Origin of the sequence: Anaerophilus nitritigenes (assembly GCF_004138215.1) — a bacterium.
Lineage (GTDB): Bacteria > Bacillota > Clostridia > Peptostreptococcales > Thermotaleaceae > Anaerophilus > Anaerophilus nitritogenes.
On the sequence record NZ_RYYS01000020.1, the window covers coordinates 1 to 57,671 of the forward strand.

General features: G+C 28.5%; 61 protein-coding genes and 1 riboswitch (1 of these 62 running past the window's edge). Of the genes, 49 read left to right on the top strand and 12 right to left on the bottom strand.

Annotated features, from left to right (window positions below; genetic code table 11):
- Positions 1 to 333 precede the first annotated feature (333 nt).
- On the top strand, positions 334 to 2,403 hold the full coding sequence (locus tag EK368_RS02205; protein ID WP_165000294.1) for a methyl-accepting chemotaxis protein: 2,070 nt from the start codon (positions 334 to 336) through the stop codon (positions 2,401 to 2,403).
- A 38-nt stretch (positions 2,404 to 2,441) separates the two neighbouring features.
- Here EK368_RS02205 and EK368_RS02210 read toward each other — a convergent pair whose 3' ends face one another.
- A complete protein-coding gene (locus EK368_RS02210; protein ID WP_129596104.1) occupies positions 2,442 to 3,521 on the bottom strand; it encodes a TlpA family protein disulfide reductase in 1,080 nt (359 codons plus the stop codon).
- Positions 3,522 to 3,744: 223 nt separating this feature from the next.
- On the opposite strand from EK368_RS02210, the gene yfcE reads away from it, so the two are divergent.
- Entirely contained in the window at positions 3,745 to 4,290 is a 546-nt protein-coding gene (yfcE, locus tag EK368_RS02215; RefSeq protein WP_129596105.1) for a phosphodiesterase, read from the top strand.
- Positions 4,291 to 4,518: 228 nt separating this feature from the next.
- On the top strand, positions 4,519 to 5,241 hold the full coding sequence (locus EK368_RS02220) for an N-acetylmuramoyl-L-alanine amidase family protein (RefSeq protein ID WP_129596106.1): 723 nt from the start codon (positions 4,519 to 4,521) through the stop codon (positions 5,239 to 5,241).
- 11 nt (positions 5,242 to 5,252) lie between these two features.
- On the opposite strand, the gene EK368_RS02225 is transcribed toward EK368_RS02220, so the two are convergent.
- A complete protein-coding gene (locus tag EK368_RS02225) occupies positions 5,253 to 5,522 on the bottom strand; it encodes a late competence development ComFB family protein (protein WP_129596107.1) in 270 nt (89 codons plus the stop codon).
- 366 nt (positions 5,523 to 5,888) lie between these two features.
- Between EK368_RS02225 and EK368_RS02230 the strand changes: the two genes are divergently transcribed.
- From EK368_RS02230 to EK368_RS02255, 6 genes are all read left to right on the top strand, one after another.
- On the top strand, positions 5,889 to 7,037 hold the full coding sequence (locus EK368_RS02230) for a radical SAM/SPASM domain-containing protein (protein WP_129596108.1): 1,149 nt from the start codon (positions 5,889 to 5,891) through the stop codon (positions 7,035 to 7,037).
- Positions 7,034 to 8,038, top strand: a complete 1,005-nt coding sequence (locus tag EK368_RS02235) for a radical SAM/SPASM domain-containing protein (protein WP_129596109.1) — start codon at positions 7,034 to 7,036, stop codon at positions 8,036 to 8,038. Before EK368_RS02230 ends, EK368_RS02235 begins: the two co-directional genes overlap by 4 nt.
- The gene (gene ahbA, locus EK368_RS02240; RefSeq protein ID WP_129596110.1) at positions 8,035 to 8,481 is read left to right on the top strand and encodes a siroheme decarboxylase subunit alpha; all 447 of its coding nucleotides are present in this window, start codon (positions 8,035 to 8,037) and stop codon (positions 8,479 to 8,481) included. Before EK368_RS02235 ends, ahbA begins: the two co-directional genes overlap by 4 nt.
- A 13-nt stretch (positions 8,482 to 8,494) precedes the next feature.
- Positions 8,495 to 8,968 carry a siroheme decarboxylase subunit beta gene (gene ahbB, locus EK368_RS02245; RefSeq protein WP_129596111.1) on the top strand — a complete coding sequence of 158 codons (474 nt, stop codon included), beginning with the start codon at positions 8,495 to 8,497 and terminating at the stop codon, positions 8,966 to 8,968.
- A gap of 25 nt (positions 8,969 to 8,993) precedes the next feature.
- Positions 8,994 to 9,680, top strand: coding sequence for a TIGR01906 family membrane protein (locus tag EK368_RS02250; RefSeq protein ID WP_129596112.1), 687 nt, complete (start codon positions 8,994 to 8,996; stop codon positions 9,678 to 9,680).
- Between the two features lie 98 nt (positions 9,681 to 9,778).
- Positions 9,779 to 10,297 (top strand): peptidylprolyl isomerase, encoded by a 519-nt coding sequence (locus EK368_RS02255; protein WP_129596113.1) that lies wholly within the window; start codon positions 9,779 to 9,781, stop codon positions 10,295 to 10,297.
- Between the two features lie 26 nt (positions 10,298 to 10,323).
- Here the strand turns inward: EK368_RS02255 and EK368_RS02260 are convergent, their stop codons facing one another.
- Positions 10,324 to 10,707: an NUDIX hydrolase gene (locus EK368_RS02260; protein WP_129596114.1), complete on the bottom strand. Its 384-nt coding sequence runs from the start codon at positions 10,705 to 10,707 to the stop codon at positions 10,324 to 10,326.
- A gap of 47 nt (positions 10,708 to 10,754) precedes the next feature.
- Positions 10,755 to 11,687, bottom strand: a complete 933-nt coding sequence (gene fba, locus EK368_RS02265) for a class II fructose-1,6-bisphosphate aldolase (RefSeq protein ID WP_129596115.1) — start codon at positions 11,685 to 11,687, stop codon at positions 10,755 to 10,757.
- 312 nt (positions 11,688 to 11,999) lie between these two features.
- On the opposite strand from fba, the gene pssA reads away from it, so the two are divergent.
- The 8 genes from pssA to aroQ all read left to right on the top strand — a co-directional run bounded on the left by pssA (position 12,000) and on the right by aroQ (position 17,929).
- Positions 12,000 to 12,512: a CDP-diacylglycerol--serine O-phosphatidyltransferase gene (pssA, locus tag EK368_RS02270; protein ID WP_129596225.1), complete on the top strand. Its 513-nt coding sequence runs from the start codon at positions 12,000 to 12,002 to the stop codon at positions 12,510 to 12,512.
- A 75-nt stretch (positions 12,513 to 12,587) separates the two neighbouring features.
- A complete protein-coding gene (locus EK368_RS02275) occupies positions 12,588 to 13,928 on the top strand; it encodes an RsmF rRNA methyltransferase first C-terminal domain-containing protein (RefSeq protein WP_129596116.1) in 1,341 nt (446 codons plus the stop codon).
- Between the two features lie 173 nt (positions 13,929 to 14,101).
- Positions 14,102 to 14,320, top strand: a complete 219-nt coding sequence (locus EK368_RS02280) for a hypothetical protein (protein ID WP_129596117.1) — start codon at positions 14,102 to 14,104, stop codon at positions 14,318 to 14,320.
- Positions 14,320 to 14,619 carry a spore coat protein gene (locus EK368_RS02285; protein ID WP_129596118.1) on the top strand — a complete coding sequence of 100 codons (300 nt, stop codon included), beginning with the start codon at positions 14,320 to 14,322 and terminating at the stop codon, positions 14,617 to 14,619. Before EK368_RS02280 ends, EK368_RS02285 begins: the two co-directional genes overlap by 1 nt.
- Before the next feature lie 343 nt (positions 14,620 to 14,962).
- Entirely contained in the window at positions 14,963 to 16,285 is a 1,323-nt protein-coding gene (gene hisS / locus EK368_RS02290) for a histidine--tRNA ligase (protein ID WP_129596119.1), read from the top strand.
- 107 nt (positions 16,286 to 16,392) lie between these two features.
- Positions 16,393 to 17,112, top strand: coding sequence for a pseudouridine synthase (locus EK368_RS02295; protein WP_129596120.1), 720 nt, complete (start codon positions 16,393 to 16,395; stop codon positions 17,110 to 17,112).
- Positions 17,113 to 17,182: 70 nt separating this feature from the next.
- Positions 17,183 to 17,449, top strand: a complete 267-nt coding sequence (locus tag EK368_RS02300; protein ID WP_243109337.1) for a chorismate mutase — start codon at positions 17,183 to 17,185, stop codon at positions 17,447 to 17,449.
- 48 nt (positions 17,450 to 17,497) lie between these two features.
- Positions 17,498 to 17,929, top strand: coding sequence for a type II 3-dehydroquinate dehydratase (aroQ, locus tag EK368_RS02305; RefSeq protein ID WP_129596122.1), 432 nt, complete (start codon positions 17,498 to 17,500; stop codon positions 17,927 to 17,929).
- A 43-nt stretch (positions 17,930 to 17,972) separates the two neighbouring features.
- Here aroQ and EK368_RS02310 read toward each other — a convergent pair whose 3' ends face one another.
- On the bottom strand, positions 17,973 to 18,704 hold the full coding sequence (locus tag EK368_RS02310; protein WP_129596123.1) for a hypothetical protein: 732 nt from the start codon (positions 18,702 to 18,704) through the stop codon (positions 17,973 to 17,975).
- A gap of 149 nt (positions 18,705 to 18,853) precedes the next feature.
- On the opposite strand from EK368_RS02310, the gene EK368_RS02315 reads away from it, so the two are divergent.
- Positions 18,854 to 19,138, top strand: a complete 285-nt coding sequence (locus EK368_RS02315) for a hypothetical protein (protein WP_129596124.1) — start codon at positions 18,854 to 18,856, stop codon at positions 19,136 to 19,138.
- Positions 19,139 to 19,152: 14 nt separating this feature from the next.
- On the opposite strand, the gene EK368_RS02320 is transcribed toward EK368_RS02315, so the two are convergent.
- Positions 19,153 to 19,611 carry a hypothetical protein gene (locus EK368_RS02320; RefSeq protein WP_129596125.1) on the bottom strand — a complete coding sequence of 153 codons (459 nt, stop codon included), beginning with the start codon at positions 19,609 to 19,611 and terminating at the stop codon, positions 19,153 to 19,155.
- A 146-nt stretch (positions 19,612 to 19,757) separates the two neighbouring features.
- Here EK368_RS02320 and EK368_RS02325 point away from each other — a divergent pair, with 146 nt between their 5' ends.
- The 6 genes from EK368_RS02325 to EK368_RS02350 all read left to right on the top strand — a co-directional run bounded on the left by EK368_RS02325 (position 19,758) and on the right by EK368_RS02350 (position 26,256).
- Positions 19,758 to 20,720: an RluA family pseudouridine synthase gene (locus EK368_RS02325; protein ID WP_129596126.1), complete on the top strand. Its 963-nt coding sequence runs from the start codon at positions 19,758 to 19,760 to the stop codon at positions 20,718 to 20,720.
- A gap of 23 nt (positions 20,721 to 20,743) precedes the next feature.
- Positions 20,744 to 21,520 carry a hypothetical protein gene (locus EK368_RS02330; RefSeq protein WP_129596127.1) on the top strand — a complete coding sequence of 259 codons (777 nt, stop codon included), beginning with the start codon at positions 20,744 to 20,746 and terminating at the stop codon, positions 21,518 to 21,520.
- 64 nt (positions 21,521 to 21,584) lie between these two features.
- Entirely contained in the window at positions 21,585 to 22,106 is a 522-nt protein-coding gene (lepB, locus tag EK368_RS02335) for a signal peptidase I (protein ID WP_129596128.1), read from the top strand.
- A gap of 163 nt (positions 22,107 to 22,269) precedes the next feature.
- Entirely contained in the window at positions 22,270 to 22,695 is a 426-nt protein-coding gene (locus EK368_RS02340; RefSeq protein WP_129596129.1) for a CBS domain-containing protein, read from the top strand.
- 120 nt (positions 22,696 to 22,815) lie between these two features.
- On the top strand, positions 22,816 to 24,471 hold the full coding sequence (locus tag EK368_RS02345) for a nucleoside kinase (protein ID WP_129596130.1): 1,656 nt from the start codon (positions 22,816 to 22,818) through the stop codon (positions 24,469 to 24,471).
- 126 nt (positions 24,472 to 24,597) lie between these two features.
- Positions 24,598 to 26,256, top strand: coding sequence for a SpoIIE family protein phosphatase (locus EK368_RS02350; protein ID WP_129596131.1), 1,659 nt, complete (start codon positions 24,598 to 24,600; stop codon positions 26,254 to 26,256).
- Between the two features lie 47 nt (positions 26,257 to 26,303).
- Here EK368_RS02350 and EK368_RS02355 read toward each other — a convergent pair whose 3' ends face one another.
- Positions 26,304 to 26,948, bottom strand: a complete 645-nt coding sequence (locus EK368_RS02355; RefSeq protein WP_129596132.1) for a superoxide dismutase — start codon at positions 26,946 to 26,948, stop codon at positions 26,304 to 26,306.
- 115 nt (positions 26,949 to 27,063) lie between these two features.
- Between EK368_RS02355 and EK368_RS02360 the strand changes: the two genes are divergently transcribed.
- The 5 genes from EK368_RS02360 to EK368_RS02380 all read left to right on the top strand — a co-directional run bounded on the left by EK368_RS02360 (position 27,064) and on the right by EK368_RS02380 (position 30,995).
- Positions 27,064 to 27,534 (top strand): DUF456 domain-containing protein, encoded by a 471-nt coding sequence (locus EK368_RS02360; protein WP_129596133.1) that lies wholly within the window; start codon positions 27,064 to 27,066, stop codon positions 27,532 to 27,534.
- A 16-nt stretch (positions 27,535 to 27,550) separates the two neighbouring features.
- Positions 27,551 to 28,384: a deoxyribonuclease IV gene (locus EK368_RS02365; protein ID WP_129596134.1), complete on the top strand. Its 834-nt coding sequence runs from the start codon at positions 27,551 to 27,553 to the stop codon at positions 28,382 to 28,384.
- A 195-nt stretch (positions 28,385 to 28,579) separates the two neighbouring features.
- Positions 28,580 to 29,116 carry an RNA polymerase sigma factor gene (locus tag EK368_RS02370; RefSeq protein WP_129596135.1) on the top strand — a complete coding sequence of 179 codons (537 nt, stop codon included), beginning with the start codon at positions 28,580 to 28,582 and terminating at the stop codon, positions 29,114 to 29,116.
- Positions 29,116 to 30,021 carry a DUF4367 domain-containing protein gene (locus EK368_RS02375; protein ID WP_129596136.1) on the top strand — a complete coding sequence of 302 codons (906 nt, stop codon included), beginning with the start codon at positions 29,116 to 29,118 and terminating at the stop codon, positions 30,019 to 30,021. The genes EK368_RS02370 and EK368_RS02375 overlap by 1 nt, the downstream gene beginning before the upstream one ends.
- A 245-nt stretch (positions 30,022 to 30,266) precedes the next feature.
- Complete coding sequence (locus EK368_RS02380; protein ID WP_129596137.1) at positions 30,267 to 30,995, top strand: YetF domain-containing protein; 729 nt, start codon at positions 30,267 to 30,269, stop codon at positions 30,993 to 30,995.
- Between the two features lie 17 nt (positions 30,996 to 31,012).
- Here the strand turns inward: EK368_RS02380 and EK368_RS02385 are convergent, their stop codons facing one another.
- Both EK368_RS02385 and EK368_RS02390 read right to left on the bottom strand, forming a co-directional pair.
- Entirely contained in the window at positions 31,013 to 31,402 is a 390-nt protein-coding gene (locus EK368_RS02385; RefSeq protein WP_129596138.1) for a CBS domain-containing protein, read from the bottom strand.
- A gap of 66 nt (positions 31,403 to 31,468) precedes the next feature.
- Positions 31,469 to 31,876 (bottom strand): RusA family crossover junction endodeoxyribonuclease, encoded by a 408-nt coding sequence (locus tag EK368_RS02390; RefSeq protein WP_129596139.1) that lies wholly within the window; start codon positions 31,874 to 31,876, stop codon positions 31,469 to 31,471.
- Positions 31,877 to 31,975: 99 nt separating this feature from the next.
- On the opposite strand from EK368_RS02390, the gene lepB (EK368_RS02395) reads away from it, so the two are divergent.
- Both lepB (EK368_RS02395) and EK368_RS02400 read left to right on the top strand, forming a co-directional pair.
- A complete protein-coding gene (gene lepB, locus EK368_RS02395) occupies positions 31,976 to 32,515 on the top strand; it encodes a signal peptidase I (protein WP_129596140.1) in 540 nt (179 codons plus the stop codon).
- 156 nt (positions 32,516 to 32,671) lie between these two features.
- Complete coding sequence (locus EK368_RS02400; protein ID WP_129596141.1) at positions 32,672 to 35,029, top strand: Lon protease family protein; 2,358 nt, start codon at positions 32,672 to 32,674, stop codon at positions 35,027 to 35,029.
- Between the two features lie 5 nt (positions 35,030 to 35,034).
- On the opposite strand, the gene EK368_RS02405 is transcribed toward EK368_RS02400, so the two are convergent.
- Genes EK368_RS02405 through EK368_RS02415 form a run of 3 tightly spaced genes read right to left on the bottom strand, consistent with a single transcriptional unit; the run spans position 35,035 to position 39,937 of the window.
- Positions 35,035 to 35,667: a TetR/AcrR family transcriptional regulator gene (locus EK368_RS02405; RefSeq protein ID WP_165000295.1), complete on the bottom strand. Its 633-nt coding sequence runs from the start codon at positions 35,665 to 35,667 to the stop codon at positions 35,035 to 35,037.
- A gap of 23 nt (positions 35,668 to 35,690) precedes the next feature.
- On the bottom strand, positions 35,691 to 38,810 hold the full coding sequence (locus EK368_RS02410; protein ID WP_129596143.1) for an efflux RND transporter permease subunit: 3,120 nt from the start codon (positions 38,808 to 38,810) through the stop codon (positions 35,691 to 35,693).
- A gap of 11 nt (positions 38,811 to 38,821) precedes the next feature.
- Positions 38,822 to 39,937, bottom strand: a complete 1,116-nt coding sequence (locus EK368_RS02415; RefSeq protein WP_129596144.1) for an efflux RND transporter periplasmic adaptor subunit — start codon at positions 39,935 to 39,937, stop codon at positions 38,822 to 38,824.
- 166 nt (positions 39,938 to 40,103) lie between these two features.
- Here EK368_RS02415 and EK368_RS02420 point away from each other — a divergent pair, with 166 nt between their 5' ends.
- From EK368_RS02420 to cbiE, 18 genes are all read left to right on the top strand, one after another.
- The gene (locus tag EK368_RS02420; RefSeq protein WP_129596145.1) at positions 40,104 to 40,385 is read left to right on the top strand and encodes a DUF503 domain-containing protein; all 282 of its coding nucleotides are present in this window, start codon (positions 40,104 to 40,106) and stop codon (positions 40,383 to 40,385) included.
- Between the two features lie 20 nt (positions 40,386 to 40,405).
- Positions 40,406 to 41,056 carry an endonuclease III gene (gene nth / locus EK368_RS02425; protein WP_129596146.1) on the top strand — a complete coding sequence of 217 codons (651 nt, stop codon included), beginning with the start codon at positions 40,406 to 40,408 and terminating at the stop codon, positions 41,054 to 41,056.
- Positions 41,053 to 41,190: a DUF2238 domain-containing protein gene (locus EK368_RS14770; RefSeq protein WP_165000296.1), complete on the top strand. Its 138-nt coding sequence runs from the start codon at positions 41,053 to 41,055 to the stop codon at positions 41,188 to 41,190. The genes nth and EK368_RS14770 overlap by 4 nt, the downstream gene beginning before the upstream one ends.
- A 157-nt stretch (positions 41,191 to 41,347) precedes the next feature.
- A complete protein-coding gene (locus EK368_RS02430) occupies positions 41,348 to 43,345 on the top strand; it encodes a cell division protein FtsA (RefSeq protein ID WP_129596147.1) in 1,998 nt (665 codons plus the stop codon).
- 293 nt (positions 43,346 to 43,638) lie between these two features.
- On the top strand, positions 43,639 to 45,090 hold the full coding sequence (locus tag EK368_RS02435) for a VanW family protein (protein WP_129596148.1): 1,452 nt from the start codon (positions 43,639 to 43,641) through the stop codon (positions 45,088 to 45,090).
- Positions 45,091 to 45,114: 24 nt separating this feature from the next.
- Complete coding sequence (locus EK368_RS02440; protein WP_129596149.1) at positions 45,115 to 45,804, top strand: DUF2225 domain-containing protein; 690 nt, start codon at positions 45,115 to 45,117, stop codon at positions 45,802 to 45,804.
- Between the two features lie 115 nt (positions 45,805 to 45,919).
- Complete coding sequence (locus EK368_RS02445; protein ID WP_129596150.1) at positions 45,920 to 47,269, top strand: esterase/lipase family protein; 1,350 nt, start codon at positions 45,920 to 45,922, stop codon at positions 47,267 to 47,269.
- Between the two features lie 135 nt (positions 47,270 to 47,404).
- Positions 47,405 to 47,965, top strand: coding sequence for a bifunctional adenosylcobinamide kinase/adenosylcobinamide-phosphate guanylyltransferase (gene cobU, locus EK368_RS02450; protein ID WP_129596151.1), 561 nt, complete (start codon positions 47,405 to 47,407; stop codon positions 47,963 to 47,965).
- Between the two features lie 10 nt (positions 47,966 to 47,975).
- Positions 47,976 to 48,716 carry an adenosylcobinamide-GDP ribazoletransferase gene (gene cobS, locus EK368_RS02455; protein ID WP_129596152.1) on the top strand — a complete coding sequence of 247 codons (741 nt, stop codon included), beginning with the start codon at positions 47,976 to 47,978 and terminating at the stop codon, positions 48,714 to 48,716.
- Positions 48,713 to 49,300, top strand: coding sequence for an alpha-ribazole phosphatase (cobC, locus tag EK368_RS02460; protein ID WP_129596153.1), 588 nt, complete (start codon positions 48,713 to 48,715; stop codon positions 49,298 to 49,300). The genes cobS and cobC overlap by 4 nt, the downstream gene beginning before the upstream one ends.
- Positions 49,301 to 49,362: 62 nt before the next feature.
- A riboswitch (cobalamin riboswitch) is annotated at positions 49,363 to 49,546 on the top strand.
- 92 nt (positions 49,547 to 49,638) lie between these two features.
- Positions 49,639 to 51,039: a cobyrinic acid a,c-diamide synthase CobB gene (locus EK368_RS02465; protein WP_129596154.1), complete on the top strand. Its 1,401-nt coding sequence runs from the start codon at positions 49,639 to 49,641 to the stop codon at positions 51,037 to 51,039.
- On the top strand, positions 51,029 to 52,561 hold the full coding sequence (locus tag EK368_RS02470) for a cobyric acid synthase (protein ID WP_243109338.1): 1,533 nt from the start codon (positions 51,029 to 51,031) through the stop codon (positions 52,559 to 52,561). The genes EK368_RS02465 and EK368_RS02470 overlap by 11 nt, the downstream gene beginning before the upstream one ends.
- The gene (cbiB, locus tag EK368_RS02475; RefSeq protein ID WP_129596155.1) at positions 52,558 to 53,493 is read left to right on the top strand and encodes an adenosylcobinamide-phosphate synthase CbiB; all 936 of its coding nucleotides are present in this window, start codon (positions 52,558 to 52,560) and stop codon (positions 53,491 to 53,493) included. The genes EK368_RS02470 and cbiB overlap by 4 nt, the downstream gene beginning before the upstream one ends.
- Positions 53,494 to 53,514: 21 nt before the next feature.
- Entirely contained in the window at positions 53,515 to 54,594 is a 1,080-nt protein-coding gene (gene cobD, locus EK368_RS02480) for a threonine-phosphate decarboxylase CobD (protein ID WP_129596156.1), read from the top strand.
- The gene (locus tag EK368_RS02485; protein ID WP_129596157.1) at positions 54,584 to 55,465 is read left to right on the top strand and encodes a GHMP family kinase ATP-binding protein; all 882 of its coding nucleotides are present in this window, start codon (positions 54,584 to 54,586) and stop codon (positions 55,463 to 55,465) included. The genes cobD and EK368_RS02485 overlap by 11 nt, the downstream gene beginning before the upstream one ends.
- Positions 55,466 to 55,478: 13 nt before the next feature.
- Positions 55,479 to 56,099, top strand: coding sequence for a precorrin-8X methylmutase (locus EK368_RS02490; RefSeq protein ID WP_129596158.1), 621 nt, complete (start codon positions 55,479 to 55,481; stop codon positions 56,097 to 56,099).
- 13 nt (positions 56,100 to 56,112) lie between these two features.
- Entirely contained in the window at positions 56,113 to 57,231 is a 1,119-nt protein-coding gene (gene cbiD / locus EK368_RS02495; RefSeq protein WP_129596159.1) for a cobalt-precorrin-5B (C(1))-methyltransferase CbiD, read from the top strand.
- Positions 57,224 to 57,671 carry the 5' portion of a precorrin-6y C5,15-methyltransferase (decarboxylating) subunit CbiE gene (gene cbiE, locus EK368_RS02500; protein ID WP_129596160.1) on the top strand. 182 nt of this gene lie beyond the right edge of the window, so the window shows 448 of its 630 coding nt (coding positions 1-448); the start codon lies at positions 57,224 to 57,226; its stop codon lies off the right edge, out of view. Before cbiD ends, cbiE begins: the two co-directional genes overlap by 8 nt.

Here is a 57,671-nt window from a genome sequence, read left to right on the forward strand (position 1 = left end):
TATTTTTTTGCAAAAAATTAAATGTTGGAGTTATTCACCCCAACATTTATTATAGAACCGATTAATTATGGCTTTTTAATTTATTATTATACTCTTATATAGTGTAAAACAAAATATAAAATGATTAAACAATTGTTAAAATTTAAAAATAACAATCAATTCATCATAGATATAGTAAATTATAACTAAATTCTACAAAAAAAGTAGAAAATAGTAATAAAAAATAATATAATATCATTTGATACGATGTTATATTATGATATATTTTATACTATACGATAAGTATCTATGGAGAGAATTATAAATTATTTAAAGAAGAAAGGAAGAATAATATTGAAAAGGAGAATAATATCGAAAACTTTTTTTAAGAAGAATGATTTTAGTATAACCAAAAAAGTTCTTTTGGCAATCATCTTAGTAGTGGTACTTGTGTTTACTAGTACTGGTGTTTATTTTTATAATTATACAAAAAATATAATTACTGAGAGTATATTAAATGAAATTCAGTTACAATCTAGACTAGCAACTCAAGAGATACAACAAATACTTCAAAATCATCAAATTATTACACAACAGATGAGTACCAATCAAGAAATTCAAAAATATCTTAAGGAAGTAAATACTTATGATCAAGCTCAATCACATATACTCTATAAATCTATAGCGGATACATTAGCACAAATAAAAGAAAAAGATTCTTATATTCTGTCTGTTTGGGTAGGTAATGATCGAGGAAATTTTTATATTGATAGTGAATATAGTTTATCTAGTTCTGAGTTTGATGTAAAAACAAGAGATTGGTATGAAGTGCTTATGAACAATAGAGAAACAGTATTTATAAAACCTTATATAGATGAAGATACAAAAAAAATGATTGTATCTGTTATGCAACCCATACGAGATGAAAATAATGTTATTGGATTTGTAGCTTTAGACATTTCTCTTGAATCCATTCCTAAGATTATGAAGCATTATAGAATTGGAGAAGATGGATCGAATTTTTTAATTACAGAAGATGGAACGTATGTATATACAGAAGATGTTAAAAAAATTATGACAGAAAATATACTACAAGATCAAGATTTAAAAGAAATCGCTTCTCATATGATTAATGGAGAGACCGGAATCAAAGAACTTACATATAAAAATAAAGATTATTATGTAGCGTATAAGTCTATATCACTGAATAAATGGGCTATAGGGCTTTTTATAGATCAGGAAGAAGCCTTAGCACAATTAAATGAAGTAACATCAAGAATGTTGTATCTTTATATGATAGGTTCATTAATTTTAATATTGATTGTATATGTTATTGTTAAAAAGAGTCTTGCACCTTTAAAATTTACAACAGAGCATGCAAAAGAATTATCAAAGGGAGATTTAACAAAAGAAATTCCACAAAAGTTTTTAGAAAAAAGAGATGAAATAGGAGATTTGGTGAAAGCATTTGATGGAATGACACAGAATTTTAGAAAATTAATTGGAAACATTATAGAATCTTCTGAACAAGTGGCTGCTTCTTCACAAGAATTAACTGCAATTTCACAACAAGCAGCATCTAGTGGAGAAGATGTGGCAAAAACTATAGAAGAAATTGCAAAGGGAGCAACAGATCAAGCACAAGATACACAAATTGGGGCACAACGTTCTTTAGAATTAGGAAAATTGATAGAAAAAGATCAAGAGTATATAAAAGATATGACAGATTCATCGATATGTGTAGTTAAATTGATTCAAGAAGGACTTATTATTATTGAGGATTTGATTCAAAAAACACATCAAACAGATGGAGCAACAAAAGATATTACACAGGTAATTAGTAAAGCAAGTGAGAGTTCAAATAAAATAGGAGAAGCTAGCAGTATGATTGCATCTATTGCAGATCAAACTAATCTTTTAGCACTCAATGCGGCTATAGAAGCAGCTAGAGCAGGAGAACATGGAAGAGGCTTTGCAGTAGTAGCAGAAGAGATTAGAAAGTTAGCAGAGCAATCGAGTTTATTTACTATGAAAATAGATGAAATTGTAAGAGAACTTGTGGACAATACAAAACTTGCACAAGAAACGATCCAAAATGTATCTATGATTATTAAAGATCAAGGAGAAAGTGTGAAAAATACTGAAAATAAATACAAAGAAATTGCAAAAGCTATTAAAATAGCAGAAGAAATTGTAGAAGAATTAAATTTTTCAGGAAAAGAAATGGAAAAGAAAAAATCTGAAATTGTAGAGACTATTCAAAATTTGTCTGCTATTGCACAACAAAATGCAGCTAGTACTGAGGAGGTTACTGCTTCTGTAGAAGAACAGACTGCATCTATGGAAGAAATTTCAAATGCAAGTGAAGGTTTGGCAAAATTAGCAGAAGAACTTCAAAAGTCTATTACACAATTTAAAATATAAAATTATATAATAATAACTAATATAAAAACTCCTTGATTTTAAGGAGTTTTTATATCTTGATTTTTAATAAGTTCTAATGTTTCCTTGATGATTTTTATATATTCATTTTTACTTAGTGTTCCTATAATAGGTTTTCCTACGATATTTCCTTGCTGATCTACAAAAATACTAGTGGGGTAAGAAGCGATGGTATTTAAAAATTTAGTTTGAAGACTTTTATCAGGGATGATGTTAGTATAAGTAATTTTATTTTGAGATAATATTTTTTGTGTAAGTGATTCGTGATCTTGTGCATCTGCAATGATTCCTATAATATTGACATTTTGATTTTTTATTTCACAATATAGATTTTGAAGATCATTTATTTTATAAGTATCTACAGAGGTATCCCACACATTGATCATAGTAAGTGAATAATCTTTAAATATACTACTGCTTATACTATTATGATTTATATCCAGAGCTTCAAAGGAAGGAAATGCTCCCATTAGTTCTATATCATGCTCATCATGTATTGGAAGAGTACGTTTAAAAATTTTCACAGTATTTTTAATTTTTTTAATATCCTTGTAAAATTCATCATACATTTTTTGTGATGATTGGGATAAACCTACAATAGTCTTAGGATCTGGATAAGATAAGTAATAAACTAAATTATCTTGTTCTCCAAGAAAAATATTATGTGCAAGTCCAGATAAATTTTCTATAAGAATAGAATCTAATTTATCTTTATGATAAATATTAAAATGTACTAAAGGTTTTAATGTACTTAAAAGATTATTCCGTTCTTTTTCATTTTCTTGATTGATATCTGTAGTACAAGATTGAATTTTTGCTACATTTTCTTCTGGAATATAAGAAAGTTTAAGCCCTCCGTATAAAGGATTAGAAGCATCAGGAGAGGCTCCTAAAACGATACCATCAATATATTTTTCATGATCATCCCATTCTTTAGGCATGCTAAAGCTAAAACCTAATTCTTTGAGTTCAACAAGGTGACTTGCTTTAGATTGAGTTTGATTAGGTGTAGTGGATAGGTGTTTGTCTTCTTTAGAACAACCTATAAAAGTAAAGGGAAGTGTTCCTAACAATAATCCTAAAATAAATTTGTTGATCATATTATAGTTCCTCCTTCTTTCTCTATTCTATTATATAAGAAATTTCCTAATTCTTCTATATAGAATATTTTTAAAAGAGTATTCGATGACTAAAAGTATTGGTAAATGCTAAAAATCATAAATAATACTAGGATGTTTAATAAAGAAGAATTTTTATATTATTGATTCCTAAAGGAAGATACCATATAATAAAAAAAGAAATATATAGAAAAGAGGGGAAAATATGAAATTGTTTTTTATTTCTGATATACATGGTTCATTATATTACTTAAAGAAGGCGTTAGAGGCTTATGAAAGAGAAAAGGCAGACTATATAGTAATATTAGGAGATGCTTTATACCATGGACCTAGAAATGGTCTCCCAAAGGACTATGATCCAAAAGAAGTAGCAAAAGTACTCAATCAATATCAAGAAAAAATTATAGCAGTACGAGGAAACTGTGATAGTGAAGTAGATCAAATGATGATTGAATATCCTATGATGGGAGAATATTCTATAGTTTTTTATGAAAATAAAAAATTGTTTTTAACTCATGGACATATTTATCATAAAAATAATCTTCCAAAATTATCTAAAGGGGATGTATTTATTCATGGACATACGCATATTCCTGTATTAGAAAAAATGGACGATTGTTATCTTTTTAATCCAGGATCTATTTCTTTACCAAAAGAGAACAATCCTTATACTTATGGTATCTTAAAAGATAAAAGAATAGAAATAAAAGATTTAGATGGCAATGTGATTTTAGATATGGAAATAGAATAAAATCTTTTTAGTAAAAAAGTCTTACTTTGAAAGATTTATAAGTAGATTTTTTTGAAATATATTAACGAAAATTATATAGTTATCCATAATTTTATAAAGTATATAATTTTCTATGTAGTATAAAAGAATATTAAAAATTCCCTATACGTATCTTGTATAGGGAATTTTTAATATTCAATAAGAATCGTGCATATACTTTATTGAAATAAAAATAGAAAAGGTGATGGAGTGAAAAATAGAATATATATATGTACGATCAAAATGAATAAAAAATTCATATTTTTACTGTTTTTATTTATGCTAATACTATTGCTAGTGTGGATATATAAGATAAATTTTTTACAAACAGTATTTCATTCTTATGAAAAAAGAATTGTAATCGATCCGGGACATGGAGGGATCGATAGTGGAACAGGAGAGAAATTTGGTATTTATGAAAAACAAATTAATTTAGATGTAGCCCTTAGATTAAGGAAATTGGTAGAGAAAGATTTTAAAGTAACTATGACAAGAGATAAAGACATTTCTTTGGAAAATAAAAGTGATTTAAATGATTCAAGATATAAAAAAGATTTACATGCTAGAAAGACAATTATCAATCAATATGGTGATTTATTTGTAAGCATTCATGTAAATGCTGATCCGTACAATTCAAAAACTAGAGGAGTCAAAATTTTTTATTATCCTACATCAGAGGAAAGCAAGAAATTAGCTCATTCTATAAAAAAAGAAGTCGATAAAATTGTATATAAAGAGGATTTAAAAAAAGCAGAAGTTATAAAAGAAGACTATTATGTTTTAAGAGAGACTACATGTCCAGGCGTATTGGTAGAGATTGGTTTTATAACTAATGTACATGAGAGAAAATTAATGCAAAATAGTGAATACAAAAATAAAATAGTAAAATCTATTTCTGAGGGGATTAAAAATTATGCGAAAAAGAGCAGATGATGAACTGCTCTTTATTTCATATCATGTCTTTTATTATTTTGAACAATTTCAATAGCTTCTACAATTTTTTGTGTAACATTAATTTTAAATTGTCTATCTAACTCATTAGATTTTGCATAAGAATAACCTTGAGAAGTAGATACATATAAAGGTGGAAGATGATTTAAGGAGAATGCTTTAATGTCTTCTAGACATTGTTTGCATAAACATATATTTTCAAAATTTTCTAAAATAGAAGGTAGTAGATGATCTACGATATTTTCCATATAATTTTTAGGCATAGTAAAGTCCCTTTCTTAATTAAGTAATGGATTATTGTCTATGATATTTCACCTTGATTTTATCATATTTTATAAAAAAAACCTAAAAAAATATATAGGTAAAAGGTAATAATTTAGTTGAAATAAATACAAATTACTTTGAAAAGATAACAAAATACAAAAATTCTTTATAACTAAATAGTAAAATGTATAAATATGAAAAATACAAGTAGCCATTTGTAATCTATAATTTATCATATGTATTTAAAAAAAGTTCACTTATAAATAGTAGATAAGGAAGACTTTTTAAAATCTATATGATAATAGTATTATGATAAAATAAATTGGGTATCTTTATAAATAAAACAAATGAATAGGAGAATAAGTATGTTAGATATAACTAAATTATTATCTGCATATGTTGAGAAAGATTCTATCAGATATGCAGATACTTGTTCAAATACGTATACAGGAACAAATAAAGGAGCAGGTCCTGTAGTTGCATGGAATATTACTAAAAGATGTAATTATTCATGTAAGCATTGTTATTCTGGCTCAAATAATCAAAAGGGAGAAAATGAATTAAGTCTAGATGAAATAAAGAATATAGTAGATCAATTAAAGGAAGCTAATACTCCTGTAATTTTACTATCAGGAGGAGAGCCTATGATTCGTGAGGATATCTTTTCGATTATAGAGTATATAAGAAATAAAAAAATTCATGTAAGTTTATCTACTAATGGGAGTTTGATTGATAGTAAAACTGCCTTTTCTTTAAAGAAATTAGGAATTGGTTATGTGGGTATTAGTATGGATGGGAAAAAAGATACAAATGATCTTTTTAGAGGAACAAAAGGAGCTTTTGAAAATTCTATAAAAGCTATTGAAAATTGTAAAAGAGCAGGGCAAAAGGTAGGTCTTAGATTTACTCTTCAAAAGTCAAACTATAAAGAGGTAGAAGATATACTAAGAATTATGGAATATATGGATATACAAAGAATTTGTTTTTATCACTTAGTTCCATCAGGAAGGGGAAAAGAAATTAAGGATCAAATTTTATCTCATAAACAAACCAAAGAAGTAGTAGATATCATATATGAATATGCAAAGAAAGTAAAAGGGAAAAGAGAAGTATTAACAGTTGCCAATCATGCAGATGGACCGTATATTTATTTAAAAACTAAAAAAGAAGATCCTCATCAAGCACAAAATATATATAACAATTTATTAAAAAATGGAGGCAATCGATCTGGAATGGCTATTTGTAACATGGATTGGCAAGGAAATATTTATCCAGATCAATTTAGTAAATATTTATTATTAGGGAATTTAAGGGAAAATACTTTTAAAGAGATATGGATGAAAAATCCATTACTAGATGATCTAAGAAATCGAAAAGAAAAATTAAAAGGAAGATGTAGAAGCTGTAGATGGCTAAGTATTTGTAATGGAAATTTAAGAGCACGAGCATATACTATTCATAAAGAGTTATGGGCAGATGATCCAGCTTGTTATTTGGAGGATATAGACATATGATCATTTCATGGAATACTACAAAGAGGTGTAATCTTTATTGTGATCATTGTTATAGAGATGCATCAAATGAATATTTTTCTGATGAATTAAATACCTATGAAGGAAAAAAACTCATTGAAGAAATATCAAAAGCAGGTTTTAAAATACTTATTCTAAGTGGAGGAGAACCTTTGATGAGAAAAGATTTATGTGAGATTTCTCATCATGCAACAAAGTGTGGATTGATTCCTGTACTAGGAACAAATGGAACACTTATTAGTAAAGACAAGGCTTATGAGTTAAAAAAATCAGGAATACAAGCAGCAGCTATTAGTATAGATAATATAGATGAAAAAAAACATGATGATTTTAGAAAAGTAAAGGGAAGCTTTCAAAAGGCAATAGAAGGAATTAAAAATTGTATAGAAGCAGGAATTCGTGTACAAATTAATACGACAGTTACAAAGAATAATAAAAATGAAATTATAAAAATAATAAATTGGGCACAAGAGATGGGATCTTCTTCTTGTCATCCATTTTTTTTAGTAAAGGTAGGAAGAGGTAAGAATATACAAGATCAAGCTTTGGATGAAAAAGAATATATAAGACTTGTTCACAAAATTATAGACCATCAATTAAATGTAGATATAGAACTAAAACCAACCTGTGCACCTCAATTTATGTCCTTTGCCAAAAGCAAAAATATAAAGATGAGATTTAGTAGAGGATGTATTGCAGGAATTGGATATTGTTGTATATTACCTAATGGAGAAGTTCATGTATGTCCTTATTTGCCTATGCTAGCAGGAGATGTAAAAAAAACACCTTTTCATGTAATCTGGAAGAAAAGCTCTGTATTTCAAAGGTTAAGAGAAAAAGAAAATTATAAAGGTTCATGTAGAAATTGTGATCATTTTTCTATATGCGGAGGATGTAGGGCAAGAGCTTATGAAGAGACAGGAGATTATATGATGGGAGATCCTTTAGGAAAATATTGTTTTGTAAGAGAGGAAATCAAATGACAAAAGAAGAAAAAATGATTTTAAATGAATTACAAAAGGGTATTCCATTAGAGAAAAGACCTTTTTTAAAAATTGCAAATAAGCTTTGCTTAAGTGAAGAAAAAATTATTCGTGCCATTCATTCTTTAAAAAAGAAAGGATATATAAGAAGATTTGGAGCTATTTTGGATGTAAATCAATTAGGAGTTAAAAGTACTCTTGTGGGAATGAAGGTAAGAGGAGAAGATGTAGAAAAAATAGCAAATATAGTAAGTTCTTATGAAGGAGTGACTCATAATTATGAACGAGATCATATTTATAATTTGTGGTTTACATTAATGGAATCTTCTGACGAAAGATTAGAAAAAACATTAAAAGAAATAAAAGAAAGAACAAAAGTAGAAATGATTCATCTTCCTTCTGAAAAAAAACACAAAACCAATGTATTTTTTAAGTTTGAATAAAGGAGATCATATAATGGACAAAATAGATGAGAGAATACTTATAGAAATATCACAGAATATAGAAATTTGTATGGATGTTTATGAAGCATTGGCAAAAAAATTAAATTTATCAGAAGATGAACTCCTAAAAAGATTAAAAAATATGAAAAATCAAGGAGTTATAAAAAGAATTGCTCCTGTTCTTTATCATCAAAATACAGAATATAAGTATCATGCTATGACTGCATGGAAAATACCAAAAAATAAGATAGATACTATGCTTTATGAAATGCAAAAGATAGAAAATATTAGTCATATTTATGAAAGAAACATAAATAAGGATTGGCCATATAATTTATTTGGAATGCTTCATGGAAAAGAAAAAGAAGAGATACAAAATATTATTAAATTTTTATCTAAAAAAATACAAGTTACTGAATATACTGTATTATATACAAAGAAACAATGGAAAAAAACAAGTCCTAATATAGAATATTTTATTCGATGAATCCATATAGAATGGAGAGTAAAGTGTGAGAAAAAAGCTTCTTATAATTAGCAAAATGATAATTGTTATATTTCTTCCTATTGTGATTTTGTTAGGGAGTTTAAAAGCATATGCATTGAATGAAGAATTTTATATGAAGGAGTTTAAAAAATATGATATTGTTCAAAACATTCATATAAATGAGGCATCATTACATAAAATTGCCACAGGAATTGTGAATTATTTAAAAGACGATGAAAAAGATTTATTAATCTTTATAGAAAAAAATGGAGAATATGTAGAAGCTTTTGGTCAGAAGGAAAAACTTCATATGAAAGATGTGAAGATTCTTTTTCAAAGAGGATATATCCTCAAAAATATAAGTCTCTTCCTAGTAGGATTTGCTTTTTTGATAATAATAAAATTTTCAAATATATGGAAAGACATACTTGGAAAAAGTTTGATTCAAGCAAGTATAATATCTTTTGTCTTTATCTTTTTTTTATATGTATTAATGAATATAGATTTTTATCAATATTTTATATATTTTCATAAAATATTTTTTAATAATAATTTGTGGTTATTAGATCCTAAGACAGATTTATTGATTCAGATATTACCATTAGAATTTTTTATAGATATTGCTCAAAGGACATTGATGCTTTTTTTAGGGATTATGTTTTTGACTGGATGGATTGGATTTGTTTTGGTTAGACATGTTATGAAAATATAGGAATAAAAATTTCATTTAGAAGTTTAAAAGATTGCTATACAATTTTATCTAGTATATAATTTTTTGTGTATAGAATAAAAAAGAAAGGATGATTACATATGAGAAATCCTATAGTAACCATACAAATGGAAAATAGGGGACAAATTAAGGTGGAGTTATATCCAGAAATTGCACCAAATACAGTAAATAACTTTATAGCTTTAGTACAAAAGGGATTTTATGATGGACTAATTTTTCATAGGGTAATTCCAGGATTTATGATTCAAGGAGGATGTCCCGAAGGAATTGGAACAGGAGGACCAGGATATACCATAAAAGGTGAATTTAGCTCTAATGGATTTTCTAATGATTTAAAACACTCAAGAGGAGTTCTTTCTATGGCAAGAGCTGCTCATCCTGATTCAGCAGGATCGCAATTTTTTATTATGCATGAGAATTCTCCTCATTTGGATGGAGAATATGCAGCTTTTGGAAAGGTTGTAGAAGGAATAGAAGAAGTTGATAGAATTGCAAAGACAAAAACGAATTTTCAAGATAAACCATTACAAGAGGAAAAAATAGAAAAAGTAACGATAGAATTATTTGAAGAAGAATATAAAGATCCTGAAATGATTTAATAAAAGCTGGCATATGCCAGCTTTTATTAAATCATTTGTTTGATCAATTCCATAGCCTTTTGGAAGATTTTTTTTTCAGGAGAAAGAGGTGTTGGAAGGGTATCTATAGTAAACCATTTTACTTCTTTACTTTCAAAGCTACATTGTATTTCTCCTGCTATATACTCACATGCATAAACATGAATATGCGAATGACTATATTCATCTTTATAAGTAAAATCATGAATTTCTTCTAAGGCTTTGCATTCTATTCCAGTTTCTTCAAATACTTCTCGACAAATAGTCTCTTCAATGGTCTCTCCAGGATCAGAAAACCCTCCAGGGGGTCCCCAAATCATAGGATACCACTTACGGTGAACCAATAAAATATCATTTTCTTTTATCACAATACCAAGACCAGCAGTTTGCATAGAAATCACCTCTTAAAGGAAGTAGCCAGGAAAACCTGGCTATTCATCTATTTCAATGTATTGCTTGAACCTAAAACATTTTTTATTTTATGTTGTACCATCTTTTGGATAGCATCTCTAGCAGGTCCAAGATATTTTCTAGGATCAAATTCTTCAGGATGTTCTACAATGAATTTTCTAACAGCAGCAGTCATAGCAAGTCTTAAATCTGTATCTATATTTACTTTACATACACCAAGTTTTGCTGCTTGTCTAATCATTTCTTCAGGAACTCCTTGAGCACCAGGGATATTTCCTCCAAATTCATTACAAGCTTTTACAAATTCAGGTAAAACAGTAGAAGCTCCATGTAAAACAAGAGGAGTGTTTGGAAGAAGTTTTGTGATTTTTTCTAATCTTTCGAAGTCTAATCTTGGTTCTCCTTTAAACTTATAAGCACCATGACTTGTACCAATAGCAATAGCTAAAGAATCTACACCTGTTCTTTGTACAAATTCTACAGCTTCATCAGGATCTGTAAAAGTTGCATCTTTTTCACTTACTTTTACTGCATCTTCGATTCCTGCAAGTTTTCCAAGTTCTGCTTCTACTACAACACCTTTTGAATGAGCATACTCTACTACTTTTTGAGTAATAGCAATATTTTCTTCAAAAGGATGTTTAGATCCATCAATCATAACAGAACTAAAACCATCATCAATACATGCTTTACATATTTCAAAATCTTCTCCATGATCAAGATGTAGCACAATATCTAGTCCACTATCTTCAATAGCAGCTTCTACAAGTTTTTTTAGATAAATTGGACTTGCATATTTTCTTGCTCCAGCAGAAACTTGTAAAATAAGAGGAGATTTCTCTTGTTTTGCAGCTTCTATGATTCCTTGGATGATTTCCATATTATTTACATTGAATGCACCAATGGCATACTGTCCTTTTTGTGCATCCTTAAACATTTGAGTAGATGTAACTAATGGCATAATATGACCTCCTGTATTTAATATAATAAATATCTATATAAAGTATAACATAAAAATTATATAGAATATACTATTTGAAATTTAAAATAGAAATATGTACCTTATTGTCCATTTGACTTATCTAATTGTAATTATATAACAAGAAATTTAAAAATACCATAAAAAGTACTTTGAATTTATGAATTTTTTAGGTAAAATAATAATACATAGATATAATCTTTGTGATATTATAATATTATAGTATAATAAAGTAAAAGAAAAAAATACATGCACTAAAAATAAAAGTGTAAAACTATAGGAGGATGAAAAGTGATGTATAAAAGGCAAATACCAAATCTATTTACACTTTTGAATCTGATCTTAGGGATTTTGTCAATTCTTTTTATATTTGATGAAAAATATGTATTATCAGCAGTTTTAATTATTATTGCAGGAATGATGGATAGAATGGATGGAAAGATGGCAAGAAAGCTTGATGTAGTGAGTGATTTTGGAAAAGAATTAGATTCATTATGTGATCTTATTTCTTTTGGATTAGCACCTGCACTTTTAATGTGGCATTTAAATTTAATGGCGTTAGGAGATATTGGAATTATAGTAACACTTGTTTTTGTTGTTTGTGGAACAATAAGACTTGCTAGATACAATATTACAGATTTTGAGGGAGTATATTTAGGAATTCCCATTACCCTCTGTGGAGGGCTTGTCGCTCTTATGTCATTATATTCTACTAAGTATGTAGCAAATTTAAACTTTTTGTTAATTACGATGTTATTTTTATCCTATGCTATGATTAGTAAAAAGATCAGACTCAAAAAAAGATAGTAAAAAGCCCACCTATTATGGTGGGTATCCTTTTGTCTGAAAATAGAAATACTAGAAAAAAAGGAGAGCTTATTTATGAGATTACCTGAAAAGTTTACAGATAAAATGAAAGATTTACTAAAAGATGAGTATGAAGATTTTTTAGCTTCTTATGAAAAACAATATTTTAAAGGACTAAGAATTAATACTTTAAAAATTTCTGTAGAAGAATTTTTAAAGATTTCTCCTTTTTCTCTAAAACCTATTCCATGGTGTGAGGATGGATTTTATTTTGACGAAGAAAGTCCTGCAAAGCATCCTTATTATCATGCAGGACTTTATTATATTCAAGAACCAAGTGCAATGGCACCAGTATCTTTTTTATCTCCAAATAAAGGAGATCATGTATTAGATGTATGTGCAGCACCAGGAGGAAAATCAGTTCAGATTGCATGTGCACTAAAGGGAGAAGGCGTCCTGATTACAAATGATATAAACTTAAATAGAGTAAAGCCATTGATTAAAAATATGGAACTGTTTGGAATAAAAAATGCTATTGTTATGAATGAATCTATAGAAAAAATCAAAAGATATTTTCCAAATTATTTTGACAAAATATTAGTAGATGCTCCTTGTTCAGGAGAAGGAATGTTTCGAAAAGATTCATCTATGATCAAAAGCTGGGAAAAGCATGATCATAATTATTATATTCCTATACAAAGGGAAATTATGAAACATGTAGATGAACTTTTAAATGGAGAAGGAAAAATTGTTTATTCTACTTGTACTTTTTCAATAGAGGAAAATGAAGAAATAATAAATGAGTTCTTGGAAGAAAATGATAATTTTCATATGTTAGATATTGAAAAAAAATATGGTATATCAGAAGGGATTTCAAATAAAAGAGATGAGATTAAAAAATGTGCAAGACTTTTGCCACATAAAGTAGAGGGAGAAGGACATTTTTTAGCTTTTATGGGAAAAACAGAAAAAGAGTCTAATTATTCTTATAAAAATGAAAAGATAAAGATTCCTAATGTATTTTACGATTTTGTAAAAGAAAACCTTACTATTGATATAGAAGGAGATTTTCAAATTCATAAGGACAATCTGTATAGAGTTCCTAAGGAATTGCCAAATATGAAGGGCCTTAAAGTATTAAGATCAGGATGGCTATTGGGAACTTTTAAGAAAAACAGATTTGAGCCTAGTCATGCATTGGCTATGGGACTATCTATGAAGGATGCAAAAAGATTTGTAAATTTTAATAAAGATGATTTTGAAGTGATTAAATATTTAAAGGGAGAAACCCTTCATACAAAAGGAGAAAAAGGATGGACTCTTGTATGCGTAGATGGATATCCGTTAGGATGGTCAAAGCATACAGGAAGCATATTAAAAAATTATTACCCTCCTTCTTGGAGATGGATGGATTAGAGAAGTACTAAAGAAGAAAGCAAAAAGGGACACAAAGATATGTAAATCATTAGTGCATAAGAACTTTTTTGGAGAGTAAGAATTTTAATAATTCAATTTAACAAATAAAATGTTTAATATAGTGTTTAAATGCGAATAATAAATACGAAAATAAAAAAATAGGAGGTAAAAATATGAGAAAACTTTCGGATGCTGAAACATTATCATTAACAAATTTGCTAAAATTTGAAAAGGATGGACTGGCAGTATCTAGAGCTATGCAAACCTTAATAAATGATGAAGATTTAAAAAATCAAGCTGAATCTAGTATTTTAGCAACAGAAGGTAGAATAAAAGGTATACAGCAATTTATTAATGAAAATAGAGTAGCTGGAACAGAGGAGGTAAAATAATGGCTTCTTTTTTAGGAAATAGAGTAAAAAATATGACAGATATTAATGATGAGGTTATAGTAAATAACATGCTTGCTGCTGGTAAGGGAGCAGCTGATGCATATTTAAATGCTACTATGACAAGTCCAACACCTGAGTTAAGAGCAATGTATGGCTCAAGTTTAAACCAAGTAGTAGTAGGACATACAGCATTAATGGAACTTGCTGTTAAAAAAGGTTGGGAAAAACCCTATAATTCTCCTTCTCAACAATTGACAGATGCTTATAATAAATCTAAAACGACAACTCCAATAGAATAATAATAGAAAAAAGAGTTTTAAAGAATGCTGTTTATATAAAGCAATAGATATTAAAATTTTTAGAGGTTGATAATTGATTTTTTATATGTTAAAATCAAATGATATAATCATTATGTAAAGAAAGGGAGACTTTTATCATGAATATCTACATCCAATACAATGCATTACATCATCATCACCGCTAGAGACTTGTCCCTATGGAGATCCATAGATACAGGTCTATTTATGTTTTGATAGGCTGGTATCTATGGGGTGAATGTCTTTATTGGATTGAATGGATTTACCCATATAGGTTTACAGCCTATATGGGTTTTTTTATATTTAAAAAATAGGAGGAGATTGTATGAAAAATCAAATTATTAAACCATCTATATTACCAGGATTTATGGAGTTACTTCCATCAGATCAGATATTATTTAACAAAATACTTGATATCATTAAGAAAAATTATGAAAGATTTGGATTTATTCCAATGGATACACCTATCATAGAAAAATCAGAGATCTTACTTGCCAAAGGTGGAGGAGAGACAACAAAACAGATTTATAGATTTAATAAAGGGAAAAATGATATCTCACTTCGATTTGACTTGACAGTTCCATTTGCAAGATATGTTTCTCAGTATACTCAGGATCTAACTTTTCCTCTTAGAAGATATCAAATAGGCAAGGTATTTAGAGGAGAGAGAAATCAAAAGGGGAGATTTCGTGAGTTTTATCAATGTGATATAGATATTATTAATCGTGGAGAGTTAAATATTTTAAATGATGCAGAAATTCCAAGTATCATATATTCAGTATTTAGAGAATTAAACCTTGATTCATTCACTATATACATTAATAATAGAAAGCTTTTAAATGGTTATTTTGAATATTTAGAGATAGAGAATAAGATAGATGTTTTAAGAACAATAGATAAGTTAGATAAAATAGGGAAGGATCAAGTTAAGGAAGAACTTAAGTTACTTTCTATAGAAAGTAAAGCTATTGAAAATATACTAAAATTTATAAAAATAAATGGTGAAAATGATGAAATATTGACTCAGTTAAAAAATTTAGGTGTTGAGAATGAGTTATTTAAAGAGGGATTAGATGAGCTTGAAAAAGCAGTGTATTATATAGGTTGTTTTGGAGTTCCTAAAAAATTTTATAATATCAATTTAAAAATAACAAGAGGATTAGATTATTATACAGGAACAGTATACGAGACTATGTTGGATGATTATTTAAATATTGGTTCTATATGTTCTGGGGGAAGATATGATGATTTGGCTCAGAATTATACTACAGAAAAATTGTCAGGAGTAGGAATTTCTATAGGACTAACTAGGTTGTTTTATCAATTAAGAGAAGCAAATATTCTAAAGATGAGTAGTGGTTCTACGACTTCTCAAGTACTTGTAGTTCCAATGGATAAACAATATTTAGATGAATCTATAAATATTGTAAATAAACTAAGAAATAAAGATGTAAGAAGTGAATTATATTTAGAAGATAATAAGCTTAGTAAAAAGCTTAATTATGCCAATAAGCTAAGAGTTTCATATATTATTTTAATAGGAAAAGAAGAAGTAGAAACTGGATTGTTCACATTAAAAGATATGAAGACAGCAGTTCAATATAAGCTATCTATAGAAGAAATCTTTGAGATTTTGAATAATAGATAAATTGCTGCCTAATAATATGGTATAATTCTATTTAAGTATGGATGTATATCAATACAATCCATATTTAAATAGAATCTAAATTTATTTTTAAAATAGGAGCGATATGGATGAAAACTCAAAGAATAGATAAAATATTAGGCAATATGGGATATGGAACAAGAAAAAAAGTAAAATATATAATTAAAGATGGAAGGGTTAAGGTAAATGGAGAGCTTATAAAAAGTAGTAGCATCCATGTAAAGCCTAATGAAGATACAATAGAGGTAGATGGAGAAGTACTAGAGTATAAAGAATTTATATACATTATGATGAACAAACCTCAAGATGTGGTATCTGCTACATTTGATCATAGAGATGAGACAGTCATTGATTTACTAGAGCCTATACATCAAGTATTTGAGCCTTTTCCAGTAGGACGCTTAGATAAAGATACAGAAGGATTGTTAATCCTTACAAATGATGGAAAGTTATCTCATGAATTATTATCTCCTAAAAAGCATGTTCCAAAAACTTATTTTGCATGTATTGATGGAATGGTAGGACAAAAGGATATTGATTCTTTTGAAAAAGGAGTTATATTAGATGATGGATATAAAACTTTACCTGCAAAGCTTAAAATACTAAAAAGTGATGATACATATGAAATCGAGTTGACTATTGTAGAAGGAAAATTTCATCAGGTAAAAAGAATGTTCGAATCTGTGGGCAAAAAAGTAACATATTTAAAAAGAATATCTATGGGAGAATTATCTTTAGATGAAGATTTAGAATTAGGAGAATATAGAGAGCTAACAGAAGAAGAGCTAGACAAATTAAAAAATAGATAAATTATTTTAAAAGAAGATTTTTTAGCAGTCTTCTTTTAATTTATCAATAGCTTCAAAGGAGATGAAAAAAATGGATCATTTAAGAGATGAAATAGATAAAATTGATCAAGAACTAATAAGATTATTTGAAGAAAGAATGAATATTGTTCTACAAATTGTATCATACAAAAAAGAAAATAATATTCCCATACTTCATTTCAAAAGAGAAGAAGAGGTAATTCGTAAAAATATGTCTTATGTAAAGGATTCATATTATGAAAAATGGGCAAGAGAGTTTTTACAAAATATAATGGAGATCAGTAAAGAAATACAAAAAGATAAAATTTCAAGAAAATAATGGGTAAGGGTATGAATAAAAAATATTAGTACTTCGGGAGTTGAAAAAATGAAAATATTAATTATTAATGGTCCAAATATAAATTTTTTAGGGATTCGAGAAAAAGATATTTATGGAGAAATGACTTATGATAATTTATGTACATATCTATACAAAGAAGCTAAGAAAATCAATATTGATATAGACATAGTTCAAAGTAATGTAGAAGGTGAAATTATTGATTATATTCAAGATGCTTATAAAAAATATGATGGAATCATTATTAATCCAGCAGCGTACACCCATTATAGTATTGCAATTTATGATGCATTAAAAGCTGTCAATATAAAAACTATAGAGGTTCATATTTCAAATATTCATCAAAGAGAAGAGTATAGAAAAATCTCTGTTACAGCTCCAGCTTGTATAGGTCAAATATGCGGAATGGGAGTATATGGGTATACACTTTCTATGATGGCATTAAAAAGGATAGTCAAATAACCTATCCTTTTTAATATGTTAGAAGCATATAAATTTTAATACATTATTGTGCATCTTCTATGGGCAGAATATCCTTTTCGTCTAGTACTTCAAGCTTTTCTTCTTTTGTATCTTCTATAAGTACTTTTTCATTACTTTCAATAGGAGATTCATCTTGTTTTTCTTCACTTCCATCAAATAAAGACATAAGCTTCATCATTTGTGCTATTTTTTTGAAATTATCTATATTTTTTATTTGCTCTTTAGGAAGCATAGGGCCTATGGCTTCGATAATATTATTGACTTGAGCAGAAAGATCTTCTCCACCAGATTGTATAGCTTTTTTGATTTTCATGACGTTTTTTACATCTTTCATTTTATCTACCATAGATATGACGTTTTGTATATTTTCAAGATTTTCTCTGCTTTTTTCATCCATAGAGTCACCAAAGATATTAAGCACTTCTTTAAATATATTGATATTACGTTTCATAGAAGAAGATTGAGATTGTGTCATGTTATTTTTAAGATCATGTAAATGACTCGCTTTCTTTAGATTTTCTAAAAGATGATATACTCGATCTAAAGTATTTTCGTTTAGAGCAGGAAGTTTTGGTTTTTCATAATGAGTTGTACTTAGTGCAGGAGTAAATTTTCGGTTTTTTAAAAAAATAAAAAGACAAAATGGAACCATAAACATAAAGATATTATTGTTTAAAAACGTAAGACTAGCAATACTTAGTTCTTCTTCAGGTATAAAAATCTCTTTTTTTTGAGTAGGAATCAGTTCATTCATATTCTTCCTCCTAAAAATCAAATCTTACTTTATCATATGCAATATAAAGAATAGTGTTACTAAAATGAAAAAGATTTGAATGTAATAAATATATAAAAATCATCATAGATTGAATTGAGAATAACAATTTAAAATATGGAGGTGTATAAATGAGTTCATTTGATAAAAGTAAAGTGGAAAAGTTAATGCAAAATATGGGGAATATAAAACCTACAGATGAACAGATGGAAATGATAGAAGGATTATCTGAAAAATATAAAAATCAAAATGAGGAAGATATGTTAGAGGAACTTAAAAAATTAAAAAGTAGCATGATGAAAAATACAAAAAAATACAAAAAACAAATGGAAGCATTGAATCAATTAAAAGATTTTTTAGATGAGGAACAAAAAAAGAAACTTGAAAAAGTGATGGATTTTTTAAATGAAAAATAGGCTAAAAATTTAGCCTATTTTTTCTTTCCTGCAACAATGTAAATAATGTCATCTAAAGAACTATTAGATGGAATATCAAATTCACCTGATTTTAGTTTGGAATCCATACCCAACTCTGTTACCCTATCAATAAATTTTTGAGGATCATCAATTAATCCATTTTCCTTTAATATTTGTGCAATACCCATTCCAAAGGTTCCATTTGGAATATTGATAAGCAAAGTAGATACTTGTTTAGAATTATTTTCTGTTTGAGAGCTTTTTTCTTCATCATCAACAGAAGGTTTTTGGGAAGATGGATCAGAGGATTGTTCAGTTTTTGTAGATTCTTTTTGTATATTTTCTGGTTTTGAAGAATGAGCTAATGAATCTGTAACTTTCCAAGTGATTATAGTAGACATAAACAGTATAATGATGAGTGCTAAAAGCAAATCGCTCGTTTCATATAGTACATCTTTAAATTTTTCCCACATGTATGATGACCTCCATTTTTGTTTTTGAGGAAAATATCTATTTCTATTAATAAGAATAGCACAAGTAAGGTATACTTTTCAATATAAAATAGAGGATACTATTAAAGAAAAGAAGTTTATGGCATAATAAAGTAGAGGTGAAAGAAATGAGAAAAATATACATAGAAAAAAATGAAGCAAATCAAAGAATAGATAAATTTCTACGTAAATATATAAATAAAGCTTCTTTAAGTTTTATTTATAAAATGATTCGAAAAAAAAATATAAAAGTGAATCATAAAAAAGTTTCAAATGATTATCTTTTACAAGAAGGAGATTACATAGAATTATTTCTGAGTGAAGAAACAATAAAAAGTTTTATAGAGCAAAAACAAATTCATCAAGTCAAAAGAACATTTCATATTATTTATGAAGATGACAATATGATTGTAGTGGACAAACCACAAGGGCTACTGGTTCATGAAGACCATAGTCAAGATAAAAATACATTAATCAATCAAGTGATTAAGTACTTATATGATGAAAAAAAATATGATCCACAAAAGGAAAAAACTTTCGTACCTGCTAGTGTCAATCGATTAGATCGAAATACTAGTGGAATTGTAATTATAGGAAAAAGCTATCAGGGATTACAAAGTTTAAATGAAATGATTCGAGAAAAGGATTGTATTCGAAAATATTATTTAACCATTGTAAAGGGGAGAGTAGAGCATAAAAAAGAATTAAAAGCGTATTTAGTAAAGGATGAAAAAACAAATAAAGTACAAATTTTTTCTAAAAAAGCTCTCAATGCAAAAGAAATTCATACTATTTATACACCAATTGAGTGGAATCAAGAATATAGTTTATTAGAAGTAGAGATTGTTACAGGAAGAAGTCATCAAATTCGAGCACATTTGTTGAGCATAGGACATCCAATTATAGGAGATCAAAAATATGGGGATTTAAAAACAAATAAGCTTTTTAAAAATCTAAAAAGTCAGTTTCTACATGCTTATAAAATTGATTTTATAACCTGCAATAAAAATTTAAAATATTTGGAGGGGAAAAGTTTTCACAGCCCATTACCAGAGGAATTTAAGAAAATTAAGAGCAGATTATTTCAATAGATGAGGCAAAAGGGGGGGAATAAATGGATAAAACAAACTATATTATAATAGAGCAATTCATCAAACATTATGATTATACAGGTGCTTTAGAATTTATAAAAAAAGAAAATTATCATCAAACAAATTCATTGTTATTAGTTTGTAAGGATAGCATGAATTTTGATTTTCAATCAGCTTACTATCATATTCAAGATGTAGAAAATGATGAATTTCATAAAAGATTACAATATTTAAAAAATAATTTAAAGGATTTGAGAAATGGAAAGCCAGATACAATTTTGTCTGAATTAATAGAGAATACTAAAATACAACTTTATAATGAACAGTATATAGATTTTTTAAGCAGAGTATATCGATTAAAGGAAGCTATCTTAAAATATATTTTTGCAATTCATCATGTAGAGAAAGATAAATTTTCTTTTATGAGTGATGTAGCTTCTAAAAGAATGATTTTAAAAGTTTTAAAAAGAAAATATAAAATATATAATCCAAATTTAAGCTTTTCTATTACCACATATATCAATAAATATCTTTTAAAGGATAGACGATATATGGACGCTTTAGAAGTTATTAATAGCTCTCAAATGAATGAAATTATTGAAATGAGACATGATTGTATTGCAGGACATGGTTTTAAAGGTGTAAATAAAAAAGATATTATAAAGGTATATAAAGATCCATATTTAATTTTAGAAGACTTTTGTGAGGTACTCAAAAGAATTGGGGTAAGGATTAGCCAAAATAAATATGATAAAATCAACAGACATATTCTTATAACCTTTGCAAAGGAAGATTGGTAATTGTTTAGATTGATCATAAGTGATACAATAATGAATAGAAAATCTGTAATAAGGGGAGATCAAAATGAAGAAAGAAATTTTAGAATGGATCAAAACCATTGTTATATCTGTAGTTATTGCACTTATCATTACAACTTTTATAAGACCTACTTTAGTGAAGGGAGAGTCTATGTATCCTACGTTGCATGAGTATGATTATTTGATTATTAATAAAATACCTTATATGATGCATACTCCAGAAAAGGGAGATATCGTTGTATTTCAGTCACATCTTTTGACAGAAGATGGAAAAGAGAAGGACTTGATCAAAAGGGTCATAGGAGTAGAAGGAGATCAAATACAAGTCAAAGATGGAGACGTATTTGTAAATGGAAAAAAATTAGAGGAGTCTTATATTAATGGAGATTATACATCAGGTGAAGTAGATATGAAGGTTCCAAAAGATATGATTTTTGTTATGGGAGATAATAGACTCAATAGTTTAGATAGCCGTGATGAAAGTGTAGGAGCTATAGATATTGATACAGTTAGAGGAAAAGTACTTGTTCGCTTGTTTCCATTTAATAAAATAGGAAAAGTGTATTAAAAACTTAGATGACTTTATCTAGGTTTTTGTTTATTTAAGCAACGGAAATTCTCGATCAAATGGAAGAATTTCGCTTAGGCTATGAGCAATTTCTCTAGAAATATGCGAATTTTTTGATAAAACTTGCACATCCTAAATAGTGAAAATAGAAAGGAGGTATTTTATGAAAGTAAAAGATTTGATGACCAAAAAAATTGCAATGGCAAATCCTGATACGCCACTTTCTCAAGTAGCAGAAAAAATGAAAGAATTAAATGTAGGTTCTATCCCAGTGTGCGATGAGTCTAAAAAGGCTATTGGGATTGTTACAGATAGGGATATTGTTTTAAAAGGTGTATCAACAGGAAATATTAATATGGATGCTCAAAGTGTAATGTCTAATCATTTGATTTATGCAACACCTGAGATGGATGCTCATGAAGCAGCAAACATTATGGCGAAACATCAAATAAGAAGATTGCCTGTTGTAGAAAATAAAAAATTAGTAGGAATGTTAGCCATAGGAGATTTGGCGACTATCAATATTTATGTGAATGAAGCAGGAGATGCACTTAGTAATATATCTCAACCAAGTAGACCCATTATGTAATAGAAAAAAGTTCCTGAAATTTCAGGAACTTTTTTAAAGATAGAAGTTTTAATTTGAAATATTGGGTATAATATAAGAATATGATTTAAAATAAGAAGTTTCTTATAAGGGGGATCATACATGAATAAAATAAATATCATAGTAAACAATCAAGAGAAAATAGAAGTGCAAAGAGGAATTTCAATTGAAGAATTAAGTGATCGTTTTAAAGATGATTATTTATCTACTATTGTAGCAGCTAAGGTAGATCATGATTTAAGAGAATTAACTCATACTCTACATAAGGATTGTAATATTGAATTTATTGATCTTTCTTCATCGGATGGTATTCGTATTTATCAAAGAAGTCTTTCTTTTGTTTTCATAAGAGCTGCTAAGGAAATTCTTTCAGATTGCAAAGTTACTGTAGAACATTCTTTAAGTAAAGGATTATATTGTGAAATTCACTATAAAAGACCCATCACAGAAGAAGATGTAGAAAAAATTGAAGATAGAATGAAAGAAATTATTGATGAAGATGTACCTTTTACCAAAAGTAGTATAGCTGTAGAAGATGCAAAAAAAATATTTAAAGATCTTGGTATGGACGCAAAAATGGAGCTTTTAGAATTTAGAGAAAATGATGAGATGAATATCTATAGCTGTGGATGGTTAAGAGATTATTTTTATGGATATATGGTACCAAGTACCAGATATTTAAAATTATTTAAGTTAAAATATTACGAACCAGGAGTAATTATACAACATCCTGAAAAAACTCATCCAAATGAAATTCCTGTATTTGAAGAACAAAAAAAATTAGCTACTATATTTAGAGAGGCCGAAAAATGGGGAAAGATTTTAGAAGTTCCTTATGTAGCCAATTTGAATAAAGTAATTTTAAATAAACAATATGCAGATATTATTCGTATTGCAGAGGCTTTACATGAAAAGAAAATTGCACAAATTGCAGATATGATTACACAACAAAACAAAAGGATTATTTTAATTGCTGGACCTTCTTCTTCGGGAAAAACTACTTTTGCTCAAAGACTGGCTATTCAATTAAAGGTAAATGGTTTAAAACCAGTAGCTGTATCTATAGATGATTATTTTGTAGATAGAGAACATACTCCAAAAGATGAAAGTGGAGAATATGATTTTGAAGCCATAGAAGCAGTAGATTTGGAATTGTTTAATGAGCATTTAAAAAAATTAATTCAAGGAGAGAAAATAGAACTTCCAAGCTTTAATTTTCAAAAGGGAAAGAGAGAATACAAAGGAAGATTTATGAAAATTAAAGAAGATCAACCTATTATTATAGAAGGTATACATGGACTGAATGATAGACTGACAGAATATATTCCCAAAGATCAGAAATTTAAAATTTATATTAGTGCGTTGACTCAATTAAATATTGATGATCATAATAGAATTCCTACTACAGATACTAGATTGATTAGAAGGATTGTAAGAGATAGCAAATATAGAGGACATTCAGCTCTTACAACTTTAAAATTATGGCAATCTGTTCGTAGAGGAGAAAAAAGAAATATATTTCCATTTCAAGAAGAAGCAGATATTATGTTTAATTCTGCTTTAGTGTATGAATTATCTGTTTTAAGAAAATATGCAGAGCCTCTTTTATTAGAAATTAAACAAGAGGATCCAGGATATATAGAGGCAAAAAGATTACTAAAATTTTTACATTATTTTTCTTCCATTAAAGAAGAGGATGTCATTCCTCAGACTTCTATTATTAAAGAATTTATAGGTGGAAGTTGCTTTGCAGACTAAACATATAAAAGATCCATTACAAAATTGTAATGGATCTTTTATATGTTTATAAAGAATATGGAAGGAATTATAAGATTTTTGTAGAAATTTATAATAAAATATATATATTGGAAATGGAGAAATAATATGATAGAAAAAACAAAAGAACATTATTTTTTTCCATTAAAGTATACGTACTTCATATTACTATTTATACTGTCTATTGTAGTATTTTATGTAAATATAAAAGTGAAAAATACAATTTCACATCTACATTCAGACTATATTTTTATTGGAATGAGAGCCTTAAAGTTTATAGGAATTATTATCTGTTTTATGATTTTTACTATTACAAATTACAAATATCGACAAAGTAAAAAAATAAGAATTATTATATTTTCGTATACTTTTTTTATGGTAGGAAGTTTACAATTTTTAGATATGCTTTTTTATACAAAAAAAATGATTACATTACAAATTGATACTGTGCCAAATACTCTTTTATTTTTAATTGTAGAGAAAATAGTATTGGCTTTAGGAATGTTGGCTGCATGTTTAAATCCTTATGATAAACAAGTGAAATGGAGAAGAAGAGCTTGCTTTGGAGTAAGTATATTGATTTTAACTTTTATTACATATATATTTTTTTCTATGTATGAAAATAATGGTTATAAAATATATACAGATCTCTATCAATATAGAAAGGCTTCAAGAATATTCATTAGTATATCTTTTTTGATTTGCATTTTTCAGTCTATAAAAGACTATAAAATGAATAAAGATAGAAATTTTATTATTTTTGCTGTAGGATTGAGTATATGTATTCTTTCAGAGGTTATATGTATATTTTGTACTGAAAAAGATAATTTATGTAAAATAGTAGGATATATTTATAGGGATATAGGTATTTATTTATTATTTCAGAGCATTTTTTTATATCATATAGAGAAACCTTATAAAACATTAAAATATTCAAAAGATAAAATAAAAAGATATGCTCAAGACTTAGAGAGAGTAGTAGAAAATAGAACTTGTCAAATTCAAAGTATTCATGAAAAGATGCTAAAAGATTTAGAGTATGCAAAAACAATTCAAGAATCTTTTTTACCTCCTTCATATTTTAAACTAGATCAAGTTAAGTTTGTATCAACTTATATACCGTGTGAAAAATTAAGCGGAGATTTTTATAATATATATCCTATAGGAAAAGAGCATATAGGAATGTATATTGCAGATGTGGCAGGGCATGGTGTAGCTGCTTCTATGATGAGTATTTTTGCAGATCATATTATGAAGCCTCTAGATTTTAATCATAATATGAGGGAAGAACTTTATCCAGATATAAATATATCTAATTTTTACAAAAAGTTTAATGAATCAAATTTTCCAAGTGAAATGCACATTGTTGTTTTTCAAGCAGTGTATCATAAAGAAAGCAAAATACTTTCTTATTGTTCAGGGGGAATGAATGTATTACCTATTTTAATGAATAAAGATGGAAAAGTAAGAATGCTGGATCAAAGTATTGGCTTTCCTATTTGTAAATTTGGAGAGTTTTTTATACCTCCCTTTCAAAAAGCACAAATTCAGTTAAAAAAAGGAGATCGAATTATTTTTTATACAGATGGACTGGAAGAAGTTTTAAGACATAATGAACTTTTAGAAAAAGAATATTTAATTCATATTTTACAAAAATATAGAAAAGGCTCTATAAATCAATTAAATGAAAAACTCAAAGATGAGATCAGAAAAATAGAAAAAGAATCCGTAGAAGACGATATTACATATTTTATTATTGAAGTATAAAGACTATGATGTTGTTCATAGTCTTTATACTTTAGAAGATAAAAAAGTTATGGAATCATATAGGGGATAGGGATTGTATAAGGCATAGGGGGTTGTTTATACAAGTGTCTTAAAATTTCATTGTAGCGATATTCACAAATATTCCAATTGATATTTTTTATAAATATGTCTAGATATTTATTTCGATCAATACCAAAATCAATCATATACGCATGCTCGTAGACATCTAAAACAAGAATAGGAAGTGCATTCCATATGCCTCCTTGGTCATGGCTGTCACACATATAATTTCGTATCTTGTGATCTATAAAATCATAAGAGGTTACAACCCAACCTCTTGCTGATTTTCCTGCATTTAAGAGATCTCTTTTAAAATTTTCATAGCTTCCAAAGTCATTTATCAATTTTTTTAATAAATTGCCATAAGGTGTGTGTATATTTCCTCCTAAATTTTCAAAATATAACTCATGAAGTTTTACTCCATTTAGTGCATAGCTTTCTCCTAGTTTTAAACATCTATAAGGGCTATAGGTAGGATTTGGATTTTCAAACTTTTCTTCTTTTAGTTTTCTCCAAATTAAATTAATTTTTTCTACATATCCTTTATATAGGGTATAATGTTGGGTAAGTTGATTGTTTGATATTCCTTTTATATCTTTAAAATCAAATATCTTAGGCGCAATAGGATTCATTATTTTATACCTCCGTTATAATAGTTAACACTATTATACAATATGCAGAGAAAATAAAAGAGGTTCATAAAGGTTAGGATCAAAAAGATAGGGTATATGAGAAAGGAGATATATAATGATTTATGTAGTTATGATTTTGATGTTTATAGGATTATTAGGAATTTTCATACCAGGAGTTCCTGGAAACGGATTGATTTTTTTATCTATTCTTGGATATGGGTTTTTAACTCATTTTGAGAAAATTAGTATAACTATGGTTATTATATTTAGTATTCTTACAGGATTATCTTTCTTATTAGATTATATATCGAGTGTTATGGGGGCAAAAAAGTTTGGAGCTACAAAAGCGGGTCTTATAGGAGGTTTTTTAGGAGGGATTTTAGGAATATTTATTTTAAGTTTACCAGGAATGATTTTAGGTCAGTTTTTAGGAACACTAATAGGAGAGCTGTATTATGGGAAGGAACTAAAAAACTCTATTTTCTCAGGAGTAGGAACCGTAATAGGTTTTATAGTAGGAGTCATTTTGAATATGACCATAGGAATTGGTATGATTAGTTTGTTTTTATGGAAAATTTTTAGATAGAATAGGAGGAAGTATTTTGATCAATATTGGATGTCATTTATCTATATCAAAAGGTTTTTATAAAGCAGCACAAGAAGCACTAAGTATCGATGCTAATACTTTTCAATTTTTTACAAGAAATCCAAGAGGAGGAAGTGCGAAAGCACTAGATATAGAGGACATTAAAAAATCAAACGAATTTATGAAACAAAATAATTTTGCACATATATTAGCTCATGCTCCTTATACAATGAATTTATGTTCATCCAAACCAGATATTCGTGAATTTGCAAAGACCATGTTAAAGAATGATTTAGAAAGGTTAAAACATATACCAAATAGTCTATATAATTTTCATCCAGGTTCACATACAGGACAGGGAGTAGAAAAGAGCATTGAGCAGATTATTCACGCTTTAAATGAAACCATAACAAAAGATACAGATACTTGGATTTTGTTAGAAACTATGAGTGGAAAAGGGACAGAGATTGGAAGATCACTTGAAGAAATCAAACAAATTATAGATAAAGTTGAATATACTAAAATAGGTTTATGCCTAGATTCTTGTCATTTGTATTCAAGTGGTTATGATATTGTGAATAATCTTAATGGGGTTATTGAAGAGATTGATTATATGATAGGAATAGATAAAGTAAAAGCAGTTCACTTAAATGATAGTAAACATGAATTAGGAAGTAATAAAGATCGGCATGAACTCATAGGAGATGGAAAGATCGGATTAGATGCTATTGTAAATATTATTACTCATCCTAAGTTAAGTCATATTCCATTTATATTAGAAACACCTAATGATGTAAAAGGACATGGAGAAGAAATAAAAATGTTAAAAGATAAATTAATAAAAACATGACCAAGAAATAAAATTCTTAGTCATGTTTTTATTATATATTAGGAAATATGAATTGTTATATAATTTTAGATAATAGAATAATTTTGATGACTATGGAATTTTAAAAATATTTTTCAAGTATATGGAACCTTATGCAAATCTTATCCATCTAATAAGTGTAATACTTAGCTAAGTAAAAAATAGGAGGATAACATGATGGAACTTATATCATTTTTCGATCATCGAAAAAAGACGTCGGTATATAAAGCAAAGAATGGAGATCAACAAGCATTTTTATCACTTATAGATGAAAATCGATTAAATGTGTATAGAGTGGCCAGAGGAATTTTAAAAAATGAAGAAGATATGAAAGATGCCATTCAAAATACATTGATCAAAGCATTTGAGAATATGTGTACTTTAAAAAAAGATGAATATTTTAAAACTTGGTTGATAAGAATTTTAATCAATGAGTGTAATGAAACATTGAGAAAAAACAAAAGAAGTATTTCTCTAAATGAAACTATGGATCACATTAATGAACAATACGATGATTATTATAAAAATATGGATTTAATTTATGCGATACATTCATTAAGTGAAGAATTAAGGGTGACAATTACGTTATTCTATTTTGAAGATATTTCTGTGAAAAGTATATCAGAGATTTTAGAAATTCCCCAAGGAACTGTTAAATCAAGACTCAATAGAGCAAGGACAAAGCTTAAAGAAATATTAGGGGAGGATGAATAATGATGATAAATCATGATAAGTTATTTGATATGAAGATGAAAGAAAAATTTAAAAATGAAGTTTATGAGATTCCAGAAAATATAAATGAAGAATTTGAGAAGACATTAACAATGATTATAAATCAGGAGGATAAGAATATGAAAAAGTTTAATAAAAAGAAAAAATCAACTGTTATAGCTGCATCTATTGTGTGTGTATTGTGTGCATCTACAATTATTATGCAAACTACTTTTGCACAAGAGATAGTCAATAAGATTATTAAAAGCTTATCTTTAAACAATATAACAATATTTGAAAACAAAGATTATAAATGGGAGGATCAAGAGATACCACAAGCAGCCAAGGGAAAAGTATTTGATAAAGATGGAAAAGTAATAGGAAAAATTACATTAGATAATAAAGATGAAATGTATAATGCAAATGGAGAACAAGTTTTTGGTATCGATACGGATGGAACATTAATAACAGAAGCAGTACAAAGGAAAAATGCCGAAAGAAATGCACAAGAGAATCCAGTAGATGATGTGATTGTAAAAGATTCTAAAAAGTTAAATGGATATACTCGTTTTGATGTAAAGTTACCAGCTTATGTACCAGAAGGTTTTGAATTTGATTATGGGGAGTTTTATAAAGATGATGATGGAAAGATCGTTGATGAAGCGTGTGCTTTATATTTTATAAACCACAAGACAGAAGAAACAATATTTATATCTCAAACTTATATATGCGAAGAATCATCAGCAGAAACTGCATTTAATAACATTAAAAAGGTTAAAGTGAATGGAAAAGACGCCATTGTAGGTGATGAAGGAATTGTTTGGGAATTTAATGGAGTAAGATATTTAATGTATACGTATAATCTAGGTAAAGATGAAAGTATAAAAATTGCTGAATCAATTCAATAAAATTTTAAAATAAATTTAGTTATAAAAGAGAGAGATATGTATAAAAACATATCTCTTTTTTCAATGCAAGAGTTAAAGCATTTCTTTTTTGTGAAGAATATAGAGAATAAAAAATCCTACCACAATAAATATAGCTGTAAAAATTGCTTCGTATAATAAACTCATAAAAACACCTCTTTTATGTATAGTATTTACAAACATAAACAAAATAAACTAAGACTAAATTGAATAAGGAAGGTGTGAAAATGAAAATTCTAATAGAAGTAATCATTCAAACTTTTTTAGCTTTTTTTTCAATACTTTTTATTACAAGGTTATTAGGACGTCAGCAGGTATCTGAATTAACTTTATATGAATATATCAATGGAATCACATTTGGATCTATTGCAGCAACTTTGGCTACAGATGTGAATCAAAAAACTTATCAACATCTTGTGGGACTTGTTTTATTTGGTCTTTTAACAGGAATAATTTCTATTATTTCTTTAAAAAGACGAAGTTTTCGTAAAATAGTAGATGGAGAACCTATTTTAGTGATTCAGGATGGAAAAATATTAGAGCATAATATCAAAAGAGCAAGATATAGCATAGATGATATCAATCAACTTCTTAGAGGAAAAGATTGCTTTTCCATAGATGAAGTTGCTTATGCTCTTTTAGAGATTAATGGAGAAATTAGTGTTATAAAAAGAGAAGATAAAAGAAATGTTACTTTAGGGGACTTAAATTTAAAAGGACAACAAGAAAGTATACCTACAGAAATTATTATAGGAGGCCAAATAATTTATGAAAATTTAAGAAAAAGAAAGATAACAGGAAAAAGTTTAATAAATCAATTAAAAATGTATGGAGTAAAAAAAATAGAAGAGGTTATGTATGCAAGCATAGATGAATATGGAAATTTATATGTAGATAAATATGACGATAAATTTAACAATTCATTAGATATGAGTGAAAATAACGAAGGGATATAGGACTGCAAAGAGCAGTCCTATTTTTGTAAAGGTTGTTTTTTGATAAAATAATCCATAATATCTTCAAAGGAAATAATACCTATTACCTTATGATTTTCAATAACAGGCATGGCAACAATATTATTTTCTCTCAGACGTCTGGCAATAGGTAAAATATGTTCGTTCTTTGTAGCAGTAATTACACTTTTACTCATTACCCATTCTATAGGACAACTTCCATAGTGTCCTGGATCGATTAAAAATCTATAAATATCTGCTTTTACAACCATTCCTACTAATTCATTTTCTTCATTGATGATAGGAGCGCCGTTGATATGATGTTCATTCATGATCTTCAAAACATCCTCAACAGTATCTTTCATCATAAAAGTAATAGCAGGGCAACTCATAATTTCTTGTACGATCATAAAAAAACCTCCTTTATTGCTTTTTTATTCATGAGAAAATTATGTATTTAATATAAATACCCTTTTTTAGTCAATGTAATCAATTTTATAAGAAATTTTATATTTACTTGTTTCATACAACTCTATTTCAATCCTTGGATTTTCTTTATCTATGCTATCAAATAGAAGTACTGGCTTTAATTGCTTATCATTTTCAATGATTCCACTTTTTTCTATACCATCACAAATACTCTTTGGATAATTGTGTAGATCCCCCATTCTCTTATCTGGAAAATATAATTTAATAATGGTAATAATATTTCCTGTTAAAGTAGATCCATCATACTGTTGATTGATATATCCTGCAATTTTATTTTCATAGGCAATATATTTACTGTGTTTTCCGTCCTTAGGCATCCATACTTGTCCATGAATATTTTTAAGTTTAAAATTTGATTTACTAATTGGTTTTCCCGGGACAGTAATTTTAATCATTTTTACACCTCCAAGGATATTTTAACATATAAGGTGCATATAATAAATTAAAGAAATGGCAATAATCTAGTCAAATATACATAAGGATGTGATCATTTTATGGATAGATTATTCAAGTGGATTAAATATATTTTTATAGGATTAACTATTTTTGTTGTAATTGACAAATTTATATTTGGACTGACTATTGTACAAGGAATGTCTATGCAACCTACCCTTCATAATCATGATAAAGTTTTTGTGAATAAAATAGCATACTTTTTGAAAAATCCTCATTATGGAGATATTGTGATTTTTCATCCTCCCATTGATGAAAGAAAAGATGAGCTTTTTATCAAAAGGATTATTGCAGTGGAAGGAGATGAATTTGTAATGAAAGGAGGAATATTATATATTAATGGAAAAAAAGTAGAGGAATCATATATTCAGCACGAGAACTATGAAGAAAGACTATATGAAGTAACCAAAGGAAAAGTACCACCAGGTATGGTATTTGTTATGGGAGACAATAGAAATGACAGTAATGATAGTAGATGTTTTGGATTTGTTCCTAAAAAAAATATAAAAGGAAAAGCAAATATAAGAATATGGCCTATGGAGGCTATACAAAGTTTTTCAAGCATTGAGAAGACAAATTAGTCTTCTTCTTTGTTTATTACTTAAAGAATACATGAACTTTTCTAAAAAATATGCATAAAGATAAGTAAAAGGAAAAATTGTAGAAATAAATGAAAGGATTTACATGTTTTGAATAAACTATACTAAAGGTATGGATCATGATAAAGGGGGAAGTTTATGAAACAAAGAAAAGAACTTTCTTATTTACAATTAAAAAAAAGTTATAACCCCGAGGATTTTTCTTTTTGCTCTACGGAAGAGTTAGATGTATTAGACGGAATTATAGGACAAAATAGAGCTGAAAAAGCAATGGAATTTGGACTTCTTGTAAAAAATTCAAAATATAATATATTTGTAACTGGACTTAAAGGAACAGGAAAAAAAAGTTATATTCAAAAAATAGTAAATGAAAAAGCAAAGAAAGAGAATATTCCAGATGATTGGTGTTATGTGTATAATTTTTATAATCCCAATCATCCTATTGCAATTCATGTATCTGCTGGAATAGGGAGAATATTTTCAGAAGATATGGATGAATTAGTAAAAAATCTTTTAGAAGAAGTTCCAAAGGCTTTTTCTGATGAAGGATACGAATTAGAAAAAGCAGAAATTGTAAAAAAATATAAGGAAAGTAGAGATATTCTTTTAGATGAATTATCAAAATATTGTTTAGAGAATGGATTTACTATAAAAAATACAACTAAGGGATTTGCCCTAACACCTACTCAAGATGGAGAAGCAATGAGTGATGATGTTTATGAGAAACTAGATGAAGAAGAGAGAGAGAGAATAGAAAGAAAAGCACAAGATGTTGAAATGAAGGCTGTAGAATTTTTAAAAAAGATAAAGCAAATTGAAAGTACTACAAAGGAAAAAATTTCACAACTAGATAAAAGTATCGCTATAAATACAATAAAACCTTATATAGATTATTTAGTCAATAAATATAAGAAGTATGAAGAAATTATGAGCTATTTAGAAGATATACAAGAGGATATGATAGAAAACATATATGTTTTTGATAGATCAGAAAGTGAACAAGAAGAAAAGGAAGAAAATTTTTTAAAAAGATATAGAGTGAATTTATTTATTGATAATAGTGAAAATGAAGGAGCTCCTGTAGTTGTTGAATACAATCCTACTTATAATAACCTTATTGGAAAGATTGAATATGAAAATGAACAAGGCTCTCTTAGAACAGATTTTACAATGATTAGACCAGGAGCTATTCATAAAGCTAATGGAGGATATTTGATTTTACAAGCTAGTGAAGTTTTAATGAATGTAAAATCTTGGGATAGTTTAAAGAGAATTATACGCACAGGAAAAATTAAGATAGAAAGCTTAAGAAGTCAATTAGGAGTTGTAGATATTGCTTCTTTACAACCACAGACCATTCCTATTTCTATGAAAGTGATTTTAGTAGGAAACCCATATTTGTATAATATTTTATATGCTTATGATGAAGATTTTGAAAAATTATTTAAAATAAAAGTAGATTTTGATTCTGTTATGGATGCGACAATGAGTCGTGCAGAAAAAATGGCAAGATTTTGTAAGTTTTTTTGTACAAAGGAGAATTTAAGACATTTAGATCCTAGTGGAGTAACAAAAATATTAGAATATAGTCATAAGATTGCTGGAAGTCAGAAAAAATTTACCACCAGATTTAATAAAATTGTGGAATTGTTGATTGAAGCAGATGCATGGGCAAAACTAGACAAAAGCTCTTTAATTACAAAAAATCACGTAAAAAAGGCATATAAAGAAAAAATCTATAGGAATAATAAAATAGAAGATAAGCTTGAAGAAATGTATCATACAGGAAAGATTTTATGTAATTTAAAAGGAAAAGAAATAGGAAAAATATATGGTTTATCAGTTTTGGATCTGGGTGACTCTATATGTGGAAAGCCTGCTGCTATAACAGTTACTACATTTTGTGGAAATAAAGGGATCATTAATATTGAAAGAGAAGTAAAAATGAGTGGAAGTATTCATGATAAGGGAGTAATGATTTTAGAAGGATATTTAAGTGAAAAATTTGCTCAAGAGTATCCTTTGAATTTAACTGCAAAAATTTGCTTTGAGCAAAGCTATAATGGAATAGATGGAGATAGTGCTTCTAGTACAGAACTTTATGGAATTTTATCTAGTTTAAGCAAAATTCCTATTTCTCAAGGAATTGCTGTAACGGGATCTGTAAATCAAAAGGGTGAAATACAGCCAGTAGGAGGGGTAAGTGAAAAGATAGAGGGTTTCTTTTCTCTATGTAAACATTTTGGTTTAACAGGAGAGCAGGGTGTAATTATACCTTGTCAAAATATAGATGATTTGGTCTTGTTTGATGAAGTAATAGAAGCAGTCAAAGAAGGAAAATTTCATATTTATCCTATTGCTAATATTCAAGAAGGAATAGAAATTTTAACAGAAAAATCATTTGATGAAATTTATAAAAGATGTAGAGAAAGATTAAACAAATTTAGAAGTAATATAGAAAATAAGAGTAAAAAAGCAAGACGAACAAAAAGATAGAAACTCTATTGAGTTTCTATCTTTTTGTTATCTTTTAAAGCAATGGATAGATCAATATGGGAATTCTTTATACCGTTTAAAAGTGCATCATATAGATCCGTAAGCTGTATTTGTCTTGCAAAAGTATCTTTCATAAAAAATTTACTAACCAAAATTTGATGAACACTTCCTATAAAGATTAATGCAGAAAGATAAGGATCTATATCTCTAAAAAGATTTTGATGAATCCCCTCTTTGATAATACTTGCAATAAATTGTACTTTAGCTTCTCTTTGTCTTTGCATTATTTTTTTTATTTCAATACCAATGTGCTGAGATTCTTGTATAAATATATGTGCCAAATCTCCATATTGTTTAATACATTCTTCTTCAAGAACAATATAGATTTTTAATTTGTCAATAACAGATTCTTCATTCTTCATAGATTCTACAAGTTGATGAAAATATACATCCGTATAGTATTGAATCATTTTCAAAAATAAATCTTGTTTACTTTTAAAATATTCATAAAGGGTTCCTTTACCAATACCTGCTTTAGAGGCTATCTCGCTTACCTTTGCTTTATGAAATCCATCTTTACAAAAAATTTTCATGGCTGCTTGAATAATTATTGTTTGTTTTTCATTTATATTTAGCATCATAAACCTCCAATGTTATAATACTAATGACTTTCTTGAATAGGTTCTTTTTTTCTTTTAAATTTAGATTTTATTTTTGATGATAAATCATCAAAAATAGTATACACAACAGGAATAAAAGATAAAGTAAGAACCGTAGATAAAGTAAGTCCACCCACTACAACAGTAGCCATTGGAGCTTGTGTTGCTGCTCCTTCTCCCAATCCTAATGCTAAGGGCAAAAGCCCTAATACAGTAGTTAAAGTAGTCATTAAGATAGGTCTAAATCTAGTAGATGCAGCTTCTTTAATAGCTTCTTTTCGATTCAGACCATTGCTTCTTAATTGATTGATATAATCTACTAAGACAATAGCATTATTTACTACAATTCCAGCTAACATGATAATTCCTATAAAGGCTGGAACAGATAAAGCTCTATTTGTTAAGAAAAGACCTATAAATCCTCCTGATAAAGCAAAGGGTACAGAAAGCATAACAGTAAAAGGATGTAGTAAAGATTCAAATTGAGATGCCAAAATCATATATACAATGATGATAGATAAAGCGAATGCTTTAACAAGGCTTGAAAATGCGTTCATCATCTCTTCTTGTTGGCCTGTAAAATTGTATCCATATCCCGATGGAAGAGGATATTCATCGATCTTTCTTTTTATATCATCTGTTACAGATTTTAAATCTCTTCCATTTAAATTAGAAGAAACAGTAACAGTTCTTATTTGATCAATTCTTGAAATTTGAGTAGGAGAATTTCCGTACTCTATTGTAGCTACCTGTCCCATAGGCACCATTCCTGTAGATGTTTTGATTAAAATGTGTTTCATATTTTCAACAGATGATTTTACTTGATCATCTAAGGAAATTTTTACATCGATTTCATCACCAGAAATTTTCAAAGTAGTAGCTTTTGTTCCATCTACTGAGGATTTTAAACCATTAGCCAAATCATCAGTAGTAATACCATAAAAGGAAGCTATTTTTCTATTTAAGGTAATTTTTGCTTCAGGAGCTCCTTCCTCTGTATCTAAAGATACATCAGCAGTTCCAGAAACAGATTTTGTAATTTCTTTAAAATCTTCACCAATAGATTTTAAAATATCTATATCAGCTCCTTTGATTTGGATGGCTATAGCAGAACTGTCTCCTCCTCCGCCTCCTGACATAGAAGAAGATTCATTTACGGTAATATGTGCACCAGCGATGATTTGTACTTTTTCTCTCACTTCATTTACTATTTCCTCTGTAGATCTTTTTCTATCTTTTTGATTTATCAGTACACAATTTACAGTAGATGTATTAGAAGCTGAGGTTGAAAAGCCTTCTTTAGAAGAAACAGTTGTAAATATTTTTTCTTTTTCAGGAATATCTGTTATCATTTTTTCTACTTCTGCAACGATTTCATTTGTATCTTCAAGACTAGTTCCAAATGGAACTTCAATATTTACAGTAAAAGATCCTTCATCTTCCTTTGGAAAAAATTCTCCTCCTACTAACCCAATTAAACCAAGAGAAGAAATAAATATGAATAATCCTATAAAGATAGTAGTTTTTCTATGGCCTAAAGAAAAGTCTAATATTCTTTGATAGAAGTTACCTAATTTATCAATCAAATAGGAGAATATATCAAGGAATTTTCCAATAGAAAATCCTGTATGTTTTCTAGATTTTACTTCTCCTACTTTTAATATTTTTGAAGAAAGCATAGGTACAATAGTTAAAGAAATTACTAAAGATGCAAGTAATGAAAATGTTACAGTAAAAGACAATTGCTTAAATACAATAGCAGTAAATCCTTCTACAAATACAATAGGTAAAAATACTGCAATGGTAGTCATAGTAGAAGCAAATACTGCCATACCTACTTCTTTTGCACCCAATATAGCAGCTTCTTGAATGTCTATTCCTTTTTCTTCTCGTAAACGATAAATGTTTTCTAAAACAACAATGGAGTTGTCTACAAGCATTCCTACTCCTAGGGCTAATCCTCCTAAAGAAATAAGGTTTATGGTAAGTTTACCAAAATACATAAGAGCAAAGGTTGAAACAATAGATACAGGAATTGCAATCCCTACAATGAAAGTAGAGCGTATATTTCTTAAGAAAAGATAGAGAATAACAACAGCTAAAACTCCTCCAAATAAAGCGTTTTTAGTAACATTATCAATGGAATTATTGATAAATTCTGATTGATCTACTCCTACTGTAATATCAATTTGAGAATAGTCTTTTTTTACAATTTCCATTTCTTCTAGTATTTTTTTAGCTACAGTTACAGTATTTGCTATAGACTGTTTTTTTATGGAGATTCCTATTGAATTTTTATTATTTACTCTAATTAAACTTTCTTTTTCTTTGTAATCCAAGCTAACGCTAGAAATGTCTGAAAGTTTAATGATATCTCCATTTTTTAAAATGATAGGAATATTTTTAATATCATCTATAGATTTAAATTCTCCTGTAGTTCTTATCAAAAGTTCTTTTGAACCATTTTTAACTTTTCCTCCAGGAAGATTCATATTTTCAGATCTTAATATATTTTGAATTTGAGACAATGAAAGTTCATATCCAGATAATTTTTCTTGATTGATTTTAATTTTCACTTCTTGTTCATTTCCTCCATAAGTGTCTACAGAAGCTACTCCATCAATTCTTTCAAATCTAGATACAATCTCATCCTCTACTAAGGTTTGGAGTTTACCTTCTTCTAAATCAGAAGAAATTCCTAATTGTATAATTGCTTGAGCATTAGGGTCAATTTTTAATACCATTGGAGTAGAAGCATCATCTGGAAGCATTTTTTTGATTAAATCAACCTTTTCTCGCATTTCAAGAGAGGCCATATCCATATTTGCACTAGATTCAAATTCAGCAACTACAATAGAACTTCCTTCTCTAGAATAAGAATAAATCTTTTTAAGCTTGCTTACAGTTGCTACAGATTGTTCTATAGGTTTTGTAATTAATGTTTCAATTTCCTCAGGAGCTGCTCCGCTATAGTTTACAGATACGATAGCTACAGGAATTTCCATTTCAGGATAAAGATCGATAGGAATTAAGGTAAGAGAAACAATACCCAATAATACAGCAATAAGCATGAACATGAGGGTGGTGACAGGTCTTTTTACAGATGTTTTTGATATATTCATATAATCAACTCCTATTTTTTGATTTTTACTTTACTACCCTCATCTAAATAATTTTGACCTTTTGTTACAATTACGTCTCCTTCATTTAATCCTTTTATGATTTCTACTTCTTTTCCATTATCTAATCCTAAAGATACTTCTTTAGATTTTGATGTATTTTTATTTACTACAAAGACTACCTGTTTTCCTTCTTTTGTAATGACGGCATCAGATGGAATTGCAATAATATTATCTTTTTTCTCAGAAACAATATGAATTTCTGCAAACATACCAGCTTTAATTAGAGCATCTTTATTTTCTAAAGAAATTTTTAATGGATAAGTCAGTTCATTTTTATTTGGGGCAGGGGATAGAGCTGATATTTTTCCACTGAAAGGTTTTTCGCTTGCAGATTTTATAAATATATCTACGGAATCTCCTAAATGAACTTTGTTAATCATATTTTCTGATATATTTGTTTCAATCGTAACCGTATTGATATTTGCAATAGTAAGAGCAGGGGAACCTACAGATGCCATTTCTCCCTCGTTAATATCTACAGAAGTAATAAACCCTGATATAGGAGCCGTAATGCTACAATCTACAAGCCGAGAATTTGCAGTATCTAAAGCTACTTTTGCTTGATCGATTTGTGCTTTTATTACTTGCAGATTTGTATCAGAGGATGAAAGCTCAGCTTGTTCATATTGTTGTAAAGATATTGCACCCTCTTCATATAAATTTTTTGTTCTTTCAAAATTTTTCTTTGCTAGATCTATTTGCTCCTGGGTATGAGCTAAATTTGCTAAAGCTACTTTATAGGCAGATTCTGCCTGCTTTATAGAATTGATTACATCTTCTTTATCTAATTCAAATAAAACATCTCCTCTTTGAACTTTATTACCAATTTCAACATATACTTTGGTTACTTTCCCAGGAATCTTTGGAGTAATACTTGATTCTTCGATAGGTTTTATTTTTCCTGATAAAGTTGTTTTTAAAACAATTGATTTTTTTTGTGCATTAAATGTTTTTACTGTAACTAGTTTTTCTTCTTTTGCAGCAACAGGTTCTTTTTTTGTGCACCCAGTAAAAAATAATGTGATGCAAAGAATTGCTGAGATTAATAAAGTAATTTTTTTGTTCATCTTATCCCTCCAGAACTGACCAGTCGGTCAAAATATTTCAAGTTTAATTGTATCTACATAAAATATAGAAGTCAAGGAAAAAATATAAATATTTGGGTATATACAATATAAAAGATTTTGTATTTTAATGTATAATAGAGATAGTATTTTAAAAAGAGGTGATCCTATGATTATAGGTGCTTGTAGTGTAGAATTATTGATGTATGAACCCAACTCCCTAAAAGAAAAAAGACACATTATAAAAAGTTTAATAGGAAGAATACAATCAAGGTTTAATGTATCAGTGGCAGAAGTAGGTGATAATGAAAAATGGAAAAGTGCAGTGATTGGATTTGCTTGTGTGACGAATACTACAAAACATGCCAATCAAATGATTAATAATATTATAAAGTTTATAGAAGGAGATAGCAGGGTAGAGATTGTAAAGTGGGACATAGAAATTTTATAAAAAGAGAGGAAGAAAACTTTATGAAAAAAAAATCTCTTACCAAAAAAGAAATAAATATTGTATTAGATAAATTGTATCAAATGTATCCAGAAGCTGTCTGTGAACTAGTATTTAAAAGCCCATTCGAACTTTTGATTTCTACTATATTATCTGCTCAATGCACAGATATAAGAGTGAATAAAATTACAAAAGAATTGTATAAAGAATATAATACACCACAAGCTTTTATAAGATTAACAGAGGAAGAGTTAGGAGAGAAGATTAGAAGCTGTGGATTTTATAGAATGAAATCAAAGAATATATTAGCTACTTGTAGAATTTTGATAGAAGAATATAATGAAGAAGTTCCATCAAATAGAGAAGAGCTTATGAAACTTCCTGGAGTAGGCAGAAAAACTGCAAACGTTGTGATGAGCAATGCTTTTTCAAAGCCTGCTATTGCAGTAGATACCCATGTGTTTAGAGTGTCTAATAGAATTGGGCTTGCAAGTAGTGATAATGTAGAGGAAACAGAACAGCAGCTTATGAAAAATATAGAAAAAGAGAAATGGTCCGATGCACATCACTGGATCATTTATCATGGAAGAAGAGTCTGTAAAGCAAGAAAGCCTTTATGTGAGGAATGTCTTCTTTGGGAGGAATGTTTATATTATAAAGGGATGAAGAGATGAAAGGAATTCATATATGGGATATACAGTGGGATATGTTTATGGCATTATGTGGAGCTGTCATTTCTTTAGTAGTTCTTAACAAAGTACATGATCGTATTTTAAAGAAAAACAAAAATCGTACTTTAAGACTATAGACTTTAATCTATAAGTAAAATATCCTTTAGAAAATACTATTCTAAAGGATATTTTTTAGATAATAAGAGTAAAAAGGAAAAAAGGAAATTGTAAAATCATGAAGAATATAATAAAATTAAGTAAAAAGAAGGTTTAAAGTTGAAAGAGGTGCAAGCTATGACAAAATCCATAATGGAAAAAATATCTTCTCATGAAGCTGTTTTTTCATTGGATATTGGAACAAAGAGTATAACTGGAATTGTTGCAAAAAAACAAGATGAAAAGTTTATTATAGTAGATACGGAGATCATGGAATATTCTGAACGTGCTATGTATGACGGACAAATTCATGATATTGATAAAGTAGCTTTGGCAGCTAAAATAGTAAAAGAAAAATTAGAAGAAAGATTGGGATTTCCTTTAACAGAAGTAGCTATTGCAGCAGCTGGTAGAGCATTAAAAACTCATAGAGTTCAAGTGAGTATGGAGATTGATTCTACAAAAGAAGTTGATCAAGCTATGATTCAAAGCCTGGAAATAGAAGGAATTCAAAAAGCTCAAACAATATTAGATGGCGAAAATATGAAGGATGTAAAATACTATTGTGTAGGACATACAGTAATTAATTATTATTTAAATGGAAGTATGATTACATCCTTAAAAGGACATAGGGGAGATAAAATAGAAGCAGATATATTGGCTACTTTCTTACCTCATGTAGTTGTAGATAGCTTGTATGCAGTAATGGATAAAATAAGACTTGAGGTAGTTTATTTAACTTTAGAGCCTATTGCAGCTATTCATGTAGCTATACCCCCTAAAGTAAGACTTTTGAACTTAGCTTTAGTAGATATTGGAGCAGGTACATCAGATATTGCACTTACACAAGATGGGACTATAATATCTTACGCTATGGCATCTGTTGCAGGAGATGAGATTACAGAAGCTATTGCAAGGGAATTTTTACTAGATTTTGATACAGCTGAAAAATTGAAAATAGATTTAAATCAAAATGAAAGCCATACCTTTGAAGATATTGTAGGTATTTCTTATACTATGACTACAGAAGAAATTATAAAAAAAATTGCTCCATCTATAGAAAATCTTGCAAGAGAAATTTCACAAAAGATTATAGAATATAATGGAAAAGCTCCTAGTGCTGTATTCTGTATAGGGGGAGGAAGTCAAATTCCAACACTAACTCAATATATAGCAGAGGATTTAGGATTAAAGAAAGAGAGGGTAGTAGTAAGAGGAACAGAGATTATACAAAATATAGAGTTTTTATGTGAAAAATTACAAGGACCAGAGTTTATTACACCTATAGGGATTTGTATGATTAGTACGAAAGAACAGGACGAAAATTTCATTAAAGTTGGTGTTAATGAAAAAACAGTAAAATTATTCCAAACAAAGGAACTGTTTGTATCTGATGCTTTAATTAAAGCAGGAATCAGTGCAAAGCAATTGATTGGAAGAAGAGGAAAAAGTTTAAATATTTTTATAAATGGTGAAAAAAAATCTATCAAAGGAACTTTTGGAGAATCATCTAAAATTTATGTGAATGGAAAATTAGCTAATTTAGATGAAAAAATTAATCATATGGATCAAATTATATTTCATCCTTCGGTAGATGGAGAGGATGGAGCTTTGTCTCTAAAGGATTTTATAGAAGATATAGGAGTCGTAAGATTTAATAATTTAGATATTCAATTGGTGAGTAATGTATTAATCAATGAAGAGAAAAAAGATATGGATTATATTTTTGAGGATGATGATAAAATAACTACGATGGAGATTTATCAGGTATCAGATGTTTTAAATAAATTTAATATAGAAGAAGATAAATATGATATTTATGTAAATGGAATAGAAACCGATTCAAATTGGATACTTAAAAATAAAGATGAAATTGTGATTTGTGAAAAAAAAGAGAAAATAGATAAACAGACAGTTAGTGTGAACGAAGATACAATAAAGATAATAGTAAATAATAAAGAAATAGAAATGCTTAAAAAAGGAAAAGAATTTATTTTTGTAGATATATTTGATTATTTTGATTTTGATAGAACAAAAGCTCAAGGAACACTCATTATGGAATTAAATGGAGAGAGAGCCGCTTATACCGATTCTATTCAAGATGGAGATAGGATAGAAATATATTGGAAAAAATGAACTAGAGCATAGCTCTAGTAATTTTTTGTGAAATTAAAAAAAGAGAGGGAAAAAATTCCCTCATCTTAAAAAGGGGGAAAAAACTGTGGGGGGGGGTTGTTCACTACATAGTATGCATGTACAAAAAAAATGTTACACAAAATGGAAAAGCGATATAAAATAATCCTCTATGCTATGAAATAAATATGATGTATAGTAATAAGGAAAACTATATTATTTGTACTATAGATATAAGTTATTTAATACAATAGTATATATAATATTGATCGCAGAATTAGAAAGGAGGAGTTAGTTTGAGCGAAAATGTAAAGAGTAAAGAAAAGAAATTAAAGCTTGGTACTGGTCTTATTATTGTCTTATTAAGTTTTCTTTTGTCAATTACGGCAATTGGATTCTTTTTATTATATCAAGATACTATTTATGATGGTGTAACAATAGAGAATCTAGATGTTGGGGGAATTTCTATTACAGAAGCTCAGCAAAAAGCTAAAAAGTATTTTGACAATATGTCGATAGAAGGAAAAATTGATTTTTCATATGGAGATAAGAATTGGGAAGTGAATAGTAAAGAGATTGGATATACGTATGATTATACAAAAGCTGTTCATGAAGCTTATCAAATTGGAAGAGAGGGAAGTTATTTTGAAAGATTGCAGACTATTCTTTCGTTATATAAAAATCCTCATTCTATAAGATTAAAAGCTATTTATGACAATGAAAAAATGAATCAATTTATATATGCTATTGAAAATGAAATTAATAAAAAGGAGAAGGATGCAACAATCATAAGAAGTGGTGGAAAATTTCATATTACAAATGAAGTGGTTGGATTGCAGTTGGATGTGAAAAAAACTCAAGAGCTTTTATTGGAATCATTTAAAAATACAAAACTTCAAGAGGATATATACATTCAATTACCTATATCTAATATTTCGCCTAAGATTAGTGCAGAGAGTTTAAGTATGATTCAAGATTTACTAGGAGAGTATGAAACTACTTTTAATGCTTCTAGTACAAGTAGAACTGAAAATATAAGATTGTCTTCACAAGCTATCAATGGAACTATTTTAATGCCTACAGAAGTTTTTTCTTTTAATGAAATTGTAGGACCAAGAAGTAAAGAAAAAGGATATCAAGGAGCTATAGTGATCTTTGAAGGGGAATTTGTAGAAGGATTAGGAGGTGGAGTGTGTCAGACTTCTAGTACTTTATATAATGCAGTACTTTTAAGTAATTTGGATATTGTACAAAGAGTAAAACATACTATTCCTTCTACGTATGTTCCAAAAGGAAGAGATGCAACTGTATCTTATGGAGTATTAGACTTTAAATTTAAAAATTCAACTGCAAATCCAATTTATATAGAGAGCTATGTTAGTGGAAATAAGGTTAAATTTAGAATTTATGGACATAAAGCAGATTCAAGGAGAGTGCAAATTCAATCTATAGAAAATGAAGTGATCAAAAGACCAATAGAGGTAAAATATGATCCTACACTTTTGGAAGGAAAAGAACAGATAGTAGACAAAGGAAGAGATGGATATAAAGTTACTACCTATAAAATTGTATATGAAAACAACCAAGAAATAGAGAAGAAAAAAATTTCAAGTGATTACTATAAGCCTAAAAAACAAATTGTTATGAAGGGAACTAAAAAAATAACTCCATCTAATTCTGTAAAGGTTCAAAATAAAGAGGATCATAAGGATACAAATATTCCTTCTCATGATCAGACTATTTATTGATACAAAAGATAAAGAGGTGAAGGAATGGGAGTACCACCATTATATGATAAAGAAGTTCATTGTCCTGTATGCAAAAATATATTTTCTACAAAGAAGGTAAGGAGCTCAGCCATTCGAATAGATAAAAGAGATACGGACTTTTGTGTTTATTATAAAGGGGTCAATCCTATTTATTATGGAGTATTTGTATGTCCTAATTGTGGATATAGTGCACTAGAGAGTGTATTCCAAGAAATTAATCCTTCAGGAAAAAAAATAATCCAAGAAAATATTTCAAACTATTGGGTACAAAGAAGTTATGGAGAGGAAAGAACTATTTATGAAACGATAGAAACCTATAAACTTGCTATAGCTTGCGCTCAATTGTTAAATCAAAAAAGAGGAATCTTAGGAAACTTGTGTCTTAGAGTGGCTTGGATGTATAGGTATATTGGGAATGAAAGAGAAATACACTTTATTGAGCATGCAACAATTTGTTTTGAAGAAGCATTTCTTTATGAGTCATTGCCTATAGGGAATATGGATGAAGTATCTTTAATGTATTTATTAGGTGAACTCAATAGAAGACTAAAAAAGTATGATGAGTCTATTGATTGGTTTAATAAAACAGTGAATAACAGAGCAATTAAGCAAAAAAAGAAATTAGATGTACAAGCAAGAGAACAATGGAGAATTGCTAAAGAAGCATATAGACAACAAAAAGAAGAAGAATAAAAGTTACTACAAATAAGTAGTAACTTTATTTTTTTAGAAATATAAAGAACAAATTTGTAGTATATATGTACTAAGAGTGTGGAAAAAATAGAGAGATGATATAGGGGGGAGAATCATGCATCCACTTTTTGTTACCATAGGAATATTAGAGCTTATGAGAAGAGGAGGGCAAGAAATAAAAAAGCCTATTGTATTTGTACCAGGCCTTTATGGATCTATGGGAGAAGATATTATTCCAGGTACTGGTGAATGGGGATTTGGAATGGCAGCTTCTATTTATGAACCTTTTATACAGATACTAATGGATATGGGATATGAAAAGGACAAAGATTTATTTACTTGCTTTTATGACTGGCGAAAAGATTGTGCATTTTGTGCTCAAGAATATCTTCAAAAAACAATTGATCAAGCTAAAACTCAAACAAAAAGTAAAAAGGTGAATTTGATTTGTCATAGTATGGGAGGATTAGTAGCAAGGGCTTATGTACAAGGGCAAGATTATGGTTATGATGTAGAACAGTTAATTTTTATAGGAACACCCAATGGAGGAGCTGCAAATGCTTATTATTTTTGGGCAGGTGGAAAACTTCCATATGAAAAAAATATAAAATCTAGTATATTTTCTACATTATTAGAAGGGTATCTTTGGATATTGGAAAAAAAATATAAAAATGAAAATACTATGGAGGTGATTTATAAGCATTTACAAGGAGTAAAAGATTTACTACCTAGTAAGACATATGGAGATTATCTTTATTATATAGATCATAATCAAAATATGAAATATATTCCTTATGAAAAAATGAATCATCATAATAATTTTTTGGATGAATTGAATGAAAAAAAACACATTCTTAAAAATAGAAAAATAAAAGTTACTTTAATTGGAGGAAAAAGTATAGATACCAATCAAAAACTACAAGTAGATAGAAGATACAAAAGCGAGGAAGAGAAATGGAAGGATGGAAAAGTAGTGAGTTCATCTCAATCAAAGGAAGGGGATGGAACAGTACTTTTAAATAGCTTGTGTGAGATAGAAGGAGATACTTATGTTTTTGAATCAAATCATACTGATATTTTACAAAAATGCAAATTTATTCTTCAGGAAAAATTAGGAATAAAAGAAGTTGTATCTTATAAAGAAACAACACCATCATTCAATGAATATGTAAGCATTTTAGTAAGTGGAAAAGGACAGATTTGGATTAAAAGTTATGATAGAGGAGATAATATCTTATTATATGATGGAACAAAGCGTCATAAAGATGTATATGTACAAAAGATGGATGAGAAAAATATATGGATATTTATAAAAGGTTTCTCTCAAAAATATTTGTATATGGAATACATTCCTATGGAAAAAGAACCAATAGAGATTATGATTAGGGATCATCTAGGGAGAAAGAAAAAAATTCAAGAAAGAAAAGGATACATGCAACAAGCTTATAAAATTAGTTTATCCTAGAATTGCATATACAGAAAAAATTTGATATAGTTAAGAAGATATTTTGTCCCTTATAGGGGCATATTTTTTTGAAGATCTATATAATTTTACAATATTAAAATAATAGGTAACTTAAAAAAAGTAAGAGGTGATTTTATGGAAGGAAAAATTACTCTTGTAACAGGTGGAGCCAGAAGTGGAAAAAGTAGTTATGCAGAAAATCTTGCAAAAACTTCAAAGGGTTTGGTAGCTTATTTAGCCACAGCTATTGCATTTGATGAGGGAATGAAAGATAGAATTAAAAAGCATAGAGACTTAAGACCTAGTGAGTGGACAACTTATGAAGGATATAAGGATTTATATAAAATAATAGGAGAGATAGGTACAAAACATAAAACTATTCTTTTAGATTGTGTAACCATCATGACAACAAATTTAATGTTTGAGTGTGAAGAAGATTGGGAAAATATAAGTCATGAAAAAATAGATGAAGTAGAAAACTATATTCAGGATCAAATGATCAAACTGATAGAAGAGATTAAAAAAAATAATATTTGGGGTATCATGGTTACCAATGAAGTTGGAATGGGTATTGTTCCTGAAAATAGAATGTCTCGTATTTTTAGAGATATAGCAGGAAGAATCAACCAAATGATTGCAAAAAAAGCAGATGAAGTATACTTTACAGTATCTGGTATTCCTATGAAGATTAAGTAGGAGGGGGCTTATGAAAAGGTTAATTTTAATGATACAATTTTTTACAAGAATTCCTATTTATGCAAATTTAGAAGTGACAGAAGAAGATTTTTCAGAGGGAATTATTTACTTTCCTTTGGTAGGATTGATTATTGGAATGTTTATGGTATCGTTATATTATATAGGGTATCGATTAGGAGGGATTGTTTTAGGAAGTGTTCTTTGTGTAACAGGAGAGGTGTTTATTACAGGAGGACTTCATTTGGATGGATTAGGAGATACTTTTGATGGGATATATAGTAATCGTCCTAAAGATCAGATTCTAGAAATTATGAAAGATAGTAGACTTGGAACCAATGCTGCTTTAGCTATATTTTTAACGCTTTTATTAAAAATATCATTTATTTCTTCACTTCCAATTCCATATGTTTATGGTATATTGATTGTGATGCCTACTTTTGCAAAATTATGTGTTATATATGCAGCAAGATTTTCTACTTATGCAAGAACAAGTGGAATGGGAAATTTCTTTATAGGAAAAACAAATAATAAACATGTGATGATCGCTATTTTATTTTCTATACTTATAGGTTTAATTCATGCACAGTCTCTTCCGTTCATACTAGTAGGGTATTTATTTAGTATAGGATATGTAAAACATATTACAGGAAAGATTGGTGGTATGACAGGAGATACTTTAGGTGCTATATCTGAACTTGCAGAAATTGTTTATTTATTTTATTTTTTAATTTTAGAAAAGGTGATTTTATGAATCTAATTTTAGTAAGACATGGAGAAATAGAAGAAAATCATAAAGCATTATATTGTGGATTTACAGATTCTGCTTTAACTGAGAGAGGGATTTTACAAGCTAAAGAGATGAGTGAGCAATTAAAAGAAGAAAAGATTGATATGATTGTGAGTAGTAACCTAAAAAGAGCAATAAAAACAGCTCAGATGATTCATCAGCATCATAAAGTAAAGATCATTGAAGATGAAAATTTAAGGGAAATGAATTTTGGACTATGGGAAGGATTAAGTTATCATACAATAAAAGAAAAATATCCAAAAGAACTGCAAAAGTGGCAAGAAGATTGGATAGGCTATAGAGTTCCTAAAGGAGAAAGTTTAGCACAAATGTATGAGAGAGTAGTAGAATGCATAAAAAGAATACGAAAAGAGTATAAAAATCAAAACATTTTAATTGTATCTCATGCAGGATGTATTCGTGCTATCATATCTTATTTAGTAGGAAACGGGGTTGAGGATTATTGGAAATATAAAATAGAAAATTGTAGAGTAACCAAAATTGAAATTGTAGATGATTTTCCTGTACTAACAGCCCTAAATCAATAATAAAAAATAAATACACATATATAATATTGAAATAAAAAAGATATTTTGATACCATGAAATAAGACAAATAAGTGAGAACAGGTGTTATAAGATTTAAAAAGGAAGTTCGGTGAAAATCCGACACAGCCCCCGCTACTGTAAGTGAGGATGAAATCGACAAAATGTCACTTGGTGATTGATCTGAGGAAGGCGTCGAAAGTAAGGTGATTCACGAGTCAGGATACTTGCCTGTTTTTATAAATTTTGTACCTTCGGCGGGAAGGGGAAATAGAACGATTCTACGTTTATGCCCTGACCATTGATGGTTGGGGTATTTTGTTTATGAGGGGATGATCAATATGAACTTATCAAGATTTGTACTTGCTGGAACCCAAAGTGGCGTTGGAAAAACTACTGTGTCTATAGGAATAATGGCTGCTCTTACTAAAAGAGGCCTCGATGTAGCTCCATTTAAGGTAGGACCAGATTATATAGATCCAGCTTTTCATACATTTGTAACAAATAATCAATCAAGGAATCTAGATAGCTGGCTTTTAGATGAAGATATCATTAAAAAATTATTCGTAAAAAATGCAAAAGACAAGATTTCTATCATAGAAGGAGTTATGGGTCTTTATGATGGATATGGCACAAGTAAAGATGAGGGCAGTACGGCTCATGTATCTAAAATATTAAAATCACCAGTTGTTTTGATTGTAAATGGAAAAGGTATATCTACTAGTGCAGCAGCACAAGTTTTAGGATATAAAATATATGATGAAGATGTAGATATTAAAGGTGTTATTTTAAATAATATATCAGGAGAGGCTCATTATGAGCTTTTAAAAGAAAGCATTGAAAGAGATACAAATATAAAATGTGTTGGATATTTAAAGCCTAATAAAAATATTTCGCTAGAAAGTAGGCATTTAGGACTCATTCCTAGTGGAGAAGTAAAAGATCTAAAGGAAAAAATAAATACAATTTCAGATATGGTAGAGGAGACTATTGATTTAGATGCTTTAATACAAATAGCTCAAGAAGCAGAGTCTGTAGAAGATTTTATATATGAAGAAGAAAAAACTGTAAAAGATGTAAACATTGGAGTAGCTTTTGATCAAGCATTTAATTTTTATTATCAAGACAACTTAGATCTTTTAAAAGAATTGGGAGCAAATCTTATTTATTTTAGTCCTTTAAGAGATAATGCTCTTCCTAAAAATATTCATGGACTATATATAGGAGGAGGATTTCCAGAAGTTTTTGCAAAAGAGTTATCAAAGAATATTTCAATGAAGGAATCTATTAAAAAATCTATACAAAATGGAATGCCCACTTATGCAGAATGTGGAGGATTTATGTATCTTACAAAAGCCATTACTACATTAGAGGATGAAACTTATGAAATGGTTGGAATTTTTGATACGGTATCAAAGATGACAACAAGGCTTCAACGATTTGGATATGTACATGTAAATATAGATAAGCCTTGTAGTATTGCAAGGGAGAAAAGTTATATCAAAGCCCATGAATTTCATAGATCATTGATTGAAGAAAATGACACAATAGAATATGCTTATATTGTAGATAAAATTAAGAATGAACAAAAGATAAAAAGCTGGAAATGTGGAGTGAAGAAGTATAATGCATTAGGAGCATATGCTCATATTCATTTTTATAGTAATAAAAATATTGCAAAATCTTTTTTAAAAAATTGTTCGAATGATCAGGATAGGAGTGGTATAACTTATGAAAAATAAATCTTTGATGTTTCAAGGAACAGCATCTTCTGTAGGAAAAAGTTTACTTACAGCTGCTTTTTGCAGGATTTTTCATCAAGATGGATACAAGGTAGCACCCTTTAAATCACAAAATATGGCACTTAATTCTTATATTACAAAAGACGGATTAGAAATGGGGAGAGCTCAAGTAGTACAAGCAGAAGCCTGTTATATGGAGCCTAATGTTTTAATGAATCCTGTTTTGTTAAAGCCTACTACAGATAAAAAATGCCAAGTAATTTTAAATGGAAAAGTATATAAAAATATGTCTGCTGCTCAATACCATGATTTTAAGCCTGAACTTTTAGAAATGGTAAAAAAAACTTTTGATAAGCTTTCAAGTAAAAATGATATTGTAGTTATAGAGGGAGCTGGAAGTCCAGCAGAAATCAATTTAAGAGATAAAGATATTGTGAATATGGGCATGGCAGAGATTTCAGATTCTCCAGTTATATTAATTGGAGATATAGATCGAGGAGGAGTATTTGCTTCTTTATATGGAACGATTATGTTACTTACAAAAGAAGAAAGAAAAAGAGTAAAAGGTGTTATTATTAATAAATTTAGAGGAGATATTAATATATTAGAGCCTGGAATTAAAATGCTTGAAGACCTTATTCATATTCCAGTACTAGGGGTAGTTCCATATTCTAATGTACAAATTGAAGATGAAGATAGTTTGGCTGAAAGATTTAGATACAAAAAAAATGAAGGAGCACAAATAGAAGTAGGGGTATTGTATCTTCCGCATGTTTCAAATTTTACAGATTTTAATGTGTTTGAAACACAAGAAGATGTACATGTACGATATATTATGAGAGGGGAAAGAATTGGAGATCCAGATATTTTAATTATACCAGGGTCTAAAAATACTATTGAGGATTTGGTTTATTTAAGAGAAACAGGACTAGAAGAAGAAATTTTGAGACTTCATAGAAGAGGGAAACTCATTATAGGTATTTGTGGAGGCTATCAAATGCTTGGAAGAAGAATATCAGATCCTCATGAAACAGAAAGTAGTATAAAAGAAATAAATGGATTGGGACTTTTAGATACAGAGACTATATTTGAATTAGAAAAAACAACAACACAAGTAAATGCAAAAGTTATTGCTAAGAAGGATCATTTCTTTTCAGAAGTTTTTGGCATGAATATTGAAGGATATGAAATTCATATGGGGCAGACCAAATTAGGAAAAGAAGCCACTTCATTTCATACTATTGTAAAGAGGTTAGATAAAGAAGTAAATATAGAAGATGGAGCTATCAATAAAGAAGGAAATGTAATGGGAACTTATATTCATGGAGTCTTTGATAACATTGGATTTACTAGAAAAATATTAAATAATATTAGAAAGGCCAAAGGATTGGATGAAAAACAAAGCAGTGTAGAAACTTTTAGAGAGTTTAAGGAAAAAGAGTATGAAAAGCTTGCAAAGATTGTTCGTGAAAATGTAGATTTAAATAAAATATATGAAATTTTACAAGGGGATAAAAAATGATTCACATATGCATAGGTTATTTATTCGATCTTTTATTTGGAGATCCTTACTTTATTCCTCATCCTATATGTTTAATTGGTAAATGTATTTCTAAAACAGAAACTTTTTTGAGAAAATTGGTAAAACATAGTAAAGATGAAAAAAATTTTGGAATTCTTTTGACTATGATTATTGTAGGTTCTACCTATGGAATTACTGTTGCTATTGTATTTTTTGCAAAATCTATTAATATTTATTTAGGATATGTGATAGAAGGATTTTTGATTTTTCAAATTCTTGCAGCTAAAAGTTTAGATAAAGAAAGTAGAAAAGTTTTAAATGCACTAGAAAAAAGTGATATAGTAGAGGCTAGAAAATATTTATCTTACATTGTAGGAAGAGAAACGAGCAATTTAGATGAAAAAGAAATAATAAGAGCGACAGTAGAAACTATTGCTGAAAATGCTTCTGATGGAGTAATTGCACCTCTTTTTTATATTTTTATAGGAGGAGCACCTCTTGGTATGGCATATAAGGCTGCTAATACATTAGATTCTATGGTAGGATATAAAAACGAGAAGTATATTAATTTTGGATGGGCTTCTGCCAAATTTGATGATCTACTTAATTATATACCTGCAAGATTGACAGCGATGTTTATGATTATAGGGTCCTTTTATCTTTTTTATGATTATAAAAATGCTATAAAAATAGTAAGAAGAGATCATAAAAATCACAAAAGTCCAAATTGTGGGTATCCAGAATCTGCCACAGCAGGAGCGTTAAATATTCGGCTAGGAGGAACAAATACTTATTTTGGACAAGAAATATACAAGCCTACTATTGGAGATGAAATAGATTTATTAGAAAAAGATCATATAAAAAAATCTATAAAAATAATGTATGCATCTTCCGTAGTCGGATTTTTAGTATTTTATTTTATGTTTGGCTAAAAGAATAAAGGGAGAGGTAGGATGAAGCGAGCAGAGCATGGCGGAAATATATATGAAATTGTACAAAGATTAGGGATAAAAGAAGAAGAAATTATAGATTTTAGTGCAAATATCAATCCACTGGGAATTCCAAAAGATTTTAAAGAATGTTTACTTTTGAATATAAATAAGATTCAAAAGTATCCAGATCCTACATATAAGGATCTGATCAAGGAGATTTCAGAGTATCACAAAATAGATTCATCTTGGATTAGTGTAGGAAATGGTGCAACAGAAGTAATTTTTTCTATGGTTCGTGAAATAAAACCCAAAAATAGTTTGATTTTATCACCTACTTTTTTAGAATATGAAAGAGCACTAAAAAAAGTAGGAAGTCACATAGAATATTATGAATTACAAGAAAAAAATAATTTTCAAATAGAGGATGACTTTTTTAATAAGCTACATGATGATATAGATCTAGTGATTCTTTGTAACCCCAATAATCCAACAAGTCAGTTAATTGTCAAAAGTCAAATGAAAAAGATATTAAATATATGCAAAGCTAGAAATATTCATCTAATGATGGATGAAGCTTTTATGGAGTTTGTAGAAAATGGTGATCAAGAAAGTATGATCCCACTTTTAAAAGATTATGAGCGTATGTATATCATTAAAGCATTAACAAAATTTTATGCATTGCCAGGATTAAGAATAGGATATGGATTAAGTTCTAATATGAAAATATTAAAAAATATCAGAAATAACCAAGAGCCTTGGAGTATTAATAGTTATGCAGCTATGGCAGGCATGGTTTTAAAAGATGAAGTTTATATACAAAAAAGCAAAGAATGGATTACAAAAGAAAGAAAAAGACTATATGAAGAGCTAATAAAGATCAAAACTTTAAAAGTGTATCCTCCGAGTTCAAATTATATATTATTTAAATACTTGGGATCAAATAAAAATTTAAAAGAAGCTTTACTCAAAAGTAAAATATTGATTAGAAGCTGTGATAACTATAAGAATTTAGATGATTCATTTTATCGTATTGCCATTAAAGATAAAGAGTGTAATCTAAAATTGTTAAAAGCATTAAAAGAGGTATCTTATGAAGATTAAAGCAATTTGTCCTGCTTCTTGTGGAGAATTATTGCAAGGATATATAAAAGATGGAGAAAAATTAATATCTTATCCCATAGACATTTATTCTGTAGTTACTTTGGAAGAATGTAAAAATCCAATAAGGGATAATAATAAGAAAAAAGCTATAGAGGCTATGTATAAAACTCTTAATTTTTTTGGACAATCTTTTCAAATAGGAGATAACATAAGTCTAGACATTCATTCAGATATTCCTATAGAAAAAGGTATGGCAAGCAGTACAGCAGATTTAGCAGCAACAATTCTAGCTACAGCTACTTATTTAGGTAAACAAATAACAGATGAAGATTTAGCAAAAATATGTACTCAAATAGAGCCTACAGATAGTACTATTTTTAAAAAATTGACTTTATTTGATCACTTAAAGGGTATAAAAGTAAAAAGCTTTGATTGGAATCCTAATCTTGATATATGGGTATTGGAATCAAGAGATCAAGTAAATACCCAGACTTTTAGAAAAAATAATTATGAAGCTCTACGAATACAAAATAAAGAAAATATAGAAAAAGCATATGAAGTTTTTGAGAAAAGTTACTTGAAAAAAGATTTTCATCTTTTAGGGAAATCTGCAAATATAAGTTCAATGACAAACCAAAATATACTTTATAAAAATAGATTAGAAGAAATTATAGATATAGCATTAAATATGAATTGTTATGGAGTGAATGTAGCTCATAGTGGGACAGTGTTAGGTATTTTATTTCAAAGGGATCAAGTAGATATAGAAAGGCTTATGAAAGAAATGGAACGAAAATACATTTTTGAAATTTATTACAAAAATTATTTTGCAAAAATGGTAGAAGGTGGACCGAAAATTCTATACAAATAATAGGAGGCATAACATGAGTGAATATATAAAAATTCCCCATTTAATAGAAGAAAGAAGTTTTGAAATTATTACAGAAGAATTAGGAGATAAAACTTTTCCAGAGGAAATTGGAAAAATTGTAAAACGTATTATTCATACTACAGCAGATTTTGAGTATGCAGATCTTACGATTATTTCTCCTGATGCAATACAAAAAGGAAAAGAAGCTATAAAATCAGGAGCTCATATTGTTACAGACACAAAAATGGCAATGTCAGGAATTAATAAAAATAGAGTAGCTCAGTATGGTGGAGAAGTACATTGCTTTATTTCTGATGAAGATGTCTCTCAAACAGCAAAAGAACAAGGGACTACAAGAGCTATGGCAGCTATGAAAAAAGCAGTGAAAGACCCTAAAAATAAAATATTTGTAATTGGAAATGCACCTACGGCACTTTTCACTTTAAAAGAATGTATAGAAAAAGGAGAAGTAAAGCCAGACCTTGTTATAGGAGTGCCTGTAGGATTTGTAGGAGCGGCTGAATCAAAAGATGAATTTTCAAGCTTGGATGTTCCATATATTATTGTAAAGGGACGTAAAGGTGGAAGTACAGTAGCAGCAGCTATTGTAAATGCCATTTTATATATGCTATAAAGAAGGAGAGAAAATGGATAAGTATATTATAAAGAATGGTAAAAAAATGAAATATGGATATACAACAGGTTCCTGTGCAGCAGCAGCTTCTAAAGCTGCTGCTTTGATGGCTATTAATGGAGAAAAGGTAGATTTTGTAAGAATTGATACTCCAAAAGGATGGATCATAGATATAGAAGTACAAGAATATGAAATGAAAAAGGATTGGGCCTTTTGTGCAGTACAAAAAGATGCAGGAGATGATCCTGACAATACCCATGGCATATTTATTCATGCAGTGGTAGAAATTATAGATGAACCCAAAATCCAGATCAAAGGAGGAATAGGAGTAGGAGTAGTTACAAAACCTGGGCTTTCTATATCTCCTGGCAATCCAGCTATTAATCCAGTTCCTCAAAAGATGATTCAAAAAGAAGTAAGAGAAGTTTTGCCTAAAGATAAAGGTGCCATTATTACTATTTCTGTACCCAATGGAGAAGAAATTGCAAAAAAAACATTTAATCCTAGACTTGGAATTGTAGGAGGTATCTCTATTTTAGGAACCTCTGGAATTGTAGTTCCTATGTCAGAGGAAGCTTATAGAGAATCTTTGGCTATAGAGATGAAAGCTGCAATTTATGAAAATCCAGAGAAGATTATTTTGGTACCAGGAAATTTTGGAGAAGATTTAGCGATCCATTATTATCATTTAGAAAAACAAAAGATAGCAAAGATAAGTAATTTTGTAGGTTTTATATTAGAAAAATGTGTAGAATACAAAGTCAAAAAAGTGCTTATGATTGGACATATAGGTAAGTTTGTTAAGCTAGTAGGAGGTATTTTTCATACCCATAGTAAGGTTTCTGATGCAAGAATAGAAATATTAGCAGCAAACATGGCTTTAATGGGAGCACCTAGCTTTGTAATAGAAGAATTATTTGATTGTGTCACAACAGAAGCTGCAATAGAAGTCATTGAAAAAAGAGGTTATGAAGGAGTTTATGAAAAACTATGTAACAAAGCAGAAGAAAGATGTAGAATTAGAGTGCATGATGAATTAGAAATAGGAGTTATTATGTTTGGGATGGGGCAAAAGATTTTAGGTGAAGGGAGAATTGCCCAAAAATTATTGGAGGAATTTAAAAATGAGTAAGATTTATGTACTTGGAATAGGCCCTGGTCATAAAGACTACATTTTACCTGTTGTTATGAATACAATTTATAATTGTGATGTATTAATTGGAGGAAAAAGACATTTAGAGGATTTTAAAGATTTAGGAAAAGAAATGCTTTATATAGGATCGAATTTGAAAGAACTTATACAGTATACAAAAGAAAATCAACAAAATAAAAAAATAGCATATCTTCTTTCGGGAGATACAGGTTTTTATAGCATGTTGAGTTTTTTAAAAAAGTATTTTAAATCAAATGAATTAGAAGTAATTCCAGGAATTAGTTCGTATCAATATTTAATGGCAAAAGTAGGACAAACTTGGCATGATGCATATATAGGAAGTCTTCATGGAAGAGAATTTGATTTTTTAGAGGTAGTAAAAAAATATAAGAAAGTAATTCTATTGACAGATCAAAAAT

Coding starts and splice junctions, on each gene's coding strand:
- EK368_RS02470 (WP_243109338.1), top strand. CDS start 51,029: ATGAAAAATAAATCTTTGATGTTTCAAGGAACAGCATCTTCTGTAGGA.
- EK368_RS02310 (WP_129596123.1), bottom strand. CDS start 18,704: ATGAATGAACTGATTCCTACTCAAAAAAAAGAGATTTTTATACCTGAA.
- cobC (WP_129596153.1), top strand. CDS start 48,713: ATGAATCTAATTTTAGTAAGACATGGAGAAATAGAAGAAAATCATAAA.
- cbiD (WP_129596159.1), top strand. CDS start 56,113: ATGGATAAGTATATTATAAAGAATGGTAAAAAAATGAAATATGGATAT.
- cbiB (WP_129596155.1), top strand. CDS start 52,558: ATGATTCACATATGCATAGGTTATTTATTCGATCTTTTATTTGGAGAT.
- EK368_RS02255 (WP_129596113.1), top strand. CDS start 9,779: ATGAGAAATCCTATAGTAACCATACAAATGGAAAATAGGGGACAAATT.
- EK368_RS02230 (WP_129596108.1), top strand. CDS start 5,889: ATGTTAGATATAACTAAATTATTATCTGCATATGTTGAGAAAGATTCT.
- EK368_RS02415 (WP_129596144.1), bottom strand. CDS start 39,937: ATGAACAAAAAAATTACTTTATTAATCTCAGCAATTCTTTGCATCACA.
- cobD (WP_129596156.1), top strand. CDS start 53,515: ATGAAGCGAGCAGAGCATGGCGGAAATATATATGAAATTGTACAAAGA.
- cobU (WP_129596151.1), top strand. CDS start 47,405: ATGGAAGGAAAAATTACTCTTGTAACAGGTGGAGCCAGAAGTGGAAAA.
- ahbA (WP_129596110.1), top strand. CDS start 8,035: ATGACAAAAGAAGAAAAAATGATTTTAAATGAATTACAAAAGGGTATT.
- EK368_RS02355 (WP_129596132.1), bottom strand. CDS start 26,948: ATGAATCCTATTGCGCCTAAGATATTTGATTTTAAAGATATAAAAGGA.
- EK368_RS02380 (WP_129596137.1), top strand. CDS start 30,267: ATGAAAATTCTAATAGAAGTAATCATTCAAACTTTTTTAGCTTTTTTT.
- EK368_RS02235 (WP_129596109.1), top strand. CDS start 7,034: ATGATCATTTCATGGAATACTACAAAGAGGTGTAATCTTTATTGTGAT.
- EK368_RS02420 (WP_129596145.1), top strand. CDS start 40,104: ATGATTATAGGTGCTTGTAGTGTAGAATTATTGATGTATGAACCCAAC.
- EK368_RS02410 (WP_129596143.1), bottom strand. CDS start 38,810: ATGAATATATCAAAAACATCTGTAAAAAGACCTGTCACCACCCTCATG.
- EK368_RS02225 (WP_129596107.1), bottom strand. CDS start 5,522: ATGCCTAAAAATTATATGGAAAATATCGTAGATCATCTACTACCTTCT.
- EK368_RS02345 (WP_129596130.1), top strand. CDS start 22,816: ATGAATAAAATAAATATCATAGTAAACAATCAAGAGAAAATAGAAGTG.
- EK368_RS02360 (WP_129596133.1), top strand. CDS start 27,064: ATGATTTATGTAGTTATGATTTTGATGTTTATAGGATTATTAGGAATT.
- ahbB (WP_129596111.1), top strand. CDS start 8,495: ATGGACAAAATAGATGAGAGAATACTTATAGAAATATCACAGAATATA.
- EK368_RS02440 (WP_129596149.1), top strand. CDS start 45,115: ATGGGAGTACCACCATTATATGATAAAGAAGTTCATTGTCCTGTATGC.
- EK368_RS02260 (WP_129596114.1), bottom strand. CDS start 10,707: ATGCAAACTGCTGGTCTTGGTATTGTGATAAAAGAAAATGATATTTTA.
- aroQ (WP_129596122.1), top strand. CDS start 17,498: ATGAAAATATTAATTATTAATGGTCCAAATATAAATTTTTTAGGGATT.
- EK368_RS02340 (WP_129596129.1), top strand. CDS start 22,270: ATGAAAGTAAAAGATTTGATGACCAAAAAAATTGCAATGGCAAATCCT.
- EK368_RS02375 (WP_129596136.1), top strand. CDS start 29,116: ATGATGATAAATCATGATAAGTTATTTGATATGAAGATGAAAGAAAAA.
- EK368_RS02275 (WP_129596116.1), top strand. CDS start 12,588: ATGAGATTACCTGAAAAGTTTACAGATAAAATGAAAGATTTACTAAAA.
- cobS (WP_129596152.1), top strand. CDS start 47,976: ATGAAAAGGTTAATTTTAATGATACAATTTTTTACAAGAATTCCTATT.
- yfcE (WP_129596105.1), top strand. CDS start 3,745: ATGAAATTGTTTTTTATTTCTGATATACATGGTTCATTATATTACTTA.
- EK368_RS02370 (WP_129596135.1), top strand. CDS start 28,580: ATGGAACTTATATCATTTTTCGATCATCGAAAAAAGACGTCGGTATAT.
- EK368_RS02350 (WP_129596131.1), top strand. CDS start 24,598: ATGATAGAAAAAACAAAAGAACATTATTTTTTTCCATTAAAGTATACG.
- lepB (WP_129596128.1), top strand. CDS start 21,585: ATGAAGAAAGAAATTTTAGAATGGATCAAAACCATTGTTATATCTGTA.
- hisS (WP_129596119.1), top strand. CDS start 14,963: ATGAAAAATCAAATTATTAAACCATCTATATTACCAGGATTTATGGAG.
- EK368_RS02320 (WP_129596125.1), bottom strand. CDS start 19,611: ATGTGGGAAAAATTTAAAGATGTACTATATGAAACGAGCGATTTGCTT.
- EK368_RS02330 (WP_129596127.1), top strand. CDS start 20,744: ATGGATAAAACAAACTATATTATAATAGAGCAATTCATCAAACATTAT.
- fba (WP_129596115.1), bottom strand. CDS start 11,687: ATGCCATTAGTTACATCTACTCAAATGTTTAAGGATGCACAAAAAGGA.
- EK368_RS02385 (WP_129596138.1), bottom strand. CDS start 31,402: ATGATCGTACAAGAAATTATGAGTTGCCCTGCTATTACTTTTATGATG.
- nth (WP_129596146.1), top strand. CDS start 40,406: ATGAAAAAAAAATCTCTTACCAAAAAAGAAATAAATATTGTATTAGAT.
- EK368_RS02485 (WP_129596157.1), top strand. CDS start 54,584: ATGAAGATTAAAGCAATTTGTCCTGCTTCTTGTGGAGAATTATTGCAA.
- EK368_RS02445 (WP_129596150.1), top strand. CDS start 45,920: ATGCATCCACTTTTTGTTACCATAGGAATATTAGAGCTTATGAGAAGA.
- EK368_RS02390 (WP_129596139.1), bottom strand. CDS start 31,876: ATGATTAAAATTACTGTCCCGGGAAAACCAATTAGTAAATCAAATTTT.
- EK368_RS02315 (WP_129596124.1), top strand. CDS start 18,854: ATGAGTTCATTTGATAAAAGTAAAGTGGAAAAGTTAATGCAAAATATG.
- EK368_RS02405 (WP_165000295.1), bottom strand. CDS start 35,667: ATGCTAAATATAAATGAAAAACAAACAATAATTATTCAAGCAGCCATG.
- EK368_RS02295 (WP_129596120.1), top strand. CDS start 16,393: ATGAAAACTCAAAGAATAGATAAAATATTAGGCAATATGGGATATGGA.
- EK368_RS14770 (WP_165000296.1), top strand. CDS start 41,053: ATGAAAGGAATTCATATATGGGATATACAGTGGGATATGTTTATGGCA.
- EK368_RS02465 (WP_129596154.1), top strand. CDS start 49,639: ATGAACTTATCAAGATTTGTACTTGCTGGAACCCAAAGTGGCGTTGGA.
- EK368_RS02285 (WP_129596118.1), top strand. CDS start 14,320: ATGGCTTCTTTTTTAGGAAATAGAGTAAAAAATATGACAGATATTAAT.
- EK368_RS02430 (WP_129596147.1), top strand. CDS start 41,348: ATGACAAAATCCATAATGGAAAAAATATCTTCTCATGAAGCTGTTTTT.
- EK368_RS02300 (WP_243109337.1), top strand. CDS start 17,183: ATGGATCATTTAAGAGATGAAATAGATAAAATTGATCAAGAACTAATA.
- EK368_RS02210 (WP_129596104.1), bottom strand. CDS start 3,521: ATGATCAACAAATTTATTTTAGGATTATTGTTAGGAACACTTCCCTTT.
- EK368_RS02490 (WP_129596158.1), top strand. CDS start 55,479: ATGAGTGAATATATAAAAATTCCCCATTTAATAGAAGAAAGAAGTTTT.
- EK368_RS02400 (WP_129596141.1), top strand. CDS start 32,672: ATGAAACAAAGAAAAGAACTTTCTTATTTACAATTAAAAAAAAGTTAT.
- EK368_RS02280 (WP_129596117.1), top strand. CDS start 14,102: ATGAGAAAACTTTCGGATGCTGAAACATTATCATTAACAAATTTGCTA.
- lepB (WP_129596140.1), top strand. CDS start 31,976: ATGGATAGATTATTCAAGTGGATTAAATATATTTTTATAGGATTAACT.
- EK368_RS02325 (WP_129596126.1), top strand. CDS start 19,758: ATGAGAAAAATATACATAGAAAAAAATGAAGCAAATCAAAGAATAGAT.
- pssA (WP_129596225.1), top strand. CDS start 12,000: ATGTATAAAAGGCAAATACCAAATCTATTTACACTTTTGAATCTGATC.